Here is a 57671-nt window from a genome sequence, read left to right on the forward strand (position 1 = left end):
GGTGCTGTTAAAGCGGTACACATGCCTGAACTCGAGAATGATATTAAAGCTCAAATTATTTTGGGTAATACATATCATTTATATTTACGTCCGGGTTTAGAGATACTCGAACAAGCAGGTGGTCTTCATAAATTTAATAGTTGGAATAAGCCAATCCTTACAGATAGCGGCGGTTTTCAAGTATTCTCTTTGGCTCATAACCGAAAACTGACAGAAGAAGGTGCAATATTCCGTTCTCACATAGACGGCTCTAAGCATATGTTCACACCCGAACGTGTAATGGACATAGAAAGAACCATTGGTGCCGATATAATGATGGCTTTTGATGAATGTACTCCCGGAGATGCTGAATATACTTATGCTAAAAAATCGCTTGAACTAACCGAACGCTGGCTAGACCGATGTATAACCAGATTTAATGAAACGGAATGTACTTATGGATACAAACAAGCATTGTTTCCTATTGTGCAAGGCTGCGTATATCCCGATCTAAGAAAACGTGCTGCTGAAAATGTGGCATCTAAAGAGGCTGAAGGCAATGCGATCGGAGGTTTGGCTGTAGGCGAACCTACAGAAAAGATGTATGAGATGATTGAAATTGTCAATGAAATCTTGCCTCAGGATAAGCCTCGTTATTTAATGGGAGTAGGTACACCTGCCAACATACTAGAAGCAATTGAACGTGGCGTAGATATGTTTGACTGTATAATGCCAACGCGAAATGGCCGTAACGGACAGCTATTTACTCGCAATGGTATTCTGAATATGAAGAATAAGAAATGGGCAAATGACTTTTCACCCATAGATCCAGAAGGTACATCATTTGTAGATACTCTATATAGTAAAGCATATTTAAGGCATTTATTTATTGTTAACGAAATTCTTGCTTTACAAATCGCATCTATACATAACTTAGCTTTCTATTTATCACTGGTTAAAGAGGCCCGCAAACATATTATTGCAGGTGACTTTACAACATGGAAAGCTTCCATCATAGAAGATGTTGCACGACGAATATAACACTTTGAGTTAATGCTTACGATTTTAGACAGATATATAATTAAGAATTTTTTGGGAACGTATGTCTTCTCTATTATTCTTATTATATCCATTGCTGTAGTATTCGACTTTAATGAGCAGCTTGATAAGTTCCTCAGAAATGATGCGCCGGTAAAAGCTATATTGTTTAGTTATTACCTGAATTTCATTCCTTATTATATTAATCTGTTCAGCGCACTGTTTGTATTCATATCAGTTATATTTTTCACGTCGAAGCTTGCCGATAATTCGGAGATTATAGCTATGCTTGCTTCCGGAACAAGCTTTAGACGGTTAATGAAACCCTATATGATATCTGCCGGAATTATAGCTTTAATAAGCTTTCTTTTGACCAGTTTTATCATTCCCCCGGCAAACGTTGTAAGAATCAATTTTCAGAATAAGTATATCAAAAATAAGGCTGTAACATATGCCGAGCGTATACAAATACAAATAGAACCTGGTGTAATCGCTTATTTCAACAGATACGACAACAATGATAAAATGGGGTTCTATTTTTCATTAGATAAATTTGAGGGGCAAGAACTCGTTTCCAGACTTACAGCCAATCGTATACAATATGATTCACTCTATAACTGGACTATTTACGATTATGCTATTCGTGAATTTGATGGGATGAGGGAACATATCACAACGGGAACTAAAGCTGATACAGTACTGACTATCGTCCCTAGTGATTTTCTTATCTCGAGTAACGATTTCGAGCAAATGACAACTCCTGCCCTTTATAAGCATATACAGAGACAAAAGGACAGAGGAATTGGTAATATACAATCATTCGAAATAGAATATCACAAACGATTCGCATCGATAGCATCCGCATTTATATTGACTGTAATTGGTGCATCACTATCCTCTCGTAAAGTAAAAGGAGGTATGGGGCTAAATATAGGTATAGGACTCCTTCTAAGTGTGTCTTATATTCTTTTTATGACACTGAGTTCCACCTTTGCTGTATCCGGATTAGTTAGCCCTCTGATTGCTGCTTGGATTCCCAATGTAATATTTATTGGTATAGCAATCTTATTATACAACAGAGCTCCGAATTAACTTCAAAGCATATTTAATTAATTGTATTTAGATAAACTTCAGAAGAAAAAGACGAAGTAATTATTTAACAGATAGTGAATCTACTCTTGTTGTCGTACTATCCTTAGGAGTTTCTATATTTTTTAGAAGTATGTTATAAAGTAATACTTTATTATTAAGTACTTCGCGAGAATCAATATGAAAATAACCTGAGATATTTTTTAATGGTAATGTATCGGCAGTCCCCAACACTTTAAAATGATCATCTCTATTTAGTGATTGATTTTGAATAATTGTTGTATCTGCATATTCAAACCACACTTCGAACTCACCTTTCATTCGTCCTTGAATACCGAGTGTATTGAATTCCAAAGAAAATTGAGGATAGTTTTTAACTTGCGTAGAATCTATGTTGAAAGTTAAGGTAGGGATATTACCAGATAGATAGTAATAAGTCGGTAAAATCGAGTTATTTACATTAGATGCGTCTAATCCTCTTGGTAGCAACTTTTCAATTTTCACTAACCCTTCTCGTAATGAAGAAATTACAGAGTCATTTACTCTCATATAAATTTCAGCATTATCGGCATACCATACCAAAGATGAATCTAATTCAGCCTGAGTTATACCGTGCTTCTCCAAAACACCTTGTATCAAAGCATCTTTTTGCTCCTTATCTCTAAAGTCATTGAATCGAGTCTGGTAAACAGCTTCAGCTAATTGAATATCATGCAAAACTTCGACCATTTTATCACGAGACAATCTATCTCTATCACCACTGCAAGAAGTAATTACTGTCGAGCCAATAATAAAAGATAATAAATAATATGTTAGCGTACGCTTCTTCATGCCTCGTCCTCAGGTTTCTGCATTGTTTCTAATAAAGTTTTTCGATAAAATATCAATAGCAATACAATACCTACTGTTATAGCTGCATCTGCTAAGTTAAAGATCGGACGAAAAAATATAAAATCCTCCCCACCCCAACCGGGTACCCATTCGGGAAATACACCTTGTATCAAGGGAAAATAAAACATATCTACAACCTTGCCATGTAAGATACTAGAATATCCCTCTCCAAAAGGGACTAAAGATGCTACACGCCCCGGATAACTGGCTGTAAATATTTCTCCATAAAATACACTATCAACTATATTACCCAAGGCTCCCGCCAGAATTAAAGCTATACAAGCAATATAGCCATTTGGGTAATGCTTTTTCACCAAAAGGTATAAATAATAACCAATAAAGCCAACGGCAACAATACGAAAGAGTGATAAGAATAATTTACCTATAACCTCTATCCCAAACGCCATACCATTGTTTTCAACAAAGTAAATCTTGAACCAACTGGCGATATCTATACTTTCATAGAGAGCCATATTAGTTTTTACCCAAATTTTGAGAACTTGATCTGCGATTATAACTAGAAGAACAACTAAGATGGCAACTAGCCCTTTTGGTAATTTTTGCATATTTTTTTTATAAGTATAATAAGATCCCGGACTCATTTAATCGAAACAACTTTAATCAATATAGTTCCGAAAAATAAAAGTCAGATATCTTACCACAAACATGAGAAGAAAAAGCAGTAAAACTATGAAATAATTTTACTACTTTTTCTCTATAAATATCTTCTTAATAATATTTAAGTAACAAATAAACCGAAGTATTATTTAACTCCCCCATTTTTAGCTTCAATACTTAAAGTCGCATGAGGTACGGCACGTAGACGCTCTTTAGGAATCAATTTCCCTGTTTCACGACAAATACCGTATGTCTTATTCTCGATGCGAATAAGAGCAGCTTGCAAGTTCTGGATAAACTTCATTTGACGTTGTGCCAGTCTGCCAGCCTCTTCTTTAGATAAGGTAGAAGCCCCTTCTTCCAACACTTTAAATGTTGGAGATGTATCTGTTACATCATTACCATCAGAATTCGTAATAGAGGCTTTAAGTCCTTCATACTCTTCTTTAGCCTTTGTCAATTTGTCCAAAATCAGATCGCGGAATTCTTCCAACTCCTCATCTGTGTATCGTGTTTTTTCTCCCATAATGTTCACTTTTAGAGTTTAATAATAATTTTTAGTATTATACTTTATCAACAGATATGTTTAACACAAAATCATCCATATCTATTTCCATACCATCAACATCGGCTTCCAGTGTAATTTCATCGGCTAGAACCTGTCCTGCAATATAATCATAATATTCCTTAACTGCATTATTGATTTCGTCCGAATCTGATATTTTCACCTTTATACGGTCTACAATATCAAAACCATTCGACTTTCGAATATTTTGTATACGGTTAACCAATTCGCGGGCAATTCCTTCTTTTCGCAAATCCTCTGTAATCGTTATATCCAGTGCAACAGTCAAGCGTCCTTCATTAGCTACCAACCAACCTTCGATATCCTCTGATATGATTTCCACATCAGCCAATTCTATTGTTGCCGATTGACCTTCTATATCAAATGTATATACACCCGCAGATTCTAATTGAGAAATAGCCGTCTGATCCATTACCTGTACTACAGCAGCTAGTTGTTTCATTATTTTACCATAACGAGGTCCGAGTTTCTTAAAATCAGGCTTTACTTTCTTAACTAATATACCCGCAGCATTATCTACGTATTTCAACTCTTTTACATTTACTTCGTTCAGTATAAGGTCACGCACAGCTTCAATTGCATCTTGCTGATGTTGATCCAATACAGGAATCATAATCTGCATTAAAGGCTGACGAACTTTTATACTAACTTTTCGACGCAAAGCCAATATCATAGAAGATATACTCTGAGCTATCTGCATACGTTCTTCCAATACTTTATCAACAACTGAAATATCGTACTTTGGAAAATCTGCAAGATGAATTGACAATTCATTATCAGCTTCACAGGCAATAGTCAAGTCATGATATAGCTTATCAGCATAAAAAGGAGCTATCGGAGCCATCAGTTTGGCTACTGTTTCCAAACAAGTGTAAAGGGTCTGGTATGCTGACAATTTATCCGCCGTCATGCTGCCACCCCAAAAACGTTTCCTGTTCAAACGAACATACCAATTGCTCAAATTATCGTTTACAAAATCAGATATCGCACGTCCTGCCTTCGTTGGCTCATATGTTTCGTAATACTCATCCACTTCTTTCACCAACGTATTGAGCAGAGATATTACCCAACGGTCTATCTCGGGACGCTCTCCTATTGGAATCTGAGGTTGAGAATTATTAAAGTCATCTACATTTGCATACAATGCAAAGAACGAATAAGTATTATATAATGTTCCGAAAAATTTTCGACGAACTTCATCTATACCCTCAGTATCGAATTTCAGATTATCCCAAGGCGATGCGTTTGTTATCATATACCAACGCAATGGGTCTGAACCATATTTTTCTATTGTTTCGAACGGATCAACTCCATTGCCTAAACGTTTAGACATTTTGTTGCCGTTTTTATCAAGAACTAAACCGTTTGATATAACATTCTTAAATGCAACACGTCCATTTATCATGGTCGATATAGCGTGCATAGTAAAGAACCAGCCTCTGGTTTGATCAACTCCTTCTGCTATGAAATCAGCAGGATATATTTTCTCAAATTCCTCTGCACTGATATTAGGATAAAACACCTGAGCAAAAGGCATAGCTCCCGAATCGAACCATACGTCAATCAAATCGGTTTCACGCTTCATTGGTTTTCCCGAAGGTGATACTAATATTATATTGTCAACATAAGGACGATGAAGATCTATCTTTTCATAATTTGCTTTATCCAGATTACCTATTTCAAAACCAGCCCAAGGCTCTTCTGACATAAACCCTGCCTTGATTGATTTCTCTATCTCTTCATAGAGTTCTTTAACCGATCCTATACAAAGCTCTTCCTTGCCATCTTCTGAACGCCAGATAGGCAAAGGAGTACCCCAATAACGGCTACGGCTCAAATTCCAGTCCTGCAGGTTTTCCAACCATTTGCCGAAACGACCTGTACCTGTTGATTGCGGTTTCCAGTTAATCGTTTGATTAAGCTCTATTAATTGATCTTTACAAGCTGTTGTACGTATAAACCAGCTATCCAGCGGATAATACAATACAGGCTTATCAGTACGCCAGCAATGCGGATAATTGTGTACATGTTTTTCGATACGGAATGCTTTATTTTCTTGTTTAAGCATTACACATATGTCTATATCTAATGTAGCATCAGCCTCTGTCAAAGAATTGTCGTAAGCATTTTTCACATAACGACCTGCATATTCTTTGTATAAGTCAACATTAACCGATTTCTTTACATAATCGGCATCTAGATCATCCAATTTAAAATACTTACCTGTAAGATCAACCATCGGACGAACATTTCCGTCTTTATCAGTCAACATCAATGCAGGCACATTATTTGCTTTGGCAACTTTGGCATCATCCGCTCCAAAAGTCGGAGCGATATGCACTATACCGGTACCATCTTCTGTGGTAACAAAATCACCTGTTATTACCTTAAACGCACCATCTCCCGGATTTACCCAAGGAATAAGCTGTTCGTATTTCATTCCTGCCAATTCAGAGCCTTTCCACTCTCCGACTATCTTATAAGGTATAAGTTTGTCACCTTGCTTATAATCTTCGAGCTTCAAGTCTGCTGCTTTCGGATTAAATAGACCAGCGACAAGAGATTTGGCTGCAACAGCAGTCATTTCATCTCCTGTATATGGATTATATGTTTGTACAGCCACATATTCTATATCTCCACCTACGGCCAGAGCTGTATTAGAAGGTAAGGTCCAAGGAGTAGTTGTCCAAGCCAAGAAGTACGGAGTACCAAAGCCATTCATTTCAGGCTTCGTATCAATTGCTTTAAACTGGGCTACACATGTAGTATCTTTTACATCACGGTATGTACCGGGTTGGTTCAGCTCGTGCGAGCTAAGTCCCGTACCAGCTGCGGGAGAATAAGGTTGTATAGTATATCCTTTGTACAAATACCCTTTACCGTATAAATCTTTAAGCAAATACCACAGAGTTTCGATATAACGATTATCGTATGTGATATAAGGATCGTTCATATCTACCCAATATCCCATTTTGGTGGTTAAATCTTCCCACTCTTTGGTATATTTCATAACCTCTTTACGGCAAGCATCATTATATTCCTGTACAGAAATCTTCTTGCCAATATCTTCTTTGGTTATCCCCAATGATTTTTCAACACCAAGCTCTACCGGTAAACCATGAGTATCCCATCCGGCTTTACGATTCACCAAAAAACCTTTCATCGTCTTGAAACGACAAAAAATATCTTTGATAGTACGAGCCATTACGTGATGAATACCGGGCATACCATTTGCTGAAGGTGGACCTTCATAAAATACAAACGTTGGAGCACCTTCGCGTATCTCCAAACTTTTTTGAAATATGTTATGCTGATTCCATTTGTCTAATATCTCTTTATTTATATCAGACAAATTGAAATTATTGTATTCTGTAAACTTACGGCTCATAGCAAATACTTTATTCTTGTAAAAAAATTGTCGCAAATATAATAAAAAAACGAATACAAATCCCCAAATCTATCGCATCTCGCACCAGAATATTATACTTCTGAAAACAAAAAAGAGCTCGTCCTATAGATCTATCTTTTTTTATTACATTTGTCTCTTATTTATTCGTGAAAACAGGATACGCTAAACATGAAACAATATTCGACAATTTTTCTTCTTTACCTTGCCTCATCTTTAATTTGTGTTGCACAAGTACCTGATAATGATCTATCAGAAAAAACGGCTATAGATATAAATATCGGAACCTTAGGAACATTCTCAGGTGGAGATAATGCTCCATTCTGGCTTACTAACAATCAATATGGATTAGGCTCCACTGAAAATAACAGCGGATACCTTAGAGTACAAACTTTTGCGAAGAAAAAACTGGCAGATAAACTAAAACTTCAACTCGGAGTGGATATTGTAGCCGCTCACAATTTAAATTCTGATTTTCATTTTCAACAATTATATGCCGATTTTACTTATAAAAATGTAAAACTTTCCATTGGCTCTAAGGAGCGGGCTCCTCTATTCAAAAATGAACTACTTAGCACAGGAGGTATGACTCTTTCGAATAATGCAAGACCAATTCCTCAAGTAGAAGCCAGTCTTCCGGATTTTGTGACTGTACCATACACTAAAGGATTATTTGAAGTTATGGGAGGAATATCCTACGGGAAATTCATTGATGATAAATTTAAGCGAAACAATGCTGCAGATGGTTATTATGCAGAAGAGATACTATATCACAGAAAGTACGGTTTCTTAAAATTCGAAAATAATTCTGTTTGGAATTTTATTATGGGATTGGAAATGGATACACAATGGGGTGGTCAGTTTTATAAAGACGGAGAATATCGTTGGAGTAGTCCTGCTCGATTTAAAGATTTTTTCAGAGTCTTGCTTCCAATGTCAGGAGGCAGTGATTCAAACATGACAGATCAGGTTAATATATTAGGAAACGTATATGGAAGTTTGCATTTTATCACCAATTATAGAAAAGTGAACTACACAGTAAAAGCTTATATTGAGCGTTTTTTTGAAGACCATTCGGGTCTATTCTTCAAAAGTGTACCTGATGGATTATATGGTATTGAATTAAACCTTAAAAAGAAAGGATGGATAACAGGGGTATTATTTGAATATCTACATACAAAAGATCAATCGGGTCCATTCTTATGGGATAAAAGTGAAGAAATACCCGTTCAAGTTAGCGGAGGCGACAACTACTACAATCATATTGATTACATATCGTTAAGCAATTATGGATTTGTGATGGGAAACCCTCTCTTAACATCTCCTATATATAACAATGGCAGCTCTCTTACCGTTTTTAATACCCGCTTATCCTCTTTTCATGGAGGAATAACCGGTTACATAAATAATAATCTAAAATACAGAGCATTATTAACATTTTCTCAAAGCTGGGGAACTCCATTAATTCCATCACGGAGTATACGTAATCAGTTTTCAACTATGCTTGAAGCTACCTATAGCAATGACAAACTTAGCGGATGGCTATTCTCTGGTGCTTTTTCGTATGACAAATCTGACATGGTCGGAGATAATGCCGGTGTACAATTTAAAGTATCTAAAGCATTTCAGGTGCAATAAGTTTAGTTAAGTATCATATACAAAGTTTATTGAGACTTAATTTAAGCTCTAATCATATTTACAGTATTAATTTATAAATTTGTATTTTTAAAAGCCATAGTTTTTTTATTGCTTTGGCAGGCATTATAAAAACTTATAGCTTACCCTCATAAAATTTGGGATAGTTACGTATTTTTACTAAAAAGAAAATTAATAAAAAACAATATCACATATGACTTACTTAGTAACAGGAGGAGCGGGCTTTATCGGAGCCAACTTTGTCAAATATATGCTAAATAAATATTCGGATATAGAAATTATAATACTAGATTCTCTGACCTATGCCGGAAATTTGGGAACTTTATCTGAAGAATTAAAAGATACGCGAATTAAATTCGTAAAAGGTGATATTTGTGATAATACTGTAACTGATAAAATTTTCAGCGAAAACACAATCGATTATGTTGTAAACTTTGCAGCAGAGAGCCATGTAGATCGCAGTATTGAAAATCCTCAAATTTTTCTACAAACAAATATATTAGGAACACAGAATCTGCTTGATACAGCAAAAAAATACTGGACAGATGGCAAGGATGAAAATAATTATCCAATATGGAAAGAAGGTGTAAAATATCTACAGGTATCAACCGATGAAGTATATGGATCTTTAGGTGATGAAGGCTATTTTACAGAAACAACTCCACTCGATCCCAATTCGCCATATAGTGCAGCTAAAACAGGAGGAGATCTGATAGTTAAAGCATATGGTGAAACTTACAAGATGCCAATTAATATCACCCGTTGTTCTAATAATTATGGGCCATATCATTTTCCGGAAAAACTTATACCTCTTATTATTCGTAATATTCTCGAAGGTGAAAATCTACCTGTATATGGTGATGGCAGTAATGTTCGTGACTGGTTGTATGTAGAAGATCATTGTAAAGCAATTGACAAAGTTGTCAACAAAGGACGTATTGGCGAAGTATATAATATTGGCGGACACAATGAGAAGAAGAACATTGATATTGTAAAACTTGTTATATCGACTATACATGATATTATGGAGAAAGAGCCACAGTATCGCTCGGTTCTAAAAAAGAGAGAAACCCTTTCCGATGGAAGTATTGATATATCTTGGATGAATAACGATCTGATAAAATTCGTAAAAGACCGCCAAGGTCATGATCAGAGATATGCTATTGACCCGGCGAAAATTTCCAATGAATTAGGATGGACGCCCGAAACAATGTTTGATAAGGGAATTGTAAAAACAATTCGATGGTATCTTGATAATCAGCAGTGGGTCGAAGAAGTTACCTCAGGCGATTACTTGAAATATTACGAACAAATGTACGCAAACAGATAAAATACAAACCTTTAAACTTATTAAAGGACAATTAATATAGTAGTAATAATAATCACAGTATATAACTGTTATGGACAATCTAAAGTCTGCTATTGCCGATAAAATCCTGGATTTATCTACCTCAGGGGGAGATGAAATGAGGATAAAACTTGAAAAAATTAATCGTTTTCGTGATTTTGCCGATGCCTGCCGATCTCTTATCCAAAAGTATCCGGCAATAGAATCGGAATTATTGAGAATGGTCGAAAATAATGATTTTGACACAAAAATCGCATCATCTCGTGTTGATACAATTATAAGATTGTCTGAAAACAATACTCCAAATAATCAAATTGACAGTAATAATATCCAACAGGATATTACGGAGCTGGAAGAAATAAAAGACCATCTGCCTCCTCCATCGGGGTCGGATACTTCTCAACAGACAGAAGAACAAGAACAATTTGTAAATAATATAGCCACTATTCCGATTCAAGAAGAAAGTGAACCTGAGCAGTATTTGCCAGAAGATATCGATTATGAAGAAGTCAAGCCTCTTGCTATTTCGGATGAAGAAAAAGAATATGTTCCTTTCGAAGAAGTAGTTCCTGCAAACAGCATGTCAACAAATACAGAAAACCCAATTAAGGAAGTTGTTGAAAGTAATTCCAATAAGGAGACAATAAAAAAAGGGCTTCTGATATGTGGGGTAATTGCTGTTATTATAGCTCTTATATTTATTATAAAGTTTGTCATTAACAACTGGGAAATTATACTTTGGATAATTGGAGGTCTTATCGTTCTCGGCATCGCAGGAATTGTTATAAAAAGAAACCGAAAATAATCTATCAACTAAAGTAATAAAAAGATCTTAGATCTTTTACATTCACCATAAAACATGTATCAATACAATACTCAGTTAAAACAATATAACTCTTTTCGCACAGAAGCTCTTGCTAAGATATTTTGTGAACCTACAGATATTAATCAACTTCGACAATGCTTGAGTGATCATCCGCAAGAACCTAAACTCATACTGGGAGGAGGATGTAATTTATTCTTCACTCAAAATTTTGACGGACTGGTTGTTAGACCCATCATAAAGGGAATCAGAGAAATATCAGACGAATCAGATGATTCTGAGCATGTATTCCTTGAAGTAATGGGATCTGAAGATTGGGATCAGTTGGTAGAATATTGTGTGGATAAAGGTTATGCAGGTTTAGAAAACCTATCCTATATTCCGGGAACCGTAGGTGCTTCACCTGTCCAAAACATAGGAGCATATGGAGCAGAGGTAAAAGACTGTATACATGAAGTGGTTGCCCTTAATATGGATACATTGGAAGTAGTTTCATTTTCAAACTCAGAATGTGAATTTGCCTATCGGGATAGTATCTTTAAAAAACAGAATAATTATATAATTATCTCCGTTGTATTTCTATTAAACCGATCATATACTTACACTCCGAAGTATGCAGACCTCAATAAGGAATTAGAAGAAATAGCTGAACCAACAATAAAGGAGGTAAGAGATGCTGTGATTCGTATCAGACAAAGAAAATTACCCAATGAAAAAGAATTGCCAAACTGTGGCAGTTTTTTTAAAAATCCATATATTACAAAAGAAGTGGCTGAAGATATACAAAGAGAGTATCCCGATCTTCCGCTTTATCCATTACCAAATGGATTAATCAAAACATCTGCTGCATTTCTTATAGACAGGGCTGGATATAAAGGCAAGCAAATAGGTCAAATAGGAACATATCCCAAACAAGCACTTATCATTGTAAATTATGGATCAACAGATGGCAATGACATTGTTCTTTTCATGAAAGAAATACAACAAGCAGTTGCCGATAAATTTAATATCAATTTAGAACCCGAAGTAAGAATATTATAAGGTCTCAGACCTTCTTTTCATTTTGGCAAAATATAATTAAAGACTTTACTTAAAAAGAAAATACCATGGCATCATTTATTATAGAAGGCGGTTGCCGCTTAAACGGAGAGATTATACCACAAGGCGCTAAAAACGAAGCGTTACAAATTATTTGTGCAGTCCTATTAACTCCGGAAGAAGTAATTATAGAAAATATCCCCGATATACTAGATGTAAATAACCTTATTTCGTTATTAGGAGATATGGGTGTTACAACTAAACGCATTAATGAAAATACATGGTCTTTTAAAGCCGACAATGTAGATTTAGGATATCTTGAGAGTCCTGAATTTTTAAAGAAAAGTGCATCTTTAAGAGGTTCTGTCATGATTATCGGACCATTGGTAGCTCGTTTCGGAAAAGCCTTACTTCCTAAACCGGGAGGTGATAAAATTGGACGTCGCCGCTTAGATACCCATTTTGAAGGAATACAAAAACTGGGAGCTGAATTTAATTATGACAGTGATAAACAGATCTATTTTATCACAGCTGATAAATTAAAAGGAGCATATATGCTTTTAGATGAAGCTTCGGTGACAGGTACTGCAAATATAATAATGGCTGCAGTATTGGCAGAAGGAGAAACAACTATATATAATGCTGCTTGCGAACCTTATTTGCAACAACTTTGCAAAATGCTGAATCGCATGGGAGCAAAAATAACAGGAATTGCTTCTAATCTGATCAGAATAGAAGGAGTAGAGTTCCTAGGAGGAACAACTCACAGAATTCTTCCTGATATGATAGAAATCGGCAGTTTTATAGGAATGGCCGCTATGACAGGTTCTGAAATTACAATCAAAGATGTTGCATATGATGAACTAGGTATTATACCCGATACATTTCGTCGTCTAGGAATAACATTAGAACGCAGAGGTGATGATATTCATATCCCCAGACATAAAGACTATACAATTGATACCTTTATTGATGGTTCGATACTAACTATTGCCGATGCACCGTGGCCGGGGCTAACCCCTGACCTTATTAGTGTATTACTAGTAGTAGCCACACAAGCACAAGGAAGTGTATTGATACATCAGAAAATGTTTGAAAGCCGTTTATTTTTTGTGGATAAACTGATAGATATGGGAGCTCAAATTATCTTATGCGATCCACACCGTGCAACTGTTATTGGTACAGGAAGGCGTTCTATGCGTGCTACGACTATGACATCTCCTGATATTCGTGCTGGTATCGCATTATTAATTGCCGCAATGTGTGCTGAAGGTAAAAGTACAATTCATAATATTGACCAGATAGATAGAGGGTATCAAAATATAGATGTCCGACTAAATCAACTGGGTGCTAATATCATGAGAATGGATTAATGATACACATACAGGTTTCACCAATTGCTTTTATTATTTTTCTTTTTCTCTTTAGCAGTGTTAAAGCGATAACACCAAAAGAGAGTTTAACAGAAAATGATACTATAATTGGAAAACTACCACTTCTTGATTTAGATATGGATAATCTCAATAGTATATTCAACAAAAATACTATTTATATGGATACAGTCCGTTTTAAAGGATATGAAGATGTGGGAGATTATTCCCGATTATGTGTAAAAGCAGAGGAAAAAGAACATCTTTTTTTATACGAATTCTCTCAGGACAAAAATATTGTAAATAACGATATCGTTGTAATATATTGGTCTGTGGTAGAAAACCACGCAATAGAAGATCCTGAATTTGTTTATTCAGATATCCTGATAAGAAAATTAAGGAAAATACAATTAAACTAAGTTATTTATCTGTCACAAAAAACAGTTAATAATATATCAACCTAACTTATTATAGATAACGTTTTATGGAAAATTTCAGTTTTATCAATCCGGTAAAGATCATTTTCGGAAAAGATACTATAAAAAACCTTAGCCAGGAAATACCAGCTGATAGCAAAGTTCTCATTATCTATGGTGGAGGAAGCATCAAATCAAATGGTGTTTACGATCAAGTAGTAAAAGCACTTTCGTCTTTCGAGTGGTTTGAGTATTCAGGCATTGAAGCGAATCCTCATTATGAGACTTGTATGAAAGTCGTTTCGTATATTAATGAAAAGAAAATAAATTACCTTTTGGCTGTAGGTGGCGGTTCGGTTGTTGATGCTACTAAATTTATTGCAGCAGCAGCTTGCTTCGAAGGAAATGACCCTTGGGATATATTAAGCAAAAGGGCTAAAATAAATAAAGCTCTGCCATTTGGTGTTGTACTTACTCTATCAGCAACAGGATCCGAAATGAATGCCGGTGCTGTTATAACAAAAGTAGCCACTCAAGATAAATTAGCATTCGGTTCAGCATATACATATCCGAAATTCTCCATTCTAGACCCGGAAGTAACTTACTCATTACCACCAAGACAAGTAAGTAATGGTGTTGCTGATGCCTTTGTTCACGTTATAGAGCAATACTTAACTTATCCTGTACATGCAATGATACAAGATAAATTTGCAGAATCGATACTTACTACTTTGGTAACAGAAGGACCTAAAGCTTTGGAAACACCTAAAGATTATGATGTAAGAGCTAATTTAATGTGGGCTTCAACTTGGGCTCTGAATGGTTGGATTGGATGTGGTGTACCCGAAGACTGGGCTACTCATCAAATAGGGCATGAACTTACAGCATTATATGGCCTTGATCATGCTCAGACTTTAGCGATAGTATTACCCGGGGTAATGACTATACTTAAAGAACAAAAAGCTGAAAAAATTCTGCAGCTAGGTCAACAGGTTTTTGGAATATATAATAATTTGTCGAGAGAAAAACGCTTGGATAATACAATAAAAGCTGTAGAAAACTTTTTCGAAGAAATACAAATAAAAACACACCTTTCGGATTACGGATTAAACAAAGAATCAATAGATAAGGTATGCTCTAAATTGCAAGGTCGCGGATGGACACTCGGTGAAAAATCAAATATCACACCTGAAGTTGTAAGAGAAATATTGATGTCAAGATTATAGTCAATATACTAAACTGAATTATACACTAAACTGAGAATATGAAAAAGGTATTTGTAAGTGGATGTTATGATATGCTTCACAGTGGGCATGTAGCATTCTTTGAAGAAGCTGCAACACTTGGCGATCTGTATGTAGGTATCGGATCCGACAAAACAATAAACGAACTTAAAGCCAGAAAGACTATAAATAACGATCAAGAGAGGTTATATATGGTAAAGGCACTTAAGACCGTTAAAGATGCATGGATTAATCAAGGAAGTGGTATTATAGATTTCCTTGAAGAGATAAAGCAACTTAAACCCGATATATTCTTTGTCAATACAGACGGACACAGTTCAGTGAAAGAAGAACTATGCAAAGAGCTGGGTATAGAGTATGTAGTAAGTAAAAGGGTACCCCATGGAAACCTCCCCAGCAGATCTACCACTGCATTAAGGGAAGAATGTAAGATACCTTATCGCATAGATTTAGCCGGAGGATGGCTCGATCAACCGAATGTTAGTGAACTATATGCAGGATCTGTACTTACTATATGCATAGAACCTGACTATGAGTTCAATGACAGAAGTGGAATGTCGACCAGTTCTCGTAAGAAAGCTATTGAATTATGGCAAGTGGATATTCCATCTGGAAATAAAGAGAAACTAGCTAAAACTCTTTTCTGTTTTGAAAATCCTCCCGGAACAAAATATGTGAGTGGTTCTCAAGATGCATTAGGGTTAGTTATGCCAGGTCTAAACAAATTTCATTATACCGGTAATTTCTGGCCATCTGAAATAGAAACGAAACTGGACAATGACCTTTTAGATTGGCTAGAACAACGTTTATGGCTAGTACCTCTATATCCCCGTCATGACAATTATGATGTATTGAGCAATACCAATATCACTCCCGAAAATGTCAAAAAGCTTAGTGAAGCAGCCCTTGATTGTTGGAAAGCCATAAATAATAAAGATACGAAAAGCTTTGGGAAAGCCTTGACTCGAAGTTTTGAAGCACAAATAACAATGTATCCCAACATGATATCAAACGATATATTAGAGATACTCGAAAAGTATAAAGATTCTGTTCATGGATGGAAAATTAGTGGTGCAGGCGGAGGCGGTTATCTTATTTTTGTAAGTGAGCAGCCTGTTAACAATGCTATTCAAATAAGAATCAGAAGGAGCTAGAAAACATAGGTTTGAAAATAAACAGAAAGGAGCAAACTTTTTAGAGTTTGCTCCTTTTTTTATTTACATAATAATAAATACTGCTTGATTATTTCTTTATCAGCACCCATCTCCAAAGCTTTCTCAAAATTACGCTTTGCACTGAATTTATCAAACTGATGAATATCCAACTGCCCTTTTAGTATATACAACAATGGATCATTATATCCCAGTTGTTGAGCTTTATCTAAATCGCTTTTAGCTCTGCCTTTTTTATCAAGCTGCAAATAACACTCAGCTCTGTTTACATAAAACTCAGGTTGATTTTTATACTTAAATATTAAATCTGTATATTTATCTTCTGCCTCTATCCATTCTCCCCTACTCTTTAGAGAAAAAGCCAAGCTGCTTAGTGCCAATATATTTTCAGGATTTATATCTAATATTTGTTCAAAATCACTCTCAGCTGCTAATAAATTCTTTTCACTCATAAAGATCAAACCTCTCCGGTAAAGTGCTTCAATATTGTTTTCATCCATAGATAAGATAATATTATAATCTTTCATTGCAGCATTCAAACTATCCAATTCACAATATAAAGCTGCTCTATTCTGAAGAACAAAAATATTATTAGGATATTTACTCAATGCAGAGCTATATGATATCAACGCCTCTTCAGATTTACCCAGATGTCGTTGAATTGTACCAAGATTAGCTAATAACAAAATATTCCCCTCATTAGCAGGTTCTTTACGCATAGCTTCTTTTAATGTCAGTTCAGCAGCAGCATACTCTTTTTCATCCAAATAGTCAAGAGATTTTGAGACCAATTCTTCGTAGGTTTGTGCCGAAGAGAAAAAGCTCACTAAAAAAAAGATCGCAATAAAGAAATATCGATTCATTTTAAAATATTATTTGTACATTTACTAAGGACTTTCGTGCAAATGTATACTTAATATATCAAATCTACTTTTCGCAATAGCTATAAAGATTCAGAATTTGTGTTTATAGATGTTATCAGAAAGAGTTAAGTTTGATTTTCGCAAAAGTTTAAACGTTTAAAATATATGTTTTAGAACACCTATTTTTTTTAGGTATAGAAAGATAGTCATAATAATTTTACGTACTAAAGAAAGATCTTTATTCTGTATCTAATTTTAAAACTAATAAGCATGAATAATCATATAGAAACAACTAAATCGGGTTTGTTATGTGCTAATTTCGAAAAAGTTGTTGAAGGAAAACACACCTCACTTTTTATTCTTCAGAACAAACAAGGAGCAGAACTTACAATATCTAATTACGGAGCAAGAATAGTATCATTAATGGTACCCGATAAAACAGGTGCTTTTATTGATGTAGTTACCGGACACAATTCCATAGATGAATTTATAAACTCGGAAGAGCCTTATTTCGGAGCAATCTGTGGACGTACAGGAAACCGCATTGCAAAAGGAAAATTCACTTTAGAGGGTAAAGAATATACATTAGCAATTAACAACGGACCTAACAATCTACATGGAGGATTGAAAGGCTTTAACTCTGTAGTTTGGGATGCAAAACAAATGGACCAGCAGACATTAGTTCTTTCCTATTTATCCAAAGATGGAGAAGAAGGTTTTCCCGGAAATCTATCAGTTACAGTAACATATACGTTAACGAACGACAATTCGGTTGAAATTAAATATGAAGCCACAACTGATAAAACTACCATTCTGAATTTAACGAACCATGCTTACTTTAATTTATCTGGAGCAGGAGATCTTAATATTGGAGATCATATTTTAAAAATTAATTCAAACTACTACTTACCTACTGATGATACGGCTATACCATACGGCAAACCCGAGAAAACGGAAGGTACTCCTATGGACTTTAGCACTCCTCACGAGATTGGTCTAAATATTAATGAAAAAACAGATCAGCTTGTTTGGGCTAGAGGATACGATCACACCTATATTCTAAATAAAAAAGACGAAACTGAATATGTGCAAGCTTTGGAATGCTATTCTCCCAAAACAGGCATCGAAATGACTGTCTATACAGATCAGCCCGGAGTGCAAGTATATACAGGAAACTGGATGACCGGCAACTTTATTGGAAAAAACGGACAGCGTTATCCAGCTCAAAGTGCTGTATGCTTTGAAACCCAACATTACCCTGACAGCATTAATCACCCGGAATACCCTTCGATAATACTCAAACCCGAAGACAAATTCGAAAGCAAAACAGAATTTAAATTTACTATCAGACATTAATAACTAGATAAACTATAATAAATAACAAAAACTATGAGTTCTACAGAGAAAAAAAATTATCTGTTACCCATCATCGTAATGATATTCCTTTTTGCGATGGTCTCGTTTGTAACAAACTTAGCTTCTCCAATGGGAGATATTTTAAAAAATCAATTTAACGTTCCAAACTGGATGGGAACTCTTGGAGTGTTTGCCAACTTCATAGCTTATGCTGTGATGGGATACCCTGCTGGTAATCTACTTCAAAAATTAGGGTATAAAAAAACAGCACTTATTGCCATTGCTATTGGTTTTATTGGTGTAGGTATCCAAACACTTTCAGGAACACTAGGTAGTTTTGAAGTTTATTTACTTGGAGCTTTTGTTGCCGGTTTCTCGATGTGTTTACTTAATACTGTAGTAAACCCTATGCTAAATAAGCTAGGAGGAGGAGGTAATAAAGGAAACCAACTTATACAAATAGGAGGTTCTTTTAACTCGCTGGCAGGTACAGCTGTTATCATATTAACTGGTATATTAATCCCAGAAGGAATAAAGAATGCTCAAATCAGCAACGTTTTCCCTTTAATGTTTGCAGCTTTAGCTATTTTCGCATTTGCATTCATCGTTATTGCACTAACTACAATTCCTGAAAACGAAAAACAACAACAAATAAGCTCGGCTAATGACAAATACAGTCCATTGTCATTCCGTCACTTTATTTTTGGAGCCATTGGTATATTTGTATATGTAGGAGTTGAAGTGGGTGTTCCTAATGTATTAAATAAATGGTTGCAAAATCCTGACTTAGATATTCTTCAACTAAAGGGTCTTGGAAGTGCAGAAGCCATTGCGGGTTCTGTTACTGCAACTTATTGGATGATGATGCTTGTAGGTCGACTTTTAGGAGCTGCTATCGGCAGTAAAGTTTCAGCAAAATCAATGTTAATTGTTGCTTCAGTTGTAGGCTTGATCCTTACTCTTGCTGCTATGTTTGCACCAACAAATATAATGGTAAATCTACCTGTATTTAAAAACGATGCAAACGGATTATTCGGTTTAGCGAATGTTCCAATAAATGCTGCTTTACTAGTCTTTGTCGGCTTATGTACATCAGTAATGTGGGGAGGAATCTTTAACCTTGCCGTAGAAGGATTAGGTAAATACACAGAAAAAGCATCCGGTATCTTTATGGTAATGGTTTGCGGTGGTGGTATCCTGCCATTATTGCAAAACGGAATCGTAGATATGACAGGTGGCATAGGTTATCTTACTAGCTACTGGGTAATCGTAGTTGGTCTTGCTTACCTACTTTACTATGCACTTGTTGGCTGTAAAAACGTAAACAAGGATATTCCTGTGAAATAAAATTACAATAACTTATAAACCAAAGCCCACTTGTTATAAATAAAGCAAGTGGGCTTTCTTATTTTCATAGACACCATTTATGAACAATCAATAAAATGGTCTAAACTATATACCTAACCTATTCTATTTTTTGTTACTTTTGTAGAAAACGAAATAATGATATATTAATTTACCATGAATGATATAAAAGTTCTAAACAAATCTGCGGATAATATCCGTATTCTAGCTGCATCGATGGTTGAAAAAGCAAAATCCGGACATCCTGGAGGAGCAATGGGTGGAGCCGATTTTATTAATGTCTTGTTTTCTGAATTTCTGGTTTATAATCCAGAAAATCCACGTTGGGAAAACAGAGATCGTTTTTTTCTAGATCCGGGTCATATGTCTCCCATGTTATATTCAACACTAACATTGGCAGGAAAGTATACCTTAGATGATTTAAAACAATTCCGTCAATGGGGAAGCATTACTCCAGGTCACCCCGAATTAGATTTAGATCATGGAATTGAAAATACTTCTGGTCCATTAGGCCAAGGGCATACATTTGCTGTAGGTGCTGCTATCGCAGCCAAATTTCTAAAAGCACGTTTTGGTGATCAAATGGATCACACAATATATACGTTTATATCTGACGGTGGTATACAAGAAGAAATATCTCAAGGAGCAGGTCGTATTGCTGGTCATTTAGGCTTGAATAATTTGATCATGTTCTATGATTCCAATGGTATACAGTTATCAACAAAAACTTCGGAGGTTAGCGACGAAGATATTGTAGCTAAATATAATGCTTGGGGCTGGAAAGTTATCTCAATAAATGGAAATGACGCTGCTGAAATTAGAGCAGCCTTAGTTGAAGCTAAAGCAGAAAAATCAAAACCAACCCTTATAGTAGGTCACACTATTATGGGAAAAGGTGCTGTTAAAGATGATAATTCAAGTTTCGAAGGACAAACTGCGACTCACGGTATGCCTCTTGGTGAAAGTGGTGCCAGTTTCGAAAAATCAATAATTAACCTAGGTGGTGATCCACAAAACCCGTTCCAAATATTTCCGGAAGCAAAAGAGCTATACGCAAAAAGAGCAAAAGAGCTGAAAGAAATTGTAGCTAAACTCAATGAGAAAAAAGCTAAATGGGCTTCAGAAAACCCCGAATTAGCAGATAAAATGAAACGTTGGTTTGAAGGAGAAGTTCCTCAAATTGATTGGGCTGGTATAGAACAAAAAAATGATATTGCTTCTCGTGCTGCATCTGCAGCAGTACTTTCAGTATTAGCTCAGAATATAGAGAACATGATTGTTTCATCTGCCGATTTATCTAATTCTGATAAAACTGACGGCTTTCTTAAATATACAACAAGTTTTAAAAAGAACGATTTCTCCGGTGCCTTCTTACAGGTAGGTGTTAGTGAGCTAACAATGGCTTGTTTATCAATAGGAATGAGTTTACACGGAGGAGTTATTGCAGCTTGTGCCACATTCTTTGTATTCTCGGATTACATGAAACCAGCTATTCGTTTAGCAGCAATCATGCAACAACCTGTTAAATTTATCTGGACACATGATGCATTTCGTGTAGGGGAAGACGGTCCTACTCATGAACCTGTAGAACAAGAAGCACAATTGAGATTGATGGAGAAATTGAAAAATCACCATAACCAAAATTCAATGTTGGTACTTCGTCCTGCTGATGCCGTAGAGACTACTGTTTCATGGAAGCTGGCAATGGAAAATACTTCTACACCTACGGGACTAATCTTCTCTCGTCAGAACATAAAAGATTTACCTGCTAAAACTTCACGTTACAACGAAGCTCTTCAAGCAGCTAAAGGAGCATATATAGTTACTGATTCGGATAACTACGATGTTATACTTTTAGCTTCAGGTTCAGAAGTTGCAACTTTAGTAGAAGGTTCTAAACTTTTAGAAGCCGATGGAATAAAATCCAGAATTGTCTCTGTTCCTTCTGAAGGACTCTTTAGAAATCAGTATAAAGAATATCAAGACTCGGTTATTCCTTCTGGCAAAAAAATATTCGGATTGACTGCTGGTCTTCCGGTAAACCTTCTTGGTTTAGTTGGCGATGCAGGAAAAGTCTGGGGACTTGAAACTTTTGGATTCTCTGCTCCTTATAAAGTATTGGATGAAAAACTAGGTTTTACAGCTGATAATGTATACAAACAAGTCAAAGAATATCTGAGAAAATAAGCTCTCAGAAGTTTTTATTGCTTTGGTAAGCATGAAAACAAATGATAGTTATGATTCTGAAATACGACATTAATATTTTTTGTTACTTAATAAAAGTCTATAATTATGGCTAATACACAATCGCAATCATTGTTCTCTCAATCGGAGAAACCCGTTGGTCTTTGTAGCGACCATGCCGGATTTGAATTAAAATCCTATTTAATTTCTCTTTTTGAAGAGAAAGGTATAGCATATAAAGATTTTGGGACTTACACATCCGAAAGTTGTGATTATCCTGACTTTGCCCACCCAATGGCTATAGCTATTGAAAAGGGAGAGTGTTATCCGGGAATTGGAATATGTGGAACTGGTAATGGTATAAATATTACTTTGAATAAACATCAAGGTATCAGATCAGTACTATGCTGGAATCCTGAAATTGCAAAACTAACAAGGGCACATAATGATGCAAATGTTTTAGTCATACCTGGACGTTATGTCTCTAACGAAGAAGCTTATAATATTGTTGTCGCATTCTTCAATACGCCATTTGAAGGTGGACGCCATATAAGGCGTATCGAGAAAATTCCGGTTAAATAAACAATAAAAAAAGGCTTCTATTATGAAGCCTTTTTTATTTAATATAGATCAATAGTATTATTTGTATGATGATATTCAATGGTAGAAACCAGATTATCCATTTCATTGAATTATTCTTAAAAAAAACATTTTTCATATAAGTATCTAATTGAATATATAACATCTCACTTAATGTTTTACTATCCTTTCTACCACTTTTCAAATCATCCTGCATATTAAAAAGAAAATCACTAAAAGGAATACGCCTCAAAATAAATTTCACTGATTTTTGCAAATAATTTGGTAATTTTTTCCCGTAAACCTCAATCATTAAACTCCCTACATTCAACATTTTTTCAACATCTCGCTTTCCCATTAATCTATTGCCTCCTGAAATTATCTTTTCAATAATTTTTACACAGATTTTTTTAAACAAAGGAGTTAAGTACCTATATCCAATATTTAATGTATCCACTAATATATATTTATATGTAGAATATAAAGCAAAAGCTGTAGAAGTAAGGCCTATAAACAATATAATAAATAAGCAAAAACTTGATTCATTTATAGCCTTATTACCATACTTAAAAAGAGAAACTATAAGAAAAATAATATTAGGTAAACCAAAGGCTAGTAATACTAAGATAAACCACTTTATTGCTTTTAAACTCTGCCTACCAGCATCTTTTATAAGTTCATTAAATGAAAATGAAGAATCGCAAACTGTGTCCGATTGAGTACTCACAGACTGGATATTATTCTTTACAGAATTATCTCTATCATCATTTTTGATATCCATATAATTAAATCTTAAATTAGTTAGCAGCCAAATATATACTTTTTATTTAACATATTCGAAACTTTCCTCTTTATGCATATGTTTTTTTGTTAAGAGCAAAATAGTATCTTTGCCATAACATCAAAAGAAATAAGCATGAAAGGAATCATTCTTGCGGGTGGAAGTGCAACCAGACTTTATCCATTATCTAAAGCAATTTCAAAACAAATAATGCCTGTTTATGACAAGCCTATGATCTATTATCCGCTTTCTACTCTTATGTTAGCGGGAATTAGAGAAGTACTAATCATATCGACACCTCGAGATCTTCCTATGTTCCAAGACTTATTGGGAACCGGAGAAGAACTAGGAATGCGTTTTGAGTATATAGTTCAAGAAAAACCGGATGGATTAGCTCAGGCTTTTGTTCTTGGTGCTGAGTTTCTGAATGGAGAACCGGGCTGCCTTATACTTGGAGATAATATGTTTTATGGTCAAGGATTCTCAGCCATGCTTAACCGTGCAGCTTCAATAAATAAAGGTGCATGTATTTTTGGCTATTATGTAAAAGATCCCAGAGCATATGGAGTAGTAGAATTTGATGAAAGTGGAAAGGTATTTTCTTTAGAAGAAAAACCGGAAAAACCTAAATCTAATTATGCAGTTCCCGGATTGTATTTCTACGATAGCTCTGTTTCTGAAAAAGCTAAAAAACTGAAACCCTCCCCTAGAGGAGAATATGAAATAACAGATCTAAACAAAGTCTATCTAAACGAAGGAACATTACAAGTTGAGCTTTTTGGTAGAGGATTTGCCTGGCTAGATACCGGTAACTGTGATAGTTTATTGGAAGCAGGAAATTTTGTTGAAACAATACAAAGCAGACAGGGCTTTTATATTGCTTGCATAGAAGAAATAGCTTGGCGTAATGGTTGGATTAATAACAATCAACTTGAAGATCTTGGCAAAAGATTAGATAAAACAGCATACGGAAAATATATTTTAAGCTTATTATAAAGAATGAAATTTACAGAACAATATATAAGTGGAGTTTGGGTAATTGAACCCAGTGTATTCAGTGATGATCGCGGTTATTTTATGGAATCTTTTAAACAAGCTGAGTTTGAAAAATTCGTAGGAAAAACAGATTTCATACAAGATAATGAATCTAAGTCTTCGAGAGGAGTTCTAAGGGGTTTGCATTACCAAACGGGAGAATTTGCACAAGCTAAATTAGTCAGAGTAATACAGGGAAGTGTGCTTGATGTAGCTGTAGATATACGCAAATCGTCCCCTACTTTTGGGCAATATGTAGCTGTGGAACTTACTGCTGAAAATAAAAAGCAATTATTTGTACCCAGGGGTTTTGCACATGGCTTTGTAGTATTGAGTAATACAGCAATATTTACATATAAAGTTGATAATGTATATGCTCCCGGTTATGAAGCTTCAATTATATGGAGCGATCCGACAATTGGTATTGATTGGGGAATATCTGAAGATGAATTAATACTTTCCGGAAAAGACAAAACCGGTAAACTACTAACGGAAGCTATTTTGTTTGAATAGAACATGAGCAAAAAAACGAAAAAGAGAAAGTCTGATAATAAATTAAAGTCGATCACATTAGTGGCGACTTTAATTGTATTATTTCTCACTCTAGGATATTTTTTTTATAAAAAAAGTACAGCAAATACGTTTAATGAGAGTCAAAAATATCAAGTAAAAGGAGTAGACATATCACATCACAACCCAATACTAGATTGGGCAGAAGTAAAGAGGCAAAATATCCACTTCACCTACATTAAAGCAACAGAAGGTATTACTCATGATGATCGCAACTATCCATATAATTATAAATTAGCTAAAGAAAACAATATAAAAACCGGTTCGTATCACTTCTATAATTTTGGAGTTTCGGGTCGAGAACAAGCCAAACATTTTATTCGTGTTGCTGAATGCCGATCCGGAGATTTAATTCCAGCTATTGATGTTGAACATTCGCCGGCAAACCCTTATAGTAAGGATCCAATATTTGTCAAAAGTGTTGTGAAAGAGCTCAAGGTTATGGAAAATGAGATGTATGAGCATTATGGAATTCATCCGATCATATACACTAATACTGACTGTTATAAATTATATATCAATAACTCTTTCCCAAATAATCCAATATGGATTAGCAGTTTGAATAAGGAACCAAGTGATGACATCAAGAATTGGATTATCTGGCAATTTACCCATACCGGAGAATTAGACGGAATTGTTGGAGATCTGGATTTAAACTATTTCAGACACCCATTTGATGAATTACAAAAATTACAACTCCCATAAGCTCCGCAATAATTATAACATCATTTTACAAGAATAGAAAGAAATTATAAATAGAATTTATAAATTTGGAAAAACATCATAAACAAGTAATGAAGTATATACCAACGATTATAAGCTTATTATTAATAACTCTGTTTTCATCCTGTTTTCATGAAGAAGAATACAATAACTCAAAGCGAGATAATTTTGAGCTTCTATGGAAAACTCTTGATCAAAAATACTGCTTCTTTAACTATAAAAATATAGACTGGGAAACAGTGCATACACAATATTCTAATCGGATAAGTGAAGATATGAGTAATGACGCTTTTTTTGATGTTATGGGAGAGATGCTCGCCGAACTACAAGATGGACATGTAAACCTAATAGCCACACACAATGTTGCTCGCTATTGGAAATGGTTTGAGGATTATCCTGATAATTTTGATGAGAAAATACAGGAAAATTATCTTGGAACTGATTATTTAATAGCTTCGGGTATGAAGTATAAGATTCTCGAGGATAATATAGGTTATATATATTATAGCAGTTTTTCAAGTGGTATTGGCGAAGGCAATCTAGATCAAATAATTAACCGTATGTCTATTTGCAATGGTATTATTATTGATATCAGAAATAATGGAGGCGGTCTTTTGAGTAATGCAGATAAAATAGCAGCGCGTTTTTTTAATGATAAAACTTTAGTGGGTTATATTATGCATAAAAAGGGAACAGGGCATGATGATTTTTCAAACCCCTACCCTCGTTATATAGAGCCATCAAATCGTCTCAGATATCAAAAAAAGGTAGTCGTTCTTACCAACAGAAGATGCTATAGTTCTTCCAATGACTTTGTAAATGCAATGACTTATGCTCCCAACGTAACTATTATAGGTGATAGAACCGGGGGGGGAAGTGGTTTACCATTTTCATCGGAACTACCCAACGGATGGTCTGTTCGATTTTCGTCTTCTCCAATGGTTAATGCAAATAAAGAGCATATCGAATTTGGAATTGAACCTGATATAAAGGTCGATATGAGTAAATCGGATATGGCTAGGGGAATTGATACAATTATTGAAGCAGCACGTAATTTTTTAAACAATAAATAAGAGCTCACGAGCCTTTTACCTCTCTGGCCGGCAAACCACTAAAACTAATTCTAATTTCAAAATACAAGCACATGGAAATCATTATTTTCTTCATCATTCTTATTGTTTTAGTCTGGATTATAATTATTACATTAAAAAACAGACTAATAGGCTTAAAAAACAAAGTCGAATATGCTAACGGAGCTGTAGATGCGATGTTTAAGCAACGATATGACTTAATTCCCAATTTAGTAGCTACAGTAAAGCAGTATATGCAACATGAAAGCTCATTGCTTGAAAGGTTAGTACAGCTTAGGGCAAAAGCACAAAGTCCTAACATTACAGATACTCAAAAAAATGAATTGAATGGTCAGATAGATCAAGCAATCAGATCATTTAATATTTCGGTTGAGAACTATCCCGATCTAAAAGCCAGTGAACAATTTACGAGACTACAAGCATCATTAAATGAATGTGAGGGACAACTGGCTGCTGCCCGTAGAACTTATAATGCTGCTGTTATGGAATATAATAATGGTATAGAGATGTTTCCTACAAGTATATTTGCGTCTCAAATGGGATACCAACGTAAAGAAATGATTACAGCAACACAAACAGAACAACAAAACCCGAATGTCGGAAACCTGTTTCAGTAAATACTATTATATCTGTCGAATACACTAATCAAACAATGCATGTCTGCATCACTTCTGAATAATATTGAGCAACGAATATCTGATCTTCAATTTCAGTTACAATACAAGTTACAACCTCTGGAAGATATAAGAATAGAATTTAAGAAAAGGCTGAAAATATTCTGGATTACGATTGCCATATCCTTTTCAATATCCGCAGCAATTATTCTATTGCTCTACTTTCCAGTAGCACCATTGCTTCTAGCTCTCATTATCGGATATATCATTTGGTATATATACAAGATAAATCCCATAAAAAAGAATCTCTCCGACCAATTCTATAAGGAGATAGTACCACATATTATATCTGAATTTCTATCTGATATATATTTTCAGCGAGATAATTGCATCAGCGAAAAAGATTATTTCTCGTCCAATTTATTCCGAAAATCTACGGATAAATATCAGGGATACAATCTAATTAAAGGAAATTTGGGACATACTTCCATGTTATTTTCAAATTTACATACGCAGTATAAAACCACATCTACTGACAGTAAAGGACGAACCAGAACCCAATGGCATACTATCTTTAAAGGAGTATTTCTTATAACTGACAGTAATAAAAACTTTAATGGAGAGATATACATATTTCCTGATACTGCAGAACGGATGTTAGGTGGTATAGGAAGGTGGATGCAAGAAAAATTCGGATCGGCCGGAAGAGGTGAAATGATATACCTGGAGGATCCTAACTTCGAAAAAAGATATGTTGTATATGCCACTGACCCGGTAGAAGCTCGTTATATTCTAACTCCATCTATGCAAGAATATTTCATGGAACTATCGAATAGATATGGCAAAGATTGTGTGTATGCTTCTTTTATTAATGGAAAATTATATTTAGCACTTAGTGGAAATTTTAATCTTTTTACTCTTAATACCAGCCGATCATTCAAAGATGAATTGACAACTAAGTATTATGTAGAAAACTTAGTACGTATTCTTTCTGCCGTAGAGATACTTGATCTCAATACGCGTATATGGAATAAATAAAAATTTCAGACTATGAATTTTAGTATTTAAGTTCGCTGAATTATTTCTTCCTTTTAACAACGATCCTTATCATTAACAATTTTAAAAATGCGTGATTAAATTCCGGCTTACCCTTAAATATATTGACTTGCAGTAAATAAATACAAAAGTTATCCTTATATTTGCACCCGCTAATAAATAATTATGTACTAATTAAAAATTACTTTAAGAAATGGCTACAAAGATCCGTTTACAAAGAAGAGGACGTAAAGACTATCCTTTTTATCAAATCATTATTGCAGATAGCAGAGCTCCACGTGATGGTAAATTTATTGAAAAGGTTGGTTCATACAACCCTAACACTAAACCTGCTACAGTTACGTTGAACTTCGACAGAGCTTTGTATTGGCTACAAGTTGGTGCACAACCAACAGATACAGTACGCAACATCCTTTCTGAAGAAGGTGTTCTTATGAAGAAACACTTACTAGGTGGGGTAACTAAAGGTGCATTTTCTGATGCTGATGCTCAAACTAAATTTGAAGCATGGAAAGCAACTAAGGAAAAAGCAACTGAGTCTGTAAAAAACAAACATGCAGAAAAAGTAAATGCTGAAGCTAAAGCTCGTTTTGAAGCAGAACAAGCTGTAAACAAAGCTAAAGCAGAAGCTGTTGCTCAAAAAAGAGCTGAAGCAGCTGCCGCTAAAGCTGAAAAAGAAGCTCCTGCTGCTGTTGAAGTAGAAGAAGCTCCTGAAGCTCCTGCTGCAGAAAGTGCTGAATAATTCAACATTATTTATACAGCATAAAAAAGGTAATCCATATGGATTACCTTTTTTTAGTATATTGCTTTTTCTGACTTTATTTATATCCCCGCAAATACTGAACAGGATAATTGGCTACAGTGTCACCCAACTCCTTAGCTGCATTGAGTACAAACTGAGGATTACGCAATAATTCTCGCCCTAGAAAAATCAAATCACATTTTCTTGCATTCAATAGATTCTCTGCTTGCTTAGAGTCTGTTATTAACCCTACAGCTCCTGTTATTACTCCAACCTCTCTCTTTATACGTTTAGAGAAAGGAACCTGATAAGAAGGCCCAACAGGAATTTTAGCATGAACAGCATTGCCGCCACTAGATACATCAATAACATCTACTCCTTTATCCTTCAATAATTTTGACAGTTCGACAGATTCTTCAATACTCCAACCGCCTTCAACCCAATCGGTAGCAGAAATTCGTACCCAAAGAGATTCTTTTTCACCCAATAATCCAATTAAGGCATCCACAATCTCTAGAAGAAAACGAGTTCTATTTTCAAAACTCCCTCCATATTCATCTGTTCTATGATTACTCAAAGGTGACAAAAACTGATGAACCAAATATCCATGAGCAGCATGTATTTCTATAATCTTATAGCCTGCTTTAAGAGACCTCATTGTTGCACTTTTGAAATCATCAATCACACCTTTTATATCTTCCTGGGATAGAGGTTTGGGGGCATTTTCTCCTTTATCAAAAGGAATAGGTGAGGCTGATACTGTAGTCCAGCTATTAGGTCCTTCATTCAATTGCTTCCCTCCATTTTGAGGTAAACTGCAACTGGCTTTCCTTCCGGCATGAGCCAATTGAATACCGGCGACAGCACCATGTTTTTGAACAAAATTTACAATCCTAGATAGCTGATCAATATGTTCATCTTTCCATATACCCAAATCTCCATAAGTAATTCTACCTTCAGGAGATACAGCTGTAGCCTCTTGTATAATGGCTCCGCATCCCCCTACCGCACGACTTCCATAATGAATAAAATGCCAATCATTGGCGAAACCATCTTCTGACGAATATTGGCACATAGGAGACATGACAACTCTATTTTTTAGAGTAATCCCTTTCAAATGGAATGAAGTTAATAGTTTTGACATGCTTTATTTTTTAATCTTTCTGATAATAACCTTAACATAATATACAATCTATAAAATTAAGAAATAATCCAGACATTAATTGATGTATTTTATAATATTTCATTTTCATATCTTTTTTATAAAATCTATCTTTGCACGGCTTAAAATATAGAGTCATCTTTGCAGATAGAACTAATATTGATTACTAATCCTCTTATACTTTCTTTTTATATGATTTATTGCGAAAATACGATACATGAAACAAATAACAGAGGTAGTATAGAGGTTATATGTGGATCGATGTTCTCCGGGAAAACAGAGGAACTTTTACGTCGTCTGAAAAGAGCTAAAATAGCTAAGCAGGAAATAGAAATATTTAAGCCTGCCATTGACACACGCTATTCTGACGTTGAGATCACCTCACACGATAAGAATTCGATACAATCAACTGTAGTTGAACATTCGAGTAACATCTTATTGCTTTCATCTAATATTGAGGTGGTAGGCATTGATGAAGCTCAATTCTTTGATATGGGGTTAGTAGAAGTATGCCAGCAATTGGCAGACCAGGGGATAAGAGTTATTATAGCCGGATTAGATATGGACTTTAAAAGAAATCCTTTTGGTCCTATCCCTAATTTGTGTGCAATTGCCGACGATGTAGAAAAAGTCCATGCTATATGCGTGGAATGTGGTAAATTAGCAAATTATTCATACAGACTTGTATCTAATAACGACAAGCAGGTGATGCTTGGAGAGCTACAAGAATATAAACCGTTGTGTAGATCGTGCTACACTAGGTTTAAGGATAAAAAATAGAGAGTGTTTCTGAAAACTTTTTTTGAGAAAAAAGGGTTTTCCAGTATTTACTGATTAAAACTTCCTCAGTATGAGAAAAGATCTCAAACACATCGTTAATCAAACTCAATCACTGATCAAATCAGGAGATAAAAAAAAGCTAAGAGTATACCTCGACAGCTTAAATATCTCAATAATAGAAGATCTGATAGATGAGTTGCCTGATTATGCTCCGCTTATTATTGATACAATGAGTGTAAATAGAGCTATAAACGTTTTTAGAATTTTGGACGTCCCAACTCAAGAGCGAGTCATAAAGAAACTTCCAAAATTGAAAGTTTCTGAAATTATGAGAGGACTTCCTCCTGATGACCAAACAGCATTTTTAGGAGAACTTAAGGACGAAGAATTATCACAACAATTATTATCACTGCTTTCTCCCGAAGACAAGAAAGAAGTATCTACCCTACTCGCTTATCCCGAAGATAGTGTAGGTCGGCTAATGACACCGGACTATCTGGCGATTAATAAAAATTACACTGTACAAGAGACTTTAGATACAATCAGACGTAGAGGTAAGAATTCGGAAACAATTGATGTTATATATATACTGGACGACAACGGAATTTTACTTGATGACCTTCGAATACGTGACTTATTGGTGGTTGATCCACATACTCCTATAGCTGATTTGATGGACGACAGACTTATTTCACTGAATGCTGAAGATCCTCAGGAAGAGGCAATCAAGGTATTCAAAATGAATAACAGGGTTGCTTTACCTGTAATTGCATCCGATAAAACACTGTTAGGTATTGTTACCATTGATGATGTTTTATGGCTGGCAGATGAAGAGTATTCAGAGGATATGCAGCGATTTGGAGCCAGTGGTACTCTTGATGAACCCTACTTGGATGTACCTCTCTATAAATTGGTATGGAAGCGTGCAGGTTGGCTTATTGTTCTGTTTATAGGAGAATTACTCACAGCATCAGTAATGCAATATTACGAGGATCAATTGGCTAAAGTTATTGTTTTGGCAATGTTTCTGCCTCTTATGATTTCTAGTGGAGGTAATAGCGGATCACAAGCATCAACACTTATTATACAGGCAATGGCTGTAGGAGATGTACAGCTTTCACATTGGTGGCGTGTATTCAGACGGGAAATTATATCAGGACTTAGTCTGGGTATTATATTAGGTGTTATCGGTTTTATACGTATTTATGTGTGGCATTTTATATTTCCTCACTTATATGGCGATCACTGGATAATGGTAGCTACAACAGTATCCTTATCTTTAGTTGGGATTGTTCTTTGGGGATCGTTAATCGGCTCAATGCTTCCATTTATTTTACGCAGATTAGGTGCGGATCCTGCTACATCATCTGCTCCTTTTGTAGCAACTATCGTTGATGTGACGGGACTGATGATATATTTGACAATAGCGAGCATTATATTCGGTTCAGTACTTAATTAATCTCAATTTAAGATCATAAAGGATGAGTAAACAACAAGAGTCGGATGATGAAAATTTTGAACACAAATCATTTGAAATCGAAGGACGCACAGTTGAATATAAAACTAAAATAGTAGATAAGGTTGAGCAAGACTTGCTTAATCTAGGAGAGAAGGATAAAGAGTTTATAGCATACAGCTTAGTAGATGCTGAAATTCTATTGACTCAACTTAGTTCAGAGAAAAATTTATCGAATTACTCAGCACAAGACTTGGACGAACTTGTTTATTTGTGGTTACACAAACGTAATAATTTCAAACTGGTGAGTGAAGAAGAGTTCGTTAATGCCATCGGATCTGCTTTTGGTAATTGTATGAATCAAGCATATGGAACTAAATGGACTATTATAAGTGATGAGTATGGAAACGATTTCGCTTGTGTATCAGAAAACCCTGTATTCCAGACATTTCCTTTTAGTTCTATATGGAAAGCAATAGAACACAACAGAGAAGGGTCGTTACAAGCAATTATGGATTTAATTAGAAAACATCTGGATGATGGTTCTTTCGGAAGCTAAAAATCATCTAAATAAAAAAGAGTTTGTATCTGTTGATACAAACTCTTTTTTATTATTATAGTATATTATTATTTTAATTTTGCCAAAGTTTCTTTTACTCTCTTTAAAGCTTCTACAAGTAATTCATCTGCCGTAGCATACGAAAAGCGAATACAATTAGGAGCTCCGAAAGCTTGTCCTCCAACACAGGCTACATGCCCCTCTTCTAATAAGAACATAGCTAAATCTCCGGAGTTTTCGATTTTTCGACCGTTAAACGATTTACCTAAATAGTACGAACAGTCAGGAAATACATAAAATGCTCCATCCGGCTTTTCTATTTTGAATCCTTCTATTTCAGATGTCAACTTATAAACCAAATCTCGACGACGTTCAAAAGCTTGACGCATAGTCTCAATACATGACTGATCGCCTGTATAAGCGGCTTCTGCTGCCTTTTGAGTAATAGATGATGGCCCCGACGTAACTTGTCCCTGCAATTTATTACAAGCATCAGCAATCCACTTAGGAGCAGCTATCCATCCCAAACGCCATCCTGTCATCGCATATCCTTTAGATACGCCATTTATAATTACAACACGGTCTCTAACATTCTCAAACTGAGCTATACTTTCATGCTTTCCTACATAATTGATATGCTCATATATTTCATCGGCAAGAATAATTATATTCGGATGTTTAGCCAATACATTTGCTAAAGCTTCTAATTCTGACTTAGAATATATACTTCCGGTAGGATTAGAAGGTGAACACAGAATAATAGCACGCGTTTTTGCTGTGATTGCACTTTCAAGCTGAGCAGGTGTTATTTTAAAATTTTGTTCGATTCCCGCAGTAACAATAACACTTGTTCCTTCGGCTAATTTTACCATTTCGATATAACTTACCCAATATGGAGCAGGAATAATCACCTCGTCTCCCTTATTAACGACACTAGCAAGAACATTATAAACCGATTGTTTAGCTCCATTTGAACAAACAATTTGGTCGGGCTGAAAACTTAAATTATTTTCTTTTTCCAGTTTCGAGCAAATAGCTTTTCGTAAAGACAAAAATCCGGTTACAGGGCTATAGAATGAAAAGTTGTCATCTATCGCTTTTTTCGCTGCCTCCTTTATATGATCCGGAGTATAAAAATCCGGCTCACCTACACTCAGATTAATAACATCTATACCCTGAGCTTTCAATTCAGAGCTCTTTTGTGACATTGCCAATGTTTCGGATGCCGAAAGATTAGCGATACGATCTGCTACCTGTCCCATTTTAATTTTTATTCTTTATTTGTATTTTTCTAGTTTATATATACTGAGTAATGCTAAATATTAGAGTCATACGAACTTAATCCAAATTATGTAGGATATGCCCCATTCTATCTTTTTTAGTCTTCATATAAGCCTCATTATACTTATTAGGAGCAATCTCGATAGGTAAATTGCCAACAACTTCTAATCCGAAAGACTCAAGTCCTACTCGCTTCACAGGATTATTGGTTAATAAACGCATCTTCTTTATATTCAAATCTCTTAGTATTGCCGCTCCTACACCATAGTCACGCTCATCTGCATTATAACCTAAGTGTAGATTTGCATCTACTGTATCCAGACCTTCTTCTTGCAGCTTATAAGCCTCTATTTTTGCCATAAGACCAATACCTCTGCCTTCTTGATTCAGGTAGACAATCACTCCCTTACCCTCTTTTTGGATCATCTCCATCGATTTATGCAACTGCTCGCCACATTCACAACGTTTGGATCCGAAAATATCTCCGGTCATACAAGACGAATGTACTCTAACTAAAATTGGTTCATCGGCAGACCATGTACCCTTTATCAAAGCAATGTGTTCTAAACCATTTGACTTTTGTTTAAAAGGAATCAAACGGAAATCGCCGTATTCAGTAGGCATATTAACTTCAACACCTTTCTCAATCAAAGATTCACGGCTTAATCTATATTTAACCAGATCTGCCACCGATATAATTTTAAGACCAAAGTCTTTAGAAAATTTCATTAATTCGGGAAGACGTGCCATTTCTCCGTCTTCTTTTTTTATTTCGATCAAAACACCTGCCGGATATAATCCCGCTAATTTTGCTAAATCAACAGCCGCTTCAGTGTGCCCTATACGACTCAACACACCCTTATCTCTTGCTCTAAGAGGGAAGACGTGACCAGGGCGTCCTAAGTCTTCGGCTTTTGTTTCGGCCTTAGCTAAGGCTAAAATGGTCTGAGATCTATCAAATGAAGAAATACCTGTAGTACAACCGTGTCCTAATAAATCTACAGATACGGTAAAAGGTGTAGCATGTACAGATGTATTGCTGGTAACCATCATTGGCAAATCCAACTCATCGCATCTTTCTCCTGTTAAAGGAACGCAAAGAAGTCCTTTCGCATGAGTTTCCATAAAATTCACTTTTTCTGGAGTAATTGCTTCTGCTGCAATTATCAGATCTCCTTCATTTTCACGGTCTTCATCATCAACTACAACAACAAAGTTACCTTTCTTTATCTCTTCTATCGCTTCTTCGATAGTATCTAATTTTATATCTAACATAATAATTATATGTTTGTTATTATTGTTTGTTCTTTATAAGATAGTAATACCTTTTTCATTTTATTCTTATGTAGAAAGTATAAAATGAAATAAAATGGTATTCCAATCGTAAAATTCAGAATGATACCCGATATTTCGATCTTCTCTTTTACCCTTGAATAAAATTCCTGTCGGGTAAAGAATATATCAATAAGTAAAAATAAATATAATATCCCACTTATCCATTGTAAAACAGAAAAGGTTGAGCTTATAAAACCTTTAGTCAGAGTAACCGCTATTGAAGTCAAAAGAAATGCAGCAAATACTTTCAATGCATCTTTTGCTCTTTTATCATAAGTAGAGAAAAGTTCATTTAATGTCATTAAACTACGATCTCCAAATAATTTCACGTAATAATTTCGATAGGCATCAGCATTGAATAAGGCAGAGTCATTTATAGCCTTATAAGTAATAAATACTCCTAGAGGAAACAGTATGAAAGAACTTAGCCAAACACCTTGCCATACAGCCCAAACACCGTCTCTTGCCATTTTGTATCCGAGATTATCTATGATGTAATAGATAATAAATAGAATAACAGAAACTACAACGGGCATCCCTAAGCCTCCTTTTCGGATAATTGCACCTAACGGAGCACCAATAAAAAAGAAGATAAGGCATGCAAACGATAGGGTAAATTTACGTTGCAGCTCAACATTATGTTGTCGTATTTTCTTTTGAGTATCAATTTTGGAAATTGAGCGAAACATAAAATCATTTTTATTTGCTTCGGCCCGTGACATTGCTTCACTATAAACACTGACTCTTTCGGATGGAGAAAGAGAGTTCAATACAGAATCCAGACTATAACTATAATCCAGTTTCTCTTCTTGAACTTGGGTTGTGTCAGTTTGATAATTGTTCCGATACGACAAATAAGTATATTTAAGCATCACCTTTCGGTCGTTGATATTTAAACTATCAACTATGGTTGTTAGGGAATCAACAGATGCTCTTAACTGCGAAACATTTTTCGCGATTTGGGTTCCATCCATAGATGCTTCATCCATTCTATTAAAATTGGCATCAAAAGGAATTATAACCTCTTTTTCTTTAAAATTCTCACGACTATAAGGTACAAATTTATCATTCCGAACAGTTGCTCTATCTCCTAAGCCCGATTGTTTGAAATTTGCAAATTGTTGTCCATTATATAAATTAAGCTGTAAGTAATCTTTATTAGAAGACATTTTCATTTTAGCTGAATCACAAACAATTACAGCCATATTATCAAAACCTTTAGATACATCATATATCATCACATCTCTCAAGGTGCCGGTCTCTTTATCTTTAGTCTTTACATAGATATTATAATTATCAATACCCGAATAGAAAGACCCTTCAGGAATATCCAATTCCGGAGATTTCTGTTTTACTGAAATCATTAAGGTTCTGAACTTAACATTTATCTTGGGAATAATATCATTCTGAAAGAAGAAAGCCCCAATACAAACCAATACCATGAGAATGATTAATGGACGCATGGCTCGAAGAAGAGATATTCCGGCGGCTTTAATTGCCAAAAGCTCATAGCGTTCGCCCAGATTGCCAAAAGACATAAGAGAGGCCAATAATATAGCCAATGGCAATGCCATGGGTACTAATGTTAGAGCAGCATACAAGAACAATTCAGCCAGCACATGAGTATCAAGACCCTTGCCAACTAAATCTTCGACATACTTCCACAAAAACTGCATTAATATAATAAACAAACAGATGGCAAATGTCATGAAGAACACAGGCACAAATGTTTGTAATATATATAAGTATAAACGTTTTATACGTAACATCAAACTTTATCTTAATAAGATCTAAGACCTTTTATTACTTAGGTTATTGTATCGTTATTACCACGAATACATCAATAATAATTCCTCGTATTTACAAGAACAAAGTTAGTAAAAAAACCTGCTAAAAAACAGAAAAGAGATAGTATAAACTATCTCTTTTCTTGTGGCTTTATATAAATATTCTAAATATTAATATCTTTCACGATTGAAACCGCCACCTGAGTTGCCACCTCTTCTGTTACCGCCGCCGAAGCCACCGCCAGAATTGCTTCTACGAGGACCACCTGCGCCACCTTCAGTTCTTGGACGTGCAACTGATACAGAAATAGTTCTGCCATCATACTCAGCACCGTTCAATTCATCAATAGCTTTTTGTCCTGAAGCTTCGTCATTCATTTCAACGAAACCGTAACCTTTAGAACGACCAGTTTCTCTGTCCATAATAACTTTAGCAGAAGCGATCTCTCCGTATTCTCCAAATAAATCATTTAGGTCAGCATCTGTAATACTATAGCTTAACCCAGCAATAAAAATGTTCATAAAAAAATGTAATTAAAAAAAAATAAATAATTGTGTTTAGCAAAGAACCAAATTCAGAGAGAAATGATATACTAACCAAGATACTTGAGAAAGAAATTAAAACTGTCTGTCTAAAAATTACTTATGCACTCACAAATATAGCAATAAAATTGAGATGTTGTGTTTTTATATAGCAAATATACAAGCCTATATTTTATTTTAACTAAATCGGACAGTTTTACAAATTTATTAACATCATGAAGCTCGTCTGATATACATTACAATATATTACTTTTGCAACTATAGGATAAATTACATTAAGATGAAAATCAATAAAACAAACGCTGCCAGATTATTAGACAAAGCTAAAATTAATTACGAGCTAATCCCTTACGAAGTTGATGAATCAGACCTCAGCGCTATCCATGTAGCGAAACAACTAAACGAGCCTATCGAGCAACTATTTAAAACTTTAGTATTAAAAGGTGATAAATCCGGATATTTTGTCTGCATAATACCGGGTGCAGAAGAACTTGATTTAAAATTAGCTGCAAAAGCCTCAGGAAACAAAAGTTGCCAAATGATCTTAATGAAAGATTTATTAAATGTGACAGGATACATAAGAGGTGCCTGCTCTCCTATCGGCATGAAGAAGAAATATCCAACATACATACATTCGACCTGTGAAGATTTCGATTTTATTTATATCAGTGCAGGACAAAGAGGCTTACAAATAAAAATAGCTCCGACTGACCTACTTAAGGTTATCGAAGCTACCGTATCTATACTTTTCGAAAAAGAGTAAAGCTATGATATTTTAATTTTCTTAGCTAATTTGCCGATTGTCAATCCTTGAACGATAATAGAAAACACAACAACAAAATAAGTTGCTGCTATAAGCACTTGCTTAAACGGTCCTTCTGCTATAGAAAGAGCCAAAGCAATAGAAACCCCTCCTCGAAGACCTCCCCAAACAAGTATCTTTATTGTACCACTTGAAAACTTCTCTTTAAAAGGAATAATTAATGTTGGAATCTTTATAGAAATATATCGTGCAAATAAAACTACAACAATACAGATACAACCTATTAACCAGTAATTATGAAGATTAGGTATTAACAATAATTCAAATCCTATAAAAAGAAATAAAATTGCATTAAACACCTCATCCAACAATTCCCAAAAGTGACCAACATGACTACTTGTTTCAACTTCACTTTCTTTTCGCTTCCTTTTAGACTCTCCAATAATAAGCCCCGCTGCTACCATAGCTAATGGACCAGATATATGCATAGCATGAACGATTAACGACCCTCCCATCACCACAGATAATGTGATCAAGACAGAAACCTTATAATCATTCGCAGTCTTCATTGCTCTTGCGGCAATATATCCTAAAAGAAGACCCACAATAAAACCTCCGGCCGCTTCCTTTATAAACAGCCATGATATATTGGTGAAAGAAAGATCCACAGACTCTCCCTGTGCTAATTTCAATATCACGGCAAAAACAACAACGGCAACACCATCATTAAATAATGATTCTCCGGCGACCTTTGTTTCTACAGATTTCGAAACTTTTGCCTCTTTCAATATGCTCAATACTGCAATGGGATCAGTTGGCGAAATCAACGAACCAAATAACAAACAATATATAAATGGTATCTCTAAATGCAAATCGACCATAGGCAACAGTCTATTTAATAAAAAGTAGAGAGCAAAACCAATTACGAAAGTAGATATAACAACACTTAATGTTGAGAAAATGATTACAGGTAAACGCTGTTCCCTCAGATCATTTATATTAATATGTATAGCTCCGGCAAACAATAGAAAATTAAGCATACCATTCATTAATATCTCAGAGAAATTAAGGCTACCTATCAGTTTCGAAAAATCCTGCAATGGACCTGTTGTTATTAAATTCCCAATAAAAACAAGACAAATTGACACAATCATGGCAATAACCATAATACCTATAGTTGCAGGTAGCTTTAAAAACCGAACATTAATATACGAAAAAATCGTAGCTATTACAATAAGAATAGAAAAGGTATAATATAATTCCATTTATCTCACTTTAAAGAAGTAAAAAAAGAAGTTTGCCAGACAAATATAACAAAAAATGACTTTTCACAAGCAATGCCTAGTATTAAAATAAAAAAGAGACTACTAAAATAGCAGCCTCTTTATATATTTTGAGTCTTATGGTTTTCTTAACCTAAATAACCCTTAAGTAATTTACTTCTTGAATTCTGACGCAATCTTTTGATTGCCTTCTCTTTAATTTGCCTAACACGCTCACGCGTAAGCTGGAATTTATCCCCAATTTCCTCTAACGTCATCTCTTGACAGCCTATACCAAAAAACATTTTGATAATATCACTTTCCCTTTCGGTTAAAGTAGACAAGGCTCTTTCAATTTCCTGCTGAAGAGACTCGTTCATCAATGAACGGTCTGCAATAGGAGCATCATCATTTACTAATACGTCAAGCAAACTATTATCTTCACCTTCCACAAATGGAGCATCCATAGAAATATGACGGCCTGAAACCTTCAAAGAATCTGAGATTTTATCAACAGGAATATCCAGTTGCTCTGCTAATTCTTCGGGTGAGGGCTTACGCTCATTCTCTTGCTCAAACTTTGAGAAAGCTTTGCTAATTTTGTTTAGCGAACCTACCTGATTTAAAGGAAGACGTACTATACGCGATTGCTCTGCTAATGCTTGTAAGATAGATTGGCGAATCCACCAAACAGCATAACTGATAAATTTAAACCCTCTGGTTTCATCAAATTTCTCAGCAGCTTTAATCAAGCCTAAATTCCCTTCGTTAATAAGGTCAGGTAAACTTAATCCTTGATTTTGGTATTGCTTCGCTACAGAAACTACAAAACGAAGGTTAGCCCTTGTTAGCTTTTCTAACGCTGCTCTATCTCCTCGTTTTATGGCCTGAGCCAATTCTACCTCTTCTTCTACAGTGATAAGATCCTCACGACCAATCTCTTGAAGATACTTATCCAAAGATGCACTCTCTCGATTTGTTATCGATTTTGTAATCTTTAACTGTCTCATCTATTCGCTTTAAATATTAAATTTCCAAACAAGTGTGCAAAGGTATGAATTAAATATCAATTTTAGATCACCAAATTATAATAAAAATCACTTCCAGGCAATTATTCTTGTTCTTATATTATAATAACGTTTAACTCTCCATTTTGATCGGAGAATTAAACGTTATAGTTTGTTAATAGCCTAATTCTTCGAAGTTATTCATTCAAATCAATTGCGTAATATTTGGTTCTGCCATTAGGATAAAATCCTGAAATAAACAATCCCTTATCTTGGCTTTTACTTACAGCATCTATAATTTGCTCTACTTCATCGGGTGAAGAAACTGATGCATTGTTAATTTTCATAATAATAAACCCTTTAGAGATTCCTTCTTTTTTAAATTTACCACCGTCATCAACTCCTGCAACCTCTACTCCATAGCTCACACCATATTGTTTCTTTTGTTCTTCTGTCAGTTTCTTAAAAGCAGCTCCTACAGCAGCTAAACCATCGGTTTTCTTCACAACAGAAGTACTGCCTGAACTATTTTTCAATACTACATTAACTGATTTTGTATCACCATTTCTATTAATCGTAAGCTCCACTTTATCGCCGGGACGATATCGATTTACAAGATCTTGAAGTTCACCAACACTACGAACCTTCGTTTTGTTTACCGCAACAATTACATCTCCTTCAAGAACCCCAGCCTCTTTTGCCGGACTACGATCGGCAAAGCCTCCAACATATACACCTTCTTTCACCTTCAAGGCTTTTGCTTTTTCCGGGTTTATGTCATCAACTGCCGATACATCACTAATCATAACACCTAAAACAGCTCGTTGTACAGTTCCAAATTCCTTAATATCTGCTACAACCTTTCCTGCTATCGAAATAGGTACTGCAAAACCATATCCCGCAAAGTTTCCTGTTTGAGAATATATAGCAGTGTTTATTCCTATCAATTGGCCATTTGTATTCACTAAGGCACCTCCACTATTACCCGGATTAATAGCTGCATCCGTTTGGATAAAAGACTGAATAGTCATATCTCCCCCACCCGGTTTTCCGGCACCGATACCTCCACGCCCTTTAGCACTAACAATTCCGGCAGTGACGGTAGAAGTCAAATTAAATGGGTTACCTACAGCTAACACCCATTCTCCAACTTTCAAATCATCTGAATTACCAAATGGAACATACGGAAAGTCATTTCCTTCTAATTTCAATAAGGCAATATCTGTTGTGGGATCAGCGCCTATCAACTTAGCTGTATACTTTCGGTTATCATTCATGGTAACCTCTATTTCAGTAGCCTTATCAATCACGTGGTTATTTGTAATCACATAACCATCTTTCGATATAATAACTCCTGAACCATAACCTACACTTGGCTGTGGATTTGCATACTCCGAACCTCCGCGATCGCCGAAGCCAAAGAAATACTCAAAAGGATCAACCATTTGCCTCTGACGACGTCCGGCTGTTTCAACAGCCTTTACTGTTGATTTGATATGCACTACTGCATGAATAGAACTTTCGGCTGCTTTTGTGAAATCGGGATATCCGTCCGCTGTCAATGAAGCCAAGTGCACATTCTTTTGATCAAAATCCTGTGCATAATTAAAAATGTCAGCACTACCATAATTAGCACGGTTACTCAGATAGCTATACGTGCCATATGAAGCTCCGATACTTATTAATGCAGCTACAAGATAAGTAGAAGCACTTTTCCAAATTTTCTTCATATTCTTATTCGTTTTTATTTATATTAAATCATTTATACTCCTCGTCAAATTTATAAACAAAAACTATTCACTTGATCACTCCAAAGTTCATTTTTTAACACTTTTAACCAGTAAAAATTAAGCTTAACAGGGTTTAACAAGCTAACAGTCAATACTAACATTTATTCCCAACTCACACTGACAACTTGTCAGCAAATAAAAAAAGACCGCCTCAGAAAGAAGCGATCCTTTATAAATCAAAAGTATCTTTAGATGTTGTTATTCTGCAACTTTAAACCGATCACCTGTTTCCCGAACTACTTCTTTGTAGAATTTTAGAGGATAGCCTACACGTTGTGGTGCCGATGGGTTTCCGTGTTCATTACGAATAAATTCTCCGTCTTTTTCCTTACGGACAATTCCATCCATGTATTTTATAGTCAAGAATTCTCCTAGTTTCTTCCAATTATCAAAAGCATATTGTGCCTGCTCGCCACTATATTGTGTTAAATAAGCAACAGCTTTTGCGGGAGACTCAGTATACAATTCCAAAGCTTTCTTCTCAACATCTGTTTGTTGCGACAAAAACTTTGATTCAAGCTGTTGTTGTACCTTCAATAAATCAGGATGCATATAATTATATTTGCCATAAACCATGTTCGACACCCAATTATGTATCCAAAATGCCGAAGTCCAAGAGAATGTATATAAATCTCCATTCCCCACCCTATATACCTCAGGAATTTCAGTTATTGAAGCATACATCGGAACAAATACGGTCTGATCAGGATCATCTACCCCAAACCAAAGAACTCCCCCTATAGAATTAGGTAACCACGAACGCATTTGAGAAACAAAAACAAAACCTGCCTGCTGTGTGGCAATAGGGCGTTCGTTACAATATTTCACAGAGTCAACCTCCCACTCTAATGGTGCCCAACGGTAAGGAGACTCGAAAGGACCTGCTCCTATGTCAAAACGCCAATCTAAAGGAGTGCCTTCATAATGATTTCTCATCATCTCTTTCAGGTCAGTCAAACTTACTTTTCTATCAGGCTTAATATATAGAGGCATAGGTTCATGAGTTTGTCCTAAAGCATAAGTCACAAAACCAGCCATATCTTTATTAAAAGTATTGAAAAAACTCCATACACGGGCTTCACAATAGCGTTGTCCACCAAAATCCAATGGATTATATGCTTTAGCAAAGCTGAAATCTGCATCTTTTCCCGAGAAATATCCTTTTTCACGGGCAAAAGAAATCACATCTTTAGAATAAAGACAATCTTTAGATCCCTTCAAAGGGAATTGTTGTATACGTGCCTGATTAGCATGAGCTGATATACAATCGTCAGGAATACGCACAGCTACCCAAACAGCACCTTTATTACCTTTTCCTTTTCCGATCATTTCCATAACCCAAACCTCATTTGGATCGCCAATCGAAAAAGATTCCCCTCCACTTGCATAGCCATATTCAGCAACCAAGTCGGTCATTACTTTAATAGCCTCACGAGCCGTTTTAGCCCGTTGTAAGGTTATATATATAAGACTTCCATAATCGACTATACCATCCGGATCAACAAGTTCTTCACGTCCCCCAAATGTAGATTCAGAAATCGTCAACTGATGTTCATTCATGTTCCCTACGACATTGTATGTCTCAGCAACCTGCCTTATCTCTCCTAAAAATTTCCCCGAATCCCAATCATATACTTTGAGCATTTCTCCCGCCGCATATTTTTGTGCCGGCCAATGGTACAATTCTCCATACAGAGAATATGAATCAGCAGAGTAAGTAATCATAGTAGAACCATCAGTAGAGGCAGCTTTTCCAACCAGCAAACTCGTACAAGCAAATGCCGTCGAAAAACTAACAATTCCTGAGAAAAGTAACAATAAAGCCTTTTTCATCATTTTTTTCTTTATAATATTTTATTAGATTTGTTTTGATTTTGTAAATATACATTATAAAAAAATAAATGCAAAGAAGAGCAGATGAGTCTTTTCAACGCAATTTAATATAGCGAAAATATTATTATTGTAAGGGAATATAAAACATGTTTTAGAATATATATTTTTACTTGGAACTTATATAATAAACGTGTTTCTTTGTATCGATAACCTAAAACAATCTTTTTACCTTAAACACTAATACCTAAATTAACTCATAAAAGGAGATTTTGTGAAAAATCTCCTTTTATTATTTTAAACACACTCATTTTACGCCATTTTTTTCTTTCATACTTCAAATTATTATTTACATTTGCCAACAAATTTATTTTTATTTTAATCAATAAAAACTCCTATTTATGAGAAGCTTATATTTATTAAGTGCTCTTATTCTTCTAGGGATTGTATACCCTGATCAACAAGCAAAAGCAACCGGCATAGATGACAAAACATTAAAGAATACGTCTGTATATTCCGTATACGAGTTATCCTCAAAAACAACAGCCATAGTTATTAATTACGCCGAAACAGATTCGGCTACAGTTTTTGATAAGATTTTTGACCGGATAGAAGAACAAGATTCAATTAAAGCAAATTGGTTTTATTCTCAGTTTGATGAATCTATTCCTGTGAGAGGTGTAGAAATAGTAGATACTACCGGTGTCTATAGCCTTCTTTACAATAAAAAAGTAGAAAGTGAGATGATGTCTCAAATGAACAAAGAGTTCTATATATACGGAACCAAAGGTTTCGAAGTTCTAAAACCTGAAAAATTTGTTTTTGGACTTGATGAATGTAAGACAAATATATTTGCTTTCACAATAGATAAATTTGACTCTAACAAAAACGGAACACCCATTCTTGCTTCTGACAAAAAAATAGAAGTTGTTTTTGGTCGAAATTATCAAGGGATAGAACGCAAAATAAATGACTATTATAACAGCATAGAGGCCGATTACAGAGATAATACACCAACTAAAGTATATGCTAATGTTGGAAATTTATATTTCGTATATACCGATGATTTTAAATGGCGCGACACATTTAGTTTCGATAATACAGAATGCTTTTTCCCTTCTCGTGCAATATTCAGATTAGAAAAAGATGGCACGGTTAAACCTATATGGGAGGATGGCCTGGACTTATTTGGAATCCCCTGCGATTAAGTTTGCAAACATTTAACAACACACACTCCAAGATACAGAAAGAGCCTATGAATACAAACATTCATAGGCTCTTTTATTTAAAGAATAAAAAGGAAATTAAACTCTTAATCAAGCTTATACCTTAATTCATCTAATAGAATTGGAAAGAAAGATATATCTATACCGGCGGCAATAAGCTCTTTTGCATCCTCTTCAAATAAACTTACAAACTGATTGAAGTCTGTAGTCTTATAAGCAGCCTTTAAATAACAATCTAATCCTGATTTCTTACGGTTAAGACATAGCTCTACGTGACCTGCATTTAAATAATCGTGCACATTAGGCTTATCAGCCAATATTTGCTGGTAATACTGTTGTGCCAAATCAAATTTCCGCAACAAAAAAGCAGTCCAGGCAATAGGTCTCCATGCTTTAGAGCTTTTACTATCTAAAACCTCTATCTTAAAATAGCTGTTTAGAGCCTTATCATACTCGCCCAAATCTAAATAACAATGACCTATATTCAGTTCGATGTTTAAATTATTAGGATTCAATTGAGCTGCACGTTGATAATACTCTAAAGCATGCTGTGGATCTTTCAACGATCTATACACTTGAGCAATCCGTTTTATTATCCACGAGTTATCAGGTGATAACAATTCGGCTTGCAAGAAAGCTTCTAATGCGCCGCTTAGATCGTCAAGCATCTGCTTACAATAACCAACTTTTTGCCATAGGTCGGATTCAAGCGAACCATCCGCAATTAATTTTCGATAAATACCAAGTGCTTCCGCAAAGAAATTCTTATCAAAACAATAATTGGCAATTTGCAACATTGATTTATGATCTGAAATTAAAGGAGCAATTGATTTTTTATCATAAAAATTCAATCTCAACTTAAATATATCAAAGAAGTTATTTTTGTAAGGATACAACTTAAAGAATCTGTATAAATCCTGAATATATTGATTAGAAATTACATCCTCATTTACTTTAGGATTAAGAGATTCTGCATCTTTTTGCATCTCTTTAAGCTGATCGGCCTCTTCGCCAAAGCGTCCTGCCATCATTTGTCTTTGACTAACCGGTATTTGCAATAAGCTTAGAGCAAACGAATACTTATCGGAATTACACATATGGCTTGAATTCAAAACTGCTGCCTGCAACAATCCATTTAAACCATCTTTATCAGAGAATAAGGGTTGCAGTTCTGAATACTGAGTATCAAATGGCAGAAACCAATTGCTCAACTCACCAAAAAAAGAGAAGTTTTTCAAATTAGAAAAAGTGGAGTGAAAAACATCCGCCCCTTCCATCTGTAGACTTGAATATTCTTGTAACTTATTAGCTAAGCCCGAATTCTCAAGTTCTTTTTGCCAATCAGGATTTTTGTCAGCAAAATCAGTTTCTCCCATCAAGTCCTGCATATTTAACTTTTTACCTGCAAGCGAATTAAATTTCATCATTTCAGGTATAATTTCTTCGGTCAGCTTACGACTGATCTCTTCAGTCTCACGTGAGCGAATCAATTGTTTGACGACAGCCAATACAGATCGACGGAAAGAATCATCTTCTGCCAATGCATCTAATTTGAATTGACACTCCGGATATAATTGCCAACGCACATCATACATTTGCAAAACAATAATAATTCCTACAATAGCTCGTTGCCTGATTGCTTCTTGATTCGACCGACACGCATCCATTAACACACACATTTTACGCCCGTCAAAACGATGAAACAAGTTTAGTGTTAAAGCTGATACGAATAATAATTTCTCACGAACAGAAATATCCTGATTATTTATAAAAGATGTATACTCTAATTCTTGTTTTTCGCCTGCACGAGGTGAAACAAATGTATAATTGAAAAGCTCGGAACCCACACGTTCTCTTTTAACAGACAATTCGCGTTCTCTTGCATTCTTAACATCTCCGGCATCCAGAAGATCTGTCAATGCCCACGAATCTGAAATTTCTTTTAATTGTTTTTGAATTTCATCTAATGTCAAAGGTGTTCGAATTGTGTTAATTCTCAACCGCTCATAAAATATATTAGAAGAATCAATTGTCAGCAATTCATCTGATGCATCATCGGTAAGCTCATACAACGTTCGCAAAATAGTATTGTATATAACGTCTTTTTGAGGATCAATAGTATCCTCAAACTGATAGTGCAACATATATTTATAATTGGTCTCCAATTCACTCAATTTTTCTGCAGCATGCCAGTCTTGAGTATTCACAACCAATTTTGCCAATAATTCAAAAGCATCCTTCAACTGCCGTTTTGACAGTTTATCTAGTATGTCTTTTTTATATGTAAGTGTATTTCTATTATCCATAATCTACATTCAGCCAATATTTTATATACTAAACACACATTAATTAGTCATTCAATATCAAAGTCGATGGAAGATCTTTTTCCCAAGAAGGGTATCTTTCTCTCAGATTTTTCCAACTCTTTAAACTAATCATTAATAAATCGTGCTTCTTAAAGATGTCAACGTCTATCGGAATATTATTGTTCCATAATTGGAATAAATAAGGATTGACTGCTTTTATACCTCTCACGCTTTTCACGAACTCAATCGAACTATCCATCAAACCTATTGCATCCCAAAGAGTAATCCGAACATATGAATTCTGAGTAAGACGTTCCATAAAATCGCCCACAAAAATATCATCTTCATCCAAAATAGGAACTATAACATTTTTGATCTCTGTTAAACCTTTATCAATAAATATGCCAACTGATAAATTACTATTTTTCAAGACAGAGTGAGTTCCATCCCCCAGTGACAATACATCGCGATTACTAACCCTTTTACTTTTCTTCATAAATGAAAATAAATGAGCAGGAAAACGCAACAATTTAGTAGAAAATCCAAGGAATTGTCCCAAAAGATTACCTTGATATATAGAATAATGAGCTCCAATCAACAACAAGTCATATCCCCCATCATTAGATAACTTCACTATTTTGGCAAAAGGCTCAGATGCGACTTCAAACATAGTATTGATAGGTTGATCTAATTCGTGAGCTTTTGCTAAAATAGGCTCAAATGTATCACGCTCCTCATCTTCGATATTATATTGATATAAATTATTACCGGGAGTAAAATGCACCATATTCACCTCTGAATAATTCTGACTCTTTTTCACAAAAGAATTCGCTATCAGTAATAATTTTTCACCTAATTCAATATTTTTAAACGGAGCCAATATTCTATATATCTTTCGCTCCGGCATCACATTTTCAGGATTTCTATTTTTGAAGACTTTCTCTATAAGATCCAACAATGGACTTGTCATAAATGTAGTAACTAAAGCCATTACAACCATCATCGCAAACACTTCAGGTGTAAGAATCCCTAAATCGTAACCAATATTAAGAACTACAAGTTCCATTAAACCTCTGGTATTCATCAATGCTCCGATTGTAAAGCTCGATTTCCAATCAAACCCGATAAACCGAGATACGAGTGCACCTCCTATCAATTTTCCACTTGTGGCAATCAAAATAATGATTCCACAAATCATCCATAAAGAGCCATCATTTAAAAGTCCAATCCGTGTATTTAAACCCGTATAAACAAAGAATAACGGAAGTAATATAACTAAAGATATATCTTCTATTTTATCGATAAATAATTTCCTGAAGTTGATATTAGGGGGCATTATAACCCCTGCTAGAAATGCACCAAATAAGGGATGAATACCTATAATACTAGTTAAATATGACGAAAGGAATAATACAAGAAAAAAGATTCCTATAATTGATTTACTTATAATATTCTTAGATGTTTGAAGGTCAGCAACACGTTGTAAAAAAGGACGTACCAGCTTAAACATAAGAACAACATACACAACTGCAAAGAATATAACATATAAAGAACTGACAAATGTACCTGCCTTCGCAATAGCTATTACAGCAGCCAAAAGACACCATGCTGTTATATCATCAACAGCGGCACAAGTTATAACCATGGCACCTAATGGTGTTTTATTAAGACCTCTTTCGTGTACAATTCTTGCTAATACAGGAAAAGCTGTAATACTCATTGCTATCCCCATAAATAAAGCAAAAGAAACAAAATGAGAATTGGGATGAGAAAAATACGGATAGATAAAATAGGAAAAAACAGTACCTAAGGTAAAGAGTATTGCAATACAGGAATGACTTATCAGTATAGCATCATTCGCCCTATTTTTCAACACTTTGAGATCTAATTCCATACCCACAATAAACATAAACAGTATTAAACCAATCTCACTGAGAAGCTTAATACTGCCAATAGAGGATGCGGGAAAGATAAGATCTGACATTTCAGGAAAAAATGCTCCTAAGAGTGAGGGACCTAACACAATACCGGCTATGATTTCACCTATTACCGTAGGTTGTCCGATCTTTTGACAAATCCAGCCAAAAAGCCGTACAAAACATAAAATAACAATAATCTGGAGGATTAATAATGCCGTAGATCCGGTTGCTTCCTGTATTACCGATGTCGAAAAATTAGTCCATGCTGAATGTTGACTAACAATCTCATTTCCATTTAAAGAAGGCTGTAATTGATTTTGACCTAAGGATAAAACAAAATAGATTACAATGGATAATACACCTATTACTGATATATAAAATATAAGGTTTTTATGTTTGCTCATACGTTTAGCACATAATTCATTTGAGTACAAATATACGAATTTTGTACTAGACACTTGACATATGCCAAGAGTAATAGTCTCAACTTTTTTATAAGTGTAAAAAAGTTTTCATTAACTTTGGAAGCAATAAGGTCGAAGACCTACTCTGGTTCAAAAAGCATAATCAATGTCAATTGATTACATCTTAATGTTATAATATTTACACCATAGATTACTTATAATCACCATTAAACATACATGTTCTGATGAATGAAGAATTAGTACAAATTGGTCTGCGACTCAAAGGTCTGCGTGATGCACTAGAGCTTACACAAGCCGAATTTGCTGCATCATGCGATATCACACTCGAAGATTATATCGAGTACGAAGCAGGGAGAAAAGATTTTTCGATCAGCTTACTCAAAAAAATTGCGACTCTGTATAACATTGATCTTACAACTCTAATGTTTGACGAGGAGCCTAGAATGAGTAGCTATTCTATTACTCGTAAAGAAAAAGGATTAGCAATCAAACGAGTTGAAGAATATCAATATCAAGCTTTAGCAACAGGTTTTGCGAATCGTAAAGCTGATATATTTGTAGTAACGGTACAACCCAAAAGTGATGACACACCGATTCACCTAAGTACACACTCTGGACAAGAATTTAACCTTGTTTTTAAAGGTAGACTTTTGCTACAAATTAATGGAAAGGATCTTATTTTGGAAAAAGGAGATAGTCTCTATTTCGATCCGAGCCTACCTCATGGTATGAAAGCGTTGGATGGAAAACCGGTTAAATTTTTAGCTGTAATAGTCTGATCCAGTATACATCCTAAACTGAAATGAGAATATAAATTTCAAAAACTATGTTAGAAAAATTTTTAAACCAAATAGAATTTAAGTCTACAGAGGATTTCAAAAATAATTTTCACGTAAATATCCCTGACAATTTTAATTTTGCCTATGATATTGTAGATGAATGGGCGAAAACCAACCCCACGAAGGTAGCTCTTTGCTGGTCGAATGAAGAAGGAGAACATTTCGATTTCACATTCAAAGATATTAAAGAACAAAGTGATAAAGCAGCCTCATTTTTCCAATCGTTAGGCATAGCCAAAGGTGACAAAGTGATGTTGATACTTAAACGCCGCTATGAGTTCTGGTTTGCAATTGTAGGTCTCCATAAAATAGGAGCTGTAGCTATTCCGGCCACACACCTACTTACTCCTAAAGATATTATCTATCGTAATAATGCTGCTGATATAAAAGCAATTATTACAACCGATGACGAGCTTATCCGCAAACACGTAAATGAGGCCTTACCCAAATCACCAACAATAACAAACCTCATAACGTGGGGTGATAACATACCCCAGGGGTGGACAGATTTCCATAAAGGATTAAAGGAAGCCGTTCCTTTTGTTCGACCTGAACATGTAAATGACAATAAAGATATTTCGATACTTTACTTTACTTCGGGAACGACAGGCGAGCCTAAAATGGTTATACACGATTACACTTATCCTTTGGGACATATTGTGACAGCCAAATATTGGCATAATCTGAATGAAAACAGTGTCCACCTGACCGTATCTGATACAGGATGGGCTAAAGCTGTATGGGGGAAATTATATGGTCAATGGATTGTTGGAGCAACTGTTGTGGCATACGATCACGAAAAATTTACATCAGTAATGATGCTTGAGTTAATAGAAAAATATAAAATAACCTCATTTTGTGCTCCTCCTACAGTATACCGCTTTATGATTCGTGAAGATTTAAGTAAATATGACTTATCGTCACTTCAATATTGCACTACTGCCGGTGAAGCACTTAATGCTTCGGTTTTTGAGACATTTTATAAAGCAACCGGCATAAAAATGATGGAAGCCTTCGGTCAAACAGAAACTACTCCTACGATTGTAACTTTTCCTTGGATGGAACCTAAACCCGGAGCAATGGGAGTTGCCAATCCGGCCTATGATATTGATCTTATCACTCCTGAAGGACGCCCTGCCGAAGACGGTGAATCGGGAGAGGTAGTCATAAAAACCAATAACGGTAAACCTCTTGGCTTATTTATGGGCTATTATCGGGATGAAGCACTTACTAATCAAGTGTATTATGATAATGTATATCATACAGGTGATTCTGCTTGGAGGGACGAAGATGGTTACTTCTGGTTTATCGGCCGTATTGATGACGTTATAAAAAGCTCGGGTTACCGTATAGGGCCATTTGAAGTTGAAAGTGCTCTTATGACTCATCCTGCTGTTGTAGAATGTGCCATAACAGGCGTACCTGACGAAATACGTGGTCAGGTGATAAAAGCAACTATTATACTTGCTGGCGATTACAAAGAGAAAGCAGGAGAAGCACTTATTAAGGAAATACAGGATCATGTAAAAAACGTGACTGCTCCCTATAAATACCCGCGAATTATAGAATTTGTGGAAGAATTACCCAAAACAATAAGTGGTAAAATAAAACGGGCAGAAATACGGAAGCAATAAAGTCTTGAGAAGAAATATAATCCGCTTTATAAATACCTGCCTACAGTAATAATAGACAGGTATTTTTTTCATTCGAGATTTTATTAACTTTGTGAGATATCATTAGCAAAGGTCACTGACCTTATTTGAAATAAAATGAAAAAAGAAGATTCGGAAAAAAAGCGGATAGTTATTAAGATAGGCAGTAATGTATTAACCCGAAAGGATGGCACATTAGACGTCACACGTATGTCTGCATTGGTAGATCAGATTGCCGAACTACGTAAATCGGGTATTGAAATTATTCTCGTTTCATCGGGTGCCGTTGCTTCGGGAAAATCGACAATCCGACCGAAATCGAAATTAGATGTTGTGTCGGCTCGGCAATTATTTTCAGCAATAGGACAAGTAAGACTTATTAATCAATATTTTACATTGTTTGACAACTACAATATAGTTTGTGGTCAGATATTAGCAACAAAAGAAGACTTTTCTACTCGCAGGCATTATCTCAATCAGCGTAATTGTATGACTGTAATGCTTCAAAATGGAGTGACACCTATTGTGAATGAAAATGATACAATTTCTGTTAATGAATTAATGTTTACCGATAATGACGAGTTATCCGGATTAGTTGCAACTATGATGAATTGCCATACATTGATTATATTGAGTAATATTGACGGTATATATAATGGCAATCCATCGGATCCTAAAGCAAGTGTAATTCATGAAATAGATCCGAAGAAAGATCAGATAGAAGAATTTATACAAACATCGAAGTCTACATCGGGACGTGGCGGTATGCAAACCAAATACAATATTGCCCGAAAAATAGCAGAAGAAGGCATAGAGGTTATAATAGCCAATGGCAAAAAAGACAATATTCTTTTAAATCTTATTTCCGATCCTAAAACGATATGCACTCGTTTCAAGGCTTCTAAAAAAGCAGTTTCAACGGTAAAAAAATGGATTGCTCATTCCGAAAGTTTTGCAAAAGGCGAAGTTCATATTAATGATGGAGCTAAAGAGGCCCTTATCAGTGAAAAAGCAGTCAGCTTACTTCCTGTAGGAATTGTAAAAATAGAGGGCGACTTTGAACCCGACGATATTGTAAAGATTATTGACTCTCAAAAAAAGCAAATCGGGGTTGGACGTATTGCTTTTGATAATAAAACCGTAGAAAAATTGATAGGTAAAAGTAATGAAAAACCAATAATACATTACGACTACTTATATATAGATAAATAGGTCTCAGACCTTTTTATTGCTTAGGCAAGTATAAACAGGCACATTCTGTTATAAACCGAAAGCATATCATTAATATTTTATTCACTTACATATGGACGATACGAAACAGTTATTCGAATCAGCAAAAATAGCAGGCAGAAGCTTACTTCTATTAAAAGAAGAACAAATCAATTGCCTACTAGAAGATATAGCTAAAGAAACAGAAGCTAAAATACACTACATTCTTTCAGAAAATTTAAAAGATCTGCAAAGAATGGATAAAAATAATCCTAAATACGACAGGGTAAAGCTTACTGAAGAACGTATTCTTGGAATTGTTTCAGATATTCGGAACATAATTAGTCTCCCCTCTCCTGTTGGCAGAATACTCGATAAGAGAACACTAAACAACGGATTACATTTATCGAAGAAAGCTGTTCCGTTTGGAGTTATCGGGATCATATTTGAAGCTCGTCCGAACGTTTGTTTTGACGTATTTACCTTATGTCTCAAGTCGGGAAATGTTTGTATCTTAAAAGGAGGATCAGATGCCAAGTTTTCGAATATGGCTATTGTCGAAATCATAAGAAGCGTACTTGATGATAATGACATTAACCCCAATATATGTACGCTGCTACCCAATGATAGAGAAGTAATTGATGAATTACTAAATGCCAGAGAATATGTAGATCTTATTATTCCACGCGGAGGAAGTTCTCTTATTAATTATGTAAGAGACAATGCTCACATTCCCGTTATAGAGACAGGAGCCGGTGTATGTCATACCTATTTTCATAGTGCGGGTAATAAAGAAATCGGTCAACAAATAGTTCACAATGCTAAAACCAGACGGGTAAGCGTATGTAATACACTCGATTGTTTGATTATTGATAAAGACCGTCTAAACGATCTCCCTTATATCTGTGACAAACTAAAAGATGATCATGTAATTATCTATGCTGATAAGTTATCTTATGAAGTGCTGAAAGGTCATTATCCTTCTAAATTACTGAAAGAAGCATCAACAGATGATTTTGGTACTGAGTTTCTTGATTATAAGATGGCTATAAAAACTATCAATAACATCAACGATGCTATTGACCATATTTCAAAATACGGCTCTAAGCACAGTGAGGCCATTATAACCGAAGATGAAACGGCAACCATACTTTTTGAATCTCTTATAGATGCTGCATGTGTATATGTAAATGCTTCTACGGCATTTACCGATGGAGCACAATTCGGATTAGGAGCAGAAATAGGTATCAGTACGCAAAAAATGCATGCACGCGGTCCTATGGCATTGCAGGAACTTTGCAGTTATAAATGGATTATCGAAGGTAGCGGACAAATAAGAAAATAGTAAATGAAAAAGAAGAAAAGTCAGGAAAGAGGAAAAATTACTATTCAAGACTATATAAAAGCTGTAAAAAAGGCAGATAGGGAAACTCAATTGGAAACCAATGTAGGATTCACGGCTATTACCAAAGTACATAAAAGCAAAAAGCTATATAACAGAAAAAATAGTAAGAAAGATTATTTAGAAGATTAATAGAGTGAAGGAAAGAAACATTACTCTGGATTATTTTAAGATACTATTAAGTATACTGGTTGTAATAATCCATCTCCCAATAGTAGATATATATATAACCCCTCAAGGTTTTGGGAGTAAGATATTATATTCAATAGGATCATTTATCTCGTTTGACTTGTCCAAAATAGCCGTGCCCTCATTTTTTATTATTAATGGCTATTTTCTTGATTTTACAGATCAGAAAAAGGTCTTTCGATATATAACTAAAATGATAAAGATTTATATTGTCTGGACATTATTTTATCTTCCATTTATGATAGAGAAAGCAAGTGGCAGTATGTATGCTATACTTTTAATGATGGGCTTTTATCATTTGTGGTATCTTCCCGCACTTATAGGTGCCGTTATTTGTATTTTCTTTATGAGAAAAATCTTTAACAATAATATTTTATTTCTAATTATTGCCGTACTACTATTTGGTATAGGCTATTATATCCAACAAACAAATCCATATGCACCTTTAAGGTTTTTCAAATATCGTAACTTCCTTTTTATGGGTATTCCCTTTGTATTAATGGGATATTTAATAAAGAGCTTCGATTTCTCAAGATACAAACGCTTAATTACCGTATTATTAGTTCTTAGTTTATCTACTCTGATTTTTGAATCATGCACCTATCTTCATAAATACGAAGCGATACCTAATATATACCTATCATTATTTATAACTTGTCCTGCCATTATAATACTTATTCTTCAGAATAGTACAATGAAGATTCTAAAGAATGACGATATAGGGCAGTTATCTTCGGCTATATTCTTTATTCATCCTGCTATTTTATTCCTAATACATATTCCAGTACCTAATATTTTTATACTACCTTTTGTCATTATATCCTCTGTATTTCTCTCTTTTGCTATAATACAAGCAAATAAATCTCTCAAAATATTTCTATAAATTAAAAACAATGACCGACTTAAATAAAATTTCTGAATTATTAAATTCAAAATCAAATACTCTCCCAATCAACAAAATAGAACTTGAAGCAATCCTACAAACCATATTTCATCAGTTGCTTTTTCCCATTTGTGACAAGAATTGTACCTCTACATCTGATAATCTTAATTATGTATATTCTGTATTATTAGAAAATATATCAAATCTTATCAATAAAAAGGAGGCCGAAATAGTAGTTGATTCATTTATAACTGAATTACCTGACTTAAGAAACAGATTATACGATGAAGCAAAGTGTTATTTACAAAATGACCCTGCGGCTCGTAGTATTGAAGAAATTATTATAACATACCCCGGATTTTTTGCATTGACTGTATATCGCCTCTCTCACATTCTATACAAGATGCATGTGCCTATTATCCCTAGATTATTT

General features: G+C 35.0%; 50 protein-coding genes (2 of these 50 only partly in view). 33 read left to right on the forward strand and 17 right to left on the reverse strand.

What is annotated here, in order from left to right:
* Both tgt and G7050_RS16175 read left to right on the forward strand, forming a co-directional pair.
* Positions 1–1020 carry the 3' portion of a tRNA guanosine(34) transglycosylase Tgt gene (gene tgt / locus G7050_RS16170; protein ID WP_166117300.1) on the forward strand. Its footprint begins 111 nt before the window's first position, so the window shows 1020 of its 1131 coding nt (coding positions 112–1131); its start codon lies off the left edge, out of view; the stop codon is at positions 1018–1020.
* Positions 1021–1032: 12 nt separating this feature from the next.
* Positions 1033–2109, forward strand: coding sequence for an LptF/LptG family permease (locus tag G7050_RS16175; protein ID WP_166117301.1), 1077 nt, complete (start codon positions 1033–1035; stop codon positions 2107–2109).
* A 60-nt stretch (positions 2110–2169) separates the two neighbouring features.
* On the opposite strand, the gene G7050_RS16180 is transcribed toward G7050_RS16175, so the two are convergent.
* From G7050_RS16180 to ileS, 4 genes are all read right to left on the reverse strand, one after another.
* Positions 2170–2937, reverse strand: coding sequence for a DUF4296 domain-containing protein (locus G7050_RS16180; RefSeq protein WP_166117302.1), 768 nt, complete (start codon positions 2935–2937; stop codon positions 2170–2172).
* Positions 2934–3563: a lipoprotein signal peptidase gene (locus tag G7050_RS16185; protein ID WP_166117303.1), complete on the reverse strand. Its 630-nt coding sequence runs from the start codon at positions 3561–3563 to the stop codon at positions 2934–2936. The genes G7050_RS16180 and G7050_RS16185 overlap by 4 nt, the downstream gene beginning before the upstream one ends.
* A gap of 197 nt (positions 3564–3760) precedes the next feature.
* A complete protein-coding gene (locus tag G7050_RS16190; RefSeq protein WP_166117304.1) occupies positions 3761–4141 on the reverse strand; it encodes a TraR/DksA C4-type zinc finger protein in 381 nt (126 codons plus the stop codon).
* A gap of 37 nt (positions 4142–4178) precedes the next feature.
* The gene (gene ileS / locus G7050_RS16195) at positions 4179–7589 is read right to left on the reverse strand and encodes an isoleucine--tRNA ligase (protein WP_166117305.1); all 3411 of its coding nucleotides are present in this window, start codon (positions 7587–7589) and stop codon (positions 4179–4181) included.
* A 189-nt stretch (positions 7590–7778) separates the two neighbouring features.
* Between ileS and G7050_RS16200 the strand changes: the two genes are divergently transcribed.
* From G7050_RS16200 to G7050_RS16235, 8 genes are all read left to right on the forward strand, one after another.
* Positions 7779–9245 (forward strand): capsule assembly Wzi family protein, encoded by a 1467-nt coding sequence (locus G7050_RS16200; RefSeq protein ID WP_166117306.1) that lies wholly within the window; start codon positions 7779–7781, stop codon positions 9243–9245.
* 211 nt (positions 9246–9456) lie between these two features.
* Positions 9457–10593, forward strand: a complete 1137-nt coding sequence (gene rfbB, locus G7050_RS16205) for a dTDP-glucose 4,6-dehydratase (RefSeq protein WP_166117307.1) — start codon at positions 9457–9459, stop codon at positions 10591–10593.
* 70 nt (positions 10594–10663) lie between these two features.
* Positions 10664–11416 carry a hypothetical protein gene (locus G7050_RS16210; protein ID WP_166117308.1) on the forward strand — a complete coding sequence of 251 codons (753 nt, stop codon included), beginning with the start codon at positions 10664–10666 and terminating at the stop codon, positions 11414–11416.
* A gap of 54 nt (positions 11417–11470) precedes the next feature.
* Positions 11471–12475, forward strand: a complete 1005-nt coding sequence (gene murB, locus G7050_RS16215) for a UDP-N-acetylmuramate dehydrogenase (RefSeq protein ID WP_166117309.1) — start codon at positions 11471–11473, stop codon at positions 12473–12475.
* A 65-nt stretch (positions 12476–12540) separates the two neighbouring features.
* On the forward strand, positions 12541–13845 hold the full coding sequence (murA, locus tag G7050_RS16220) for a UDP-N-acetylglucosamine 1-carboxyvinyltransferase (protein WP_166117310.1): 1305 nt from the start codon (positions 12541–12543) through the stop codon (positions 13843–13845).
* Positions 13846–14024: 179 nt separating this feature from the next.
* Positions 14025–14261 (forward strand): hypothetical protein, encoded by a 237-nt coding sequence (locus G7050_RS16225; RefSeq protein WP_166117311.1) that lies wholly within the window; start codon positions 14025–14027, stop codon positions 14259–14261.
* Positions 14262–14326: 65 nt separating this feature from the next.
* Positions 14327–15484, forward strand: a complete 1158-nt coding sequence (locus tag G7050_RS16230; protein ID WP_166117312.1) for an iron-containing alcohol dehydrogenase — start codon at positions 14327–14329, stop codon at positions 15482–15484.
* Positions 15485–15522: 38 nt separating this feature from the next.
* Positions 15523–16656, forward strand: a complete 1134-nt coding sequence (locus G7050_RS16235) for an adenylyltransferase/cytidyltransferase family protein (RefSeq protein WP_166117313.1) — start codon at positions 15523–15525, stop codon at positions 16654–16656.
* 59 nt (positions 16657–16715) lie between these two features.
* On the opposite strand, the gene G7050_RS16240 is transcribed toward G7050_RS16235, so the two are convergent.
* A complete protein-coding gene (locus G7050_RS16240; RefSeq protein ID WP_166117314.1) occupies positions 16716–17537 on the reverse strand; it encodes a tetratricopeptide repeat protein in 822 nt (273 codons plus the stop codon).
* Positions 17538–17807: 270 nt separating this feature from the next.
* On the opposite strand from G7050_RS16240, the gene G7050_RS16245 reads away from it, so the two are divergent.
* From G7050_RS16245 to rpiB, 4 genes are all read left to right on the forward strand, one after another.
* On the forward strand, positions 17808–18893 hold the full coding sequence (locus G7050_RS16245; protein ID WP_166117315.1) for an aldose epimerase family protein: 1086 nt from the start codon (positions 17808–17810) through the stop codon (positions 18891–18893).
* A 33-nt stretch (positions 18894–18926) separates the two neighbouring features.
* Positions 18927–20240, forward strand: coding sequence for an MFS transporter (locus tag G7050_RS16250; protein ID WP_166117316.1), 1314 nt, complete (start codon positions 18927–18929; stop codon positions 20238–20240).
* A gap of 174 nt (positions 20241–20414) precedes the next feature.
* Positions 20415–22445 (forward strand): transketolase, encoded by a 2031-nt coding sequence (locus G7050_RS16255; RefSeq protein WP_166117317.1) that lies wholly within the window; start codon positions 20415–20417, stop codon positions 22443–22445.
* A 105-nt stretch (positions 22446–22550) separates the two neighbouring features.
* Positions 22551–23024, forward strand: coding sequence for a ribose 5-phosphate isomerase B (gene rpiB, locus G7050_RS16260; RefSeq protein WP_166117318.1), 474 nt, complete (start codon positions 22551–22553; stop codon positions 23022–23024).
* A gap of 34 nt (positions 23025–23058) precedes the next feature.
* Here the strand turns inward: rpiB and G7050_RS16265 are convergent, their stop codons facing one another.
* The gene (locus G7050_RS16265) at positions 23059–23802 is read right to left on the reverse strand and encodes a hypothetical protein (RefSeq protein WP_166117319.1); all 744 of its coding nucleotides are present in this window, start codon (positions 23800–23802) and stop codon (positions 23059–23061) included.
* A 135-nt stretch (positions 23803–23937) separates the two neighbouring features.
* Between G7050_RS16265 and rfbA the strand changes: the two genes are divergently transcribed.
* The 7 genes from rfbA to G7050_RS16300 all read left to right on the forward strand — a co-directional run bounded on the left by rfbA (position 23938) and on the right by G7050_RS16300 (position 29633).
* Positions 23938–24798, forward strand: a complete 861-nt coding sequence (gene rfbA, locus G7050_RS16270; RefSeq protein WP_166117320.1) for a glucose-1-phosphate thymidylyltransferase RfbA — start codon at positions 23938–23940, stop codon at positions 24796–24798.
* A gap of 3 nt (positions 24799–24801) precedes the next feature.
* On the forward strand, positions 24802–25350 hold the full coding sequence (gene rfbC / locus G7050_RS16275) for a dTDP-4-dehydrorhamnose 3,5-epimerase (RefSeq protein ID WP_166117321.1): 549 nt from the start codon (positions 24802–24804) through the stop codon (positions 25348–25350).
* A gap of 3 nt (positions 25351–25353) precedes the next feature.
* Entirely contained in the window at positions 25354–26112 is a 759-nt protein-coding gene (locus G7050_RS16280; protein ID WP_166117322.1) for a glycoside hydrolase family 25 protein, read from the forward strand.
* Between the two features lie 89 nt (positions 26113–26201).
* Positions 26202–27203 (forward strand): S41 family peptidase, encoded by a 1002-nt coding sequence (locus G7050_RS16285; RefSeq protein ID WP_166117323.1) that lies wholly within the window; start codon positions 26202–26204, stop codon positions 27201–27203.
* A 71-nt stretch (positions 27204–27274) separates the two neighbouring features.
* Entirely contained in the window at positions 27275–27838 is a 564-nt protein-coding gene (locus tag G7050_RS16290) for a LemA family protein (RefSeq protein WP_185154939.1), read from the forward strand.
* A 39-nt stretch (positions 27839–27877) separates the two neighbouring features.
* Entirely contained in the window at positions 27878–28873 is a 996-nt protein-coding gene (locus G7050_RS16295) for a DUF3137 domain-containing protein (RefSeq protein ID WP_166117324.1), read from the forward strand.
* Positions 28874–29084: 211 nt separating this feature from the next.
* A complete protein-coding gene (locus tag G7050_RS16300; protein WP_166117325.1) occupies positions 29085–29633 on the forward strand; it encodes a 30S ribosomal protein S16 in 549 nt (182 codons plus the stop codon).
* 76 nt (positions 29634–29709) lie between these two features.
* On the opposite strand, the gene G7050_RS16305 is transcribed toward G7050_RS16300, so the two are convergent.
* The gene (locus G7050_RS16305; RefSeq protein WP_166117326.1) at positions 29710–30777 is read right to left on the reverse strand and encodes an NADH:flavin oxidoreductase/NADH oxidase; all 1068 of its coding nucleotides are present in this window, start codon (positions 30775–30777) and stop codon (positions 29710–29712) included.
* A 210-nt stretch (positions 30778–30987) separates the two neighbouring features.
* Between G7050_RS16305 and G7050_RS16310 the strand changes: the two genes are divergently transcribed.
* The 3 genes from G7050_RS16310 to G7050_RS16320 all read left to right on the forward strand — a co-directional run bounded on the left by G7050_RS16310 (position 30988) and on the right by G7050_RS16320 (position 33590).
* On the forward strand, positions 30988–31575 hold the full coding sequence (locus G7050_RS16310; protein ID WP_166117327.1) for a thymidine kinase: 588 nt from the start codon (positions 30988–30990) through the stop codon (positions 31573–31575).
* Between the two features lie 70 nt (positions 31576–31645).
* Positions 31646–33034 carry a magnesium transporter gene (gene mgtE / locus G7050_RS16315; protein ID WP_166117328.1) on the forward strand — a complete coding sequence of 463 codons (1389 nt, stop codon included), beginning with the start codon at positions 31646–31648 and terminating at the stop codon, positions 33032–33034.
* Positions 33035–33056: 22 nt separating this feature from the next.
* Positions 33057–33590, forward strand: coding sequence for a DUF3806 domain-containing protein (locus G7050_RS16320; protein WP_166117329.1), 534 nt, complete (start codon positions 33057–33059; stop codon positions 33588–33590).
* Between the two features lie 68 nt (positions 33591–33658).
* Here the strand turns inward: G7050_RS16320 and G7050_RS16325 are convergent, their stop codons facing one another.
* From G7050_RS16325 to G7050_RS16340, 4 genes are all read right to left on the reverse strand, one after another.
* Complete coding sequence (locus G7050_RS16325) at positions 33659–34852, reverse strand: pyridoxal phosphate-dependent aminotransferase (protein ID WP_166117330.1); 1194 nt, start codon at positions 34850–34852, stop codon at positions 33659–33661.
* Between the two features lie 76 nt (positions 34853–34928).
* The gene (locus G7050_RS16330; RefSeq protein WP_166117331.1) at positions 34929–36146 is read right to left on the reverse strand and encodes a bifunctional 3,4-dihydroxy-2-butanone-4-phosphate synthase/GTP cyclohydrolase II; all 1218 of its coding nucleotides are present in this window, start codon (positions 36144–36146) and stop codon (positions 34929–34931) included.
* 5 nt (positions 36147–36151) lie between these two features.
* Positions 36152–37975 (reverse strand): LptF/LptG family permease, encoded by a 1824-nt coding sequence (locus G7050_RS16335; protein ID WP_166117332.1) that lies wholly within the window; start codon positions 37973–37975, stop codon positions 36152–36154.
* Between the two features lie 189 nt (positions 37976–38164).
* Positions 38165–38515 carry an RNA-binding protein gene (locus tag G7050_RS16340; protein WP_166117333.1) on the reverse strand — a complete coding sequence of 117 codons (351 nt, stop codon included), beginning with the start codon at positions 38513–38515 and terminating at the stop codon, positions 38165–38167.
* A 301-nt stretch (positions 38516–38816) separates the two neighbouring features.
* On the opposite strand from G7050_RS16340, the gene ybaK reads away from it, so the two are divergent.
* Positions 38817–39299: a Cys-tRNA(Pro) deacylase gene (ybaK, locus tag G7050_RS16345; RefSeq protein ID WP_166117334.1), complete on the forward strand. Its 483-nt coding sequence runs from the start codon at positions 38817–38819 to the stop codon at positions 39297–39299.
* Positions 39300–39301: 2 nt separating this feature from the next.
* On the opposite strand, the gene G7050_RS16350 is transcribed toward ybaK, so the two are convergent.
* The 4 genes from G7050_RS16350 to G7050_RS16365 all read right to left on the reverse strand — a co-directional run bounded on the left by G7050_RS16350 (position 39302) and on the right by G7050_RS16365 (position 45191).
* Positions 39302–40564, reverse strand: coding sequence for a sodium:proton antiporter (locus G7050_RS16350; protein ID WP_166117335.1), 1263 nt, complete (start codon positions 40562–40564; stop codon positions 39302–39304).
* Between the two features lie 146 nt (positions 40565–40710).
* A complete protein-coding gene (locus tag G7050_RS16355; protein WP_166117336.1) occupies positions 40711–41571 on the reverse strand; it encodes an RNA polymerase sigma factor RpoD/SigA in 861 nt (286 codons plus the stop codon).
* A gap of 194 nt (positions 41572–41765) precedes the next feature.
* The gene (locus G7050_RS16360) at positions 41766–43298 is read right to left on the reverse strand and encodes a Do family serine endopeptidase (protein WP_166117337.1); all 1533 of its coding nucleotides are present in this window, start codon (positions 43296–43298) and stop codon (positions 41766–41768) included.
* Between the two features lie 258 nt (positions 43299–43556).
* Positions 43557–45191 (reverse strand): dipeptidase, encoded by a 1635-nt coding sequence (locus G7050_RS16365; RefSeq protein WP_166117756.1) that lies wholly within the window; start codon positions 45189–45191, stop codon positions 43557–43559.
* 398 nt (positions 45192–45589) lie between these two features.
* On the opposite strand from G7050_RS16365, the gene G7050_RS16370 reads away from it, so the two are divergent.
* Complete coding sequence (locus G7050_RS16370) at positions 45590–46396, forward strand: hypothetical protein (protein ID WP_166117338.1); 807 nt, start codon at positions 45590–45592, stop codon at positions 46394–46396.
* 104 nt (positions 46397–46500) lie between these two features.
* Here the strand turns inward: G7050_RS16370 and G7050_RS16375 are convergent, their stop codons facing one another.
* Together G7050_RS16375 and G7050_RS16380 are read right to left on the reverse strand one after the other, a co-directional pair.
* Positions 46501–48720: a tetratricopeptide repeat protein gene (locus tag G7050_RS16375; protein WP_166117339.1), complete on the reverse strand. Its 2220-nt coding sequence runs from the start codon at positions 48718–48720 to the stop codon at positions 46501–46503.
* Positions 48721–48763: 43 nt separating this feature from the next.
* Positions 48764–51043 carry a cation:proton antiporter gene (locus G7050_RS16380; protein WP_166117340.1) on the reverse strand — a complete coding sequence of 760 codons (2280 nt, stop codon included), beginning with the start codon at positions 51041–51043 and terminating at the stop codon, positions 48764–48766.
* A gap of 245 nt (positions 51044–51288) precedes the next feature.
* Between G7050_RS16380 and G7050_RS16385 the strand changes: the two genes are divergently transcribed.
* The 7 genes from G7050_RS16385 to epsC form a co-directional block, all read left to right on the forward strand.
* A complete protein-coding gene (locus G7050_RS16385; RefSeq protein ID WP_166117341.1) occupies positions 51289–51843 on the forward strand; it encodes a helix-turn-helix domain-containing protein in 555 nt (184 codons plus the stop codon).
* A 47-nt stretch (positions 51844–51890) separates the two neighbouring features.
* Positions 51891–53537, forward strand: coding sequence for an AMP-binding protein (locus tag G7050_RS16390; RefSeq protein ID WP_166117342.1), 1647 nt, complete (start codon positions 51891–51893; stop codon positions 53535–53537).
* Between the two features lie 135 nt (positions 53538–53672).
* On the forward strand, positions 53673–54767 hold the full coding sequence (gene proB, locus G7050_RS16395) for a glutamate 5-kinase (RefSeq protein WP_166117343.1): 1095 nt from the start codon (positions 53673–53675) through the stop codon (positions 54765–54767).
* 91 nt (positions 54768–54858) lie between these two features.
* Positions 54859–56109, forward strand: a complete 1251-nt coding sequence (locus G7050_RS16400; protein ID WP_166117344.1) for a glutamate-5-semialdehyde dehydrogenase — start codon at positions 54859–54861, stop codon at positions 56107–56109.
* A gap of 3 nt (positions 56110–56112) precedes the next feature.
* Positions 56113–56298, forward strand: coding sequence for a hypothetical protein (locus G7050_RS16405; protein ID WP_166117345.1), 186 nt, complete (start codon positions 56113–56115; stop codon positions 56296–56298).
* Between the two features lie 4 nt (positions 56299–56302).
* Complete coding sequence (locus G7050_RS16410) at positions 56303–57238, forward strand: acyltransferase family protein (protein WP_166117346.1); 936 nt, start codon at positions 56303–56305, stop codon at positions 57236–57238.
* A gap of 10 nt (positions 57239–57248) precedes the next feature.
* On the forward strand, positions 57249–57671 hold the 5' portion of the coding sequence (epsC, locus tag G7050_RS16415; protein WP_166117347.1) for a serine O-acetyltransferase EpsC. 396 nt of this gene lie beyond the right edge of the window; the window shows 423 of its 819 coding nt (coding positions 1–423); the start codon lies at positions 57249–57251; its stop codon lies off the right edge, out of view.

Source organism: Dysgonomonas sp. HDW5A (assembly GCF_011299555.1).
GTDB lineage: Bacteria > Bacteroidota > Bacteroidia > Bacteroidales > Dysgonomonadaceae > Dysgonomonas_A.

Excerpts from the sequence above, each read along its gene's own strand:
- G7050_RS16300 (WP_166117325.1), top strand. The coding sequence starts at position 29,085 with ATGGCTACAAAGATCCGTTTACAAAGAAGAGGACGTAAAGACTATCCT.
- murB (WP_166117309.1), top strand. The coding sequence starts at position 11,471 with ATGTATCAATACAATACTCAGTTAAAACAATATAACTCTTTTCGCACA.
- G7050_RS16280 (WP_166117322.1), top strand. The coding sequence starts at position 25,354 with ATGAGCAAAAAAACGAAAAAGAGAAAGTCTGATAATAAATTAAAGTCG.
- G7050_RS16175 (WP_166117301.1), top strand. The coding sequence starts at position 1,033 with ATGCTTACGATTTTAGACAGATATATAATTAAGAATTTTTTGGGAACG.
- G7050_RS16390 (WP_166117342.1), top strand. The coding sequence starts at position 51,891 with ATGTTAGAAAAATTTTTAAACCAAATAGAATTTAAGTCTACAGAGGAT.
- G7050_RS16225 (WP_166117311.1), top strand. The coding sequence starts at position 14,025 with ATGGATACAGTCCGTTTTAAAGGATATGAAGATGTGGGAGATTATTCC.
- rpiB (WP_166117318.1), top strand. The coding sequence starts at position 22,551 with ATGGCTAATACACAATCGCAATCATTGTTCTCTCAATCGGAGAAACCC.
- G7050_RS16180 (WP_166117302.1), bottom strand. The coding sequence starts at position 2,937 with ATGAAGAAGCGTACGCTAACATATTATTTATTATCTTTTATTATTGGC.
- G7050_RS16255 (WP_166117317.1), top strand. The coding sequence starts at position 20,415 with ATGAATGATATAAAAGTTCTAAACAAATCTGCGGATAATATCCGTATT.
- G7050_RS16190 (WP_166117304.1), bottom strand. The coding sequence starts at position 4,141 with ATGGGAGAAAAAACACGATACACAGATGAGGAGTTGGAAGAATTCCGC.
- G7050_RS16230 (WP_166117312.1), top strand. The coding sequence starts at position 14,327 with ATGGAAAATTTCAGTTTTATCAATCCGGTAAAGATCATTTTCGGAAAA.
- G7050_RS16355 (WP_166117336.1), bottom strand. The coding sequence starts at position 41,571 with ATGAGACAGTTAAAGATTACAAAATCGATAACAAATCGAGAGAGTGCA.
- ileS (WP_166117305.1), bottom strand. The coding sequence starts at position 7,589 with ATGAGCCGTAAGTTTACAGAATACAATAATTTCAATTTGTCTGATATA.
- G7050_RS16245 (WP_166117315.1), top strand. The coding sequence starts at position 17,808 with ATGAATAATCATATAGAAACAACTAAATCGGGTTTGTTATGTGCTAAT.
- G7050_RS16185 (WP_166117303.1), bottom strand. The coding sequence starts at position 3,563 with ATGCAAAAATTACCAAAAGGGCTAGTTGCCATCTTAGTTGTTCTTCTA.
- G7050_RS16375 (WP_166117339.1), bottom strand. The coding sequence starts at position 48,720 with ATGGATAATAGAAATACACTTACATATAAAAAAGACATACTAGATAAA.
- rfbC (WP_166117321.1), top strand. The coding sequence starts at position 24,802 with ATGAAATTTACAGAACAATATATAAGTGGAGTTTGGGTAATTGAACCC.
- proB (WP_166117343.1), top strand. The coding sequence starts at position 53,673 with ATGAAAAAAGAAGATTCGGAAAAAAAGCGGATAGTTATTAAGATAGGC.
- G7050_RS16240 (WP_166117314.1), bottom strand. The coding sequence starts at position 17,537 with ATGAATCGATATTTCTTTATTGCGATCTTTTTTTTAGTGAGCTTTTTC.
- rfbB (WP_166117307.1), top strand. The coding sequence starts at position 9,457 with ATGACTTACTTAGTAACAGGAGGAGCGGGCTTTATCGGAGCCAACTTT.
- G7050_RS16340 (WP_166117333.1), bottom strand. The coding sequence starts at position 38,515 with ATGAACATTTTTATTGCTGGGTTAAGCTATAGTATTACAGATGCTGAC.
- G7050_RS16385 (WP_166117341.1), top strand. The coding sequence starts at position 51,289 with ATGAATGAAGAATTAGTACAAATTGGTCTGCGACTCAAAGGTCTGCGT.
- mgtE (WP_166117328.1), top strand. The coding sequence starts at position 31,646 with ATGAGAAAAGATCTCAAACACATCGTTAATCAAACTCAATCACTGATC.
- murA (WP_166117310.1), top strand. The coding sequence starts at position 12,541 with ATGGCATCATTTATTATAGAAGGCGGTTGCCGCTTAAACGGAGAGATT.
- G7050_RS16320 (WP_166117329.1), top strand. The coding sequence starts at position 33,057 with ATGAGTAAACAACAAGAGTCGGATGATGAAAATTTTGAACACAAATCA.
- G7050_RS16310 (WP_166117327.1), top strand. The coding sequence starts at position 30,988 with ATGATTTATTGCGAAAATACGATACATGAAACAAATAACAGAGGTAGT.
- G7050_RS16360 (WP_166117337.1), bottom strand. The coding sequence starts at position 43,298 with ATGAAGAAAATTTGGAAAAGTGCTTCTACTTATCTTGTAGCTGCATTA.
- G7050_RS16400 (WP_166117344.1), top strand. The coding sequence starts at position 54,859 with ATGGACGATACGAAACAGTTATTCGAATCAGCAAAAATAGCAGGCAGA.
- G7050_RS16295 (WP_166117324.1), top strand. The coding sequence starts at position 27,878 with ATGTCTGCATCACTTCTGAATAATATTGAGCAACGAATATCTGATCTT.
- G7050_RS16370 (WP_166117338.1), top strand. The coding sequence starts at position 45,590 with ATGAGAAGCTTATATTTATTAAGTGCTCTTATTCTTCTAGGGATTGTA.
- G7050_RS16285 (WP_166117323.1), top strand. The coding sequence starts at position 26,202 with ATGAAGTATATACCAACGATTATAAGCTTATTATTAATAACTCTGTTT.
- G7050_RS16210 (WP_166117308.1), top strand. The coding sequence starts at position 10,664 with ATGGACAATCTAAAGTCTGCTATTGCCGATAAAATCCTGGATTTATCT.
- rfbA (WP_166117320.1), top strand. The coding sequence starts at position 23,938 with ATGAAAGGAATCATTCTTGCGGGTGGAAGTGCAACCAGACTTTATCCA.
- G7050_RS16330 (WP_166117331.1), bottom strand. The coding sequence starts at position 36,146 with ATGTTAGATATAAAATTAGATACTATCGAAGAAGCGATAGAAGAGATA.
- G7050_RS16250 (WP_166117316.1), top strand. The coding sequence starts at position 18,927 with ATGAGTTCTACAGAGAAAAAAAATTATCTGTTACCCATCATCGTAATG.
- G7050_RS16265 (WP_166117319.1), bottom strand. The coding sequence starts at position 23,802 with ATGGATATCAAAAATGATGATAGAGATAATTCTGTAAAGAATAATATC.
- ybaK (WP_166117334.1), top strand. The coding sequence starts at position 38,817 with ATGAAAATCAATAAAACAAACGCTGCCAGATTATTAGACAAAGCTAAA.
- G7050_RS16380 (WP_166117340.1), bottom strand. The coding sequence starts at position 51,043 with ATGAGCAAACATAAAAACCTTATATTTTATATATCAGTAATAGGTGTA.
- G7050_RS16335 (WP_166117332.1), bottom strand. The coding sequence starts at position 37,975 with ATGTTACGTATAAAACGTTTATACTTATATATATTACAAACATTTGTG.
- G7050_RS16200 (WP_166117306.1), top strand. The coding sequence starts at position 7,779 with ATGAAACAATATTCGACAATTTTTCTTCTTTACCTTGCCTCATCTTTA.
- G7050_RS16350 (WP_166117335.1), bottom strand. The coding sequence starts at position 40,564 with ATGGAATTATATTATACCTTTTCTATTCTTATTGTAATAGCTACGATT.
- G7050_RS16405 (WP_166117345.1), top strand. The coding sequence starts at position 56,113 with ATGAAAAAGAAGAAAAGTCAGGAAAGAGGAAAAATTACTATTCAAGAC.
- G7050_RS16365 (WP_166117756.1), bottom strand. The coding sequence starts at position 45,191 with ATGAAAAAGGCTTTATTGTTACTTTTCTCAGGAATTGTTAGTTTTTCG.
- G7050_RS16235 (WP_166117313.1), top strand. The coding sequence starts at position 15,523 with ATGAAAAAGGTATTTGTAAGTGGATGTTATGATATGCTTCACAGTGGG.
- G7050_RS16305 (WP_166117326.1), bottom strand. The coding sequence starts at position 30,777 with ATGTCAAAACTATTAACTTCATTCCATTTGAAAGGGATTACTCTAAAA.
- G7050_RS16290 (WP_185154939.1), top strand. The coding sequence starts at position 27,275 with ATGGAAATCATTATTTTCTTCATCATTCTTATTGTTTTAGTCTGGATT.
- G7050_RS16325 (WP_166117330.1), bottom strand. The coding sequence starts at position 34,852 with ATGGGACAGGTAGCAGATCGTATCGCTAATCTTTCGGCATCCGAAACA.